Below are 57,671 nucleotides of genomic sequence, written 5' to 3'. Positions count from 1 at the left end.
CCCGTCATCTGAATAACGCCATTATTCTGGCTAAAAGTAGTGACTGGGAAGCTGTTAAAGATACCAGCAATGGCAGAGTTGACACCGTCAGCTAGTACCCCACCTTTGATACGTTTCTCATATAGTGGACCTTTGATAGGCTCACCTGAGATCATCGACGTTGCGGTCAAATCACCAGCAGTCTCGATACTGGTAATGATATACATAAAAGCAATCGGTATAAACGCTTGCCAATCAAAACTAAAGCCAAACTTGAAAGGCACAGGTACAGTCAGTAGCGGGGCTTGTGAGACTAATGAGAAGTCAATACGACCCATAAATGCTGCTACCAGCAAGCCTAACATCAGACCAATAAAAATAGCGCTTGAGCGAATAACTTTGTTAGGTACGATACTAATAAGCACGACACTGATTAATACCCCGCCGCCCAGTAGCAAATTCTCCATGCTACCAAAATTCTCTGCGCCAACACCGCCTGCTAGATCGGTTAGACCAACTTTGGTTAGGGACAAACCAATAGTGACAATGACACAGCCGGTGACGATAGGGCTCATCAAGGATTTAAGTTTAGTAATAAACTGACTCAAGAATATCTCGACAAAGGCGCCTAAGAATGTCACGCCAAAGATTACAGAGAGAATCTCCTCAGGACTACCACCTCGGTTTTTTACTACAAAACCTGCTGCTAACACTGCCGCTAAAAAACCAAAGCTGGTGCCTTGCAGAGCCATTAGCCCTGAACCGACAGGACCAAATTTACGGGTTTGAATAAAGGTTGAAACCCCAGATACCATTAGCGCCATACTGATCAGGTAGGGAATATGCTCACCTAGACCCAAAGCACCGCCAATAATCAATGAGGGCGTAATAACACCAACGAAAGCGGCGAGTACATGCTGTACCGCACCTAAGAATGCTTTTGCAGGCGCAGGACGGTCGTGCAGTCCGTACAATAAATCGGGATTTCCTTGAGTATGCTCACTCATTTTGGCTTTCTCCTAAAGTGACTTTTAGTCCAAGCTCTGTAAAGATATTTAGAGACAGCGTTACGTTGATAAATAGGAGACATATGAGGGTCTCTATAAATCCTTATCGCAGCTAGCTGTTTACACAGTATCAAACACAGAGTCGCATGATCCTTATGCAAATACATGTAAGCAAATAACCAGTCTTTCTCAGTCTGACCGATAGTCGTATGTACAAACCTGACTAAATAGTCAACTATCTTAGGGTATATGTAATTGGCAGTATATTGCAATACTTTTTTTTGATATTCAGCGTTTATAAATAATCACTCTGTCGCTGATAATCGCCTCCGCATATAGGTGGAACTTATCTAGACAGCAATAGACTAAAGGTATTCATCAGATGTGCAGGTGCTGATACAAGCGTACAAAGATATTAAAAGAAAATTTTTCAGTTTAAATATTGCCAAATTGTTAATACTTCGTTATTATGCCTGTCAATATTTAAACGCTAATCATTATCATTAACATTAATAATGTCATTCTTATATGAAACTTAATAATTATTAAAGCATCAAGCTTTTTAGAAAGTAATTTTGGGCAAAAATTACTGATTATTGATTTCCTAAACGAGTTTTAAAATTCTTATACTAGATAAAGTGAGTATGTTATGCGCGAAGTAAAATTATCAAGATTTTCTAGTCGATTGACCGTATTGTCTATGGGCGTAGCAGCAGTATTGGGGGCACAAGCGGCGAGTGCTACGACCTCAGCAGATATGCCGAGCACTACCTTACAGACCATCACAGTGACGGCAAACAGCTCAGTACGTGAAAGCGTGCAAGAGGGCGGTGTTGATGTTGAAGGCTATACCCCAGCTGCGCAGGCAAGCCACTTAAGTGATTTTTTAAATGTCGTACCCGGTGTTACGGTAGGCGGTACGTCAGCGGTCAATCAGCGTATACGCGTACGTGGACTCGATGATACCAATTTGAAAGTGACCATTGATGGCGCTCGCCAAGAAGGCACGCTGTTTTATCATATGGGCGATGTGACCATTGACCCTGATTTGCTAAAACAAGCGGAAGTATCGGTCGGTAATAACTCAGTGACACTAGGTAACGATGCGCTAGGTGGCGCAGTTGCTTTTAAAACTGTTGATGCCGCAGATCTACTAAAACCGGGACAAAAAATCGGTGCCAAACTGCACGCAGGTTATGCTAGTAATAATGATGAATTGCTCACCTCAGCGACTGTGTTTGCTGCCCCAACGGATAATATAGACTTACTGGCTTATTATGGTCAGCGTAATGCCAATGCTGGTGAAGATGGCGAAGGTCGTAAGATCCAAACGGAAGATAGCAAAGGCGAGAATATTTTATTAAAGGCGGGCGCGTATATTGCCAATGACCATCACGTAGGGGCTAGCTTTAGCCGTACCGAAAACGAAGGCATGTTCCCATTACGCCCAGATTTCCCAGCAAGCCCAGGCGTTGGCAGTTGGAATGAAATTCTACCGCAAAAGGTTAAGCGTGATACTTATGGGCTGGACTATAGCTACAATCCTGCCAGTAACTTGGTCAATGTCGATACCAATGTTTATCAAACCGAAACGCAGATTTCACGCGATACGGACTATACGACAAAGCCAGGTTATAACTGGGAAGCGGGCGTAAAAACCACGGGCGCAAAAATTCAAAATACCAGTGTTATTGATACCAATGTCGGCAGCCATAAACTAATCGCCGGTGTTGAGCACTATAAAAAAGAATCTGAGCTAGAGCGTGACTTCGTTAAAAAGGGCACCGATGAAGCCAAGAATACCTCTATTTATCTAGAAGATCAGTGGAAAAATGGCAAATTAACCTTAACGCCGGGCATACGCTACGACCGTTATGAGTCGCCTGAATTTGTTGCTGGTGGCAAAACTTATGACAATGTCGTTGGTGCGCTTGCAGCAAGCTATGAGATTGCACCGTTAACGCAAGTGTTTGCCAGTTATACGCAGTTATTTAACGGTCCTGATTTGAGCCAAGCGATTTTTAACTCAGATGGCGACAAAACCTACGTCAATAAAGACTTAAAAGCAGAAGAAGGATCAAATGCTGAGATTGGTATCGTTAAAACATTGCGTGACCTAACGGTAGCGGGTGATGCGTTACAACTTAGCGGAAAATATTTTGAAACTGATATCGAAAACTTTATTGAATTTGTCCGTTCTGGTGGTACTCGCGTTGGCTTAGACTGTACCACTGGACAACTTGGTGGCGCTTGCCAAGGCGCGGTCAATAAAGATGAAGATTATAAAATTAAGGGTGTTGAGCTCGCTGCTGACTATAAAATGGATAGTTTTAGCATGGGTCTAAGCTATGCCCATGCACGTAGCAAAGGTGATAAAACGGGCTATAGCATCCCATCAGTAACGGGTGGCAGTGCCGACTCTGGCGATAAATATATGGTGAACTTGGCCTACGTACCAACAGACACCACCGAGCTGGGCTGGCGCAGTACCTATGTGGCTGCCATCACGCCCAAAACTGAATCTGCCCAGCTTGAAAAGTCTAACTATGATGTGCATGATATTTTTATGAGCTATATGCCAAAACAAGTCGATGGTTTAAAAGCGACTGTTGGGGTTTATAATATCTTTGATGAAACCTATGCCAGCCATGCGTCACGTTCGCTTACAGAACAAGCAGATGGTTTGCGCACCGACTTTGAACCCGGTCGCAATATCAAAGCATCTTTAACCTATCAGTTCTAAATTTATACTGATCATGCGTAAAAAATGAGTGTTAAAAAAGCCAGCTGCTTTGTATAAGAGCTGGCTTTTTTATGTCGAAACCTCTTTTTTAAACCATATGTCTTTTTTAAATCGTTTTATGCGTCTTTAACACATCAGCATTTAGTGCAATTCTAACGCTAAAATTAACAAAGAATAATAATCAATGATTTCATTTAACCCACGCCAAACTTGCCTATGGATTCACCGTTATACTGGACTTGTGATGGCCGCTTTTTTACTCATGGCTGGTATAACGGGCGCACTATTGGCATTTCACGATGAGCTGGACGCGGTATTTAATCAGCGTTTGGCGGTTGTTGAGAAAGCGCAGACACCGCCATTGTCTATCGCCACCTTGCATGACAAGGTGATTAGCCACTATCCAGAATACAGTTTTTCGACCATGCCAGTAGCAATCGAGCCTAACCGCGCCGTCGTCTTTGCGGTTGATAAATATAAAGGCGATGTAAAGGTAGAACCTGCGCCTTTATTTCAAGAGGTTTATATCAATCCCTATACTGCGGATATCATTGGGGCACGTGATAAAGACGAGTGGGCATGGCGCAATACCATGTGGAAGGTGTTCTGGCTGCATCGTGAGTTATTGCTTGGTGATATCGGCAAGCTGGTACTGGGTATTATTGCGCTTGTTTGGACGATTAATTGTTTTATTGGATTTTATTTGACCTTTCCAAGAGCGGTTAAAAAGAATCAGGTACCGCCCCAATATCCTGCTAAAAAACGGGCGTCTTTATTAAAACGCTGGCTGCCTGCGTGGAAAATCCGCACCAAAACCAATACCTTTAAGCTTAATTATGATGCGCATCATGCGTTTGGTTTATGGTTGTGGCTGATGCTGTTTGTGATTGCATGGTCAAGTGTGGGGTTTAATTTGCAGCAGATCTATAAGCCAGTGATGCAAGCGGTGGTCGGTCTTGACGGCAACAAAGGCAAATCAAATAAAACAGATAAATCTAGCGCGCCAGTTAGCACTGAAATGATCACCATTAATGTTGTTAATAAAGCCAATAGTGTCAATTATTTAAGCAAGCAAGCGAATATTGCCGCGCAAGAAAACGGACTGACCGTGCAGCAATTATTGGGTATTCGCTGGGTTGAGGAAGATAAGCAGTGGCAGATGCGCTTTAAAACCAATCAAGACATCGGCAAGAAAAGTGGCGCGTCTTCAATTACAGTCAATGCAAGAGATGGTAGCGTTGAGAAAATAAATTTTGCTTATCAAAACGCCTCATTTGGTCATAAAGCTGACCAATGGCTATCCACCTTACATATGGGACATATCAGTCATGGTGTCGGTCATTTAGCATATCAAATATTCTTGGCATTGATTGGACTAGCCGTTGCTGTCTTGTCTGGTACTGGGGTATATTTGTGGTGGAAAGGTCGACAGCAACGCTTAAAATCTTTGCGAAAGCTGAGATAAAATTGGTGTCAAAGTGACAAAGCCGTTTACAAGTACGATTTTAAGCCGCATCCACGATTACCGGACGACCTTGATGATTAAGTACCGTCACATCAACGTTATAGAGATCTTTCATGGTTTGTTGGGTAATGACATCGACCGGACATCCAATAGCTTGTACTTGACCGTCCTTCATGGTCACCACCGTATCAGCGAACTGGGCGGCTTGATTGATGTCATGAAGGACAATGACCACGGTTTTTTGCTGGCTATGACTTAACTCACGCAGCTCACGCATCAAGCGTCCGGAATGATACATATCGAGATTATTTAGCGGCTCATCAAGCAATAAATACGGTGTATCTTGGCAAACAATCATCGCAATCAGCACCCGTTGCCGCTGTCCACCCGATAAGGCAGATAAAAAACGCTCAGCTAATGGCTCTAGCTCAAAGCGTTCGATAATCTCAGCCACTTGTTTCTGATCGCTTGCCGTAGGTCGTCCTTGATGATACGGATAGCGCCCAAACATCAGTAATTCATGTACCCGCAGCCGCCCTTGTACTTGATTGTCTTGACTGAGCATTGCTACCGTTGTCGCAAGGGTACGCGCATCGCATTGAACAATATCACGTTCCTCATTATCTACAGCAAAGCTAACCTGTCCGCTTTGCAAGGATTGCAACCGCGCCATCACCGAAAATAACGTCGATTTACCGGCACCATTGGGACCAATTAAAGCGATGACTTGTGACGGTGGCAATAATAAGTTGATATCATGCAAAATCTGCTGCTTGCCAATATGATGCGATACACCCGTTATTTTTATCATAATGCTTCTTTTTTAGCTGAATGTTTAATAAGTGATTAGAGTTTTTAGTTCGAGCGCCGCTGGCTCATAAATATCAATGCTAGAAATACCAAGCCGCCTGCCAGCTCAATAACGACTGATAATACGCCTGCCATACCGAGCACTTGTTCAAAGAGCGTTTGACCAATTACCAAGCAAATCATCGCTACTAAACTCACTAAAATGAGCCGTTCGCTATGATACATATGGCGCGCCAGTCGATTGGTTAGAGCGCAGACCAATAAGCCAAAAAAGGTCACTGGACCGACCAACGCCGTAGCTGTAGCGACCAATACCGCGATGACGGTTAATAGCCCAAATGCCAAACGTTGATAGTTAATACCGAGATTAGTTGCCTGCGCTTTACCCAACATCAGCACATCACATTGATACCGCCAGCGCCAAATAAATAGCGCACTTACGACACAAATAAATAGACTGATGACTAATAGCTGCGGATTGACCGTATTAAACTGCGCGTAACTTGCCGATTGCACCACCACAAAATCATCTGGATTAATCAGTCGCGCAATCAGGGCTGATAAGCTGCGAAACAAGACTCCAAAAATAACCCCTACCAATATCAGCCGCGTTAAATCCTGACTGCTTTTGGAAAACAGTAATTTAAACAGTAATAACGACGCGCCAAACATCAATACAATCTCAAGCGAAAATTTGGCCATCGGATGAAGACTGGTGAAGCTAATCGCCCCTAAGAAAAATACCAATAGACTTTGCAATAGCACATAAAGTGAGTCAAAGCCCAATAATGAGGGCGTGAGGATAGGGTTATGGGTTAAAGTCTGGAAAAGCAGAGTAGAGACGCCAATTGCATAGCCGACCACCATCAGCGCCAATAGTTTTTTACCCCGTAGTGGCAGGGCAAAATCCCAATGCCCATGGACATTGACGGTTAAAAATAAAATGGCGGAGATTAATAAAACAAGAGCCGCAACAGATTTAGGCTGTTGACTGATAGCTAACCCTAGCTTTGCCCAGAATTTTGCTAATGGGTTCAGGTTGGCGGTAGCACTCTTAGCACTATCAATAGTAGCATCAGTCGTTTGACCAGACGAGGCAGAAGGTAAAAACATACGCTAATCTTATAAAAGAGAATGGCAAGTAAAACAACGATAACTTAGATAATCTAACTCATTTAGGACTCAGCAGGCGCACGTAATAAGATCCATAAAAACACCACCGTTCCGACCACACCAAAGACGGTCGCTACCGGAATCTCGAACGGATAGCGAATCGAGCGCCCGATAATATCGCAAAGCAATACCGCTGAAGCGCCCAATAACGCGACCGCTGGCAAGCTGCGCCTGAGCTTATCGCCCATAATGCGACTGACGATATTTGGCACGACCAAACCAATAAAAGGAATCATGCCAACTGTCACGACGACCACGGCACTCATCATGGCGACCATACCAACGCCAATCCACGTCACATGACGCTTACTGATACCCAAATTTAAAGCAATATTATCGCCCAAGCCAATAATGGTCAGCTTATCGGCGATAATATAGGCGATAATACATAGCACACCAGTCAACCATAACAGCTCATACCGTCCTGACAACACGCTTGAGAAGTCACCAAATTGCCAAACGCTGAGCATCTGTAACGTTTCCGTTTGATAGGCAATAAAGGTAGTAATAGCATCAATAATCCCGCCAAAGACAATACCAATCAACGGAATCATCAAGAAATCTGTCGGCGGAATACGATGAATCAGCAGCATAAAGAGCATCATGCCAAATACTGCCGCAATGGTTGCCACACTCATCTTTATAATTAGCGCGCTGGCCGGAAAGAACAGACTCACCACCAATAAGCCAAGGGCAGCGCTTTGAGTTGCGCCGACCATAGACGGCTCTACAAAGCGATTCTTGAGTACCACTTGAATAATCATCCCAGCCACTGCCATGGCAATACCGGTCAAAATAATAGCAATCGTCCGCGGTAAGCGGCTGACCAGCATCAGTGAGCTGTCTAAGTTGGCACTATGATTGGCGAGGCTATGAAAAACACCTGACCATGAAAAGTCAGCAACTCCAATAGATAAACTTAGCAATACCAACATTCCCATGATGACAAAGCTTGCGGTATTGATTAACCAAGGTGCTATTTTTGCGTGGCGTGATTTAGAGTTTAAATCACCATTTACCTTCTGCTGCCATCTTGAGGGTACAGAAGATATAGATTTATCACTATTAGCGTTATCAATATTAGTAGCGTGATTAGAAAATAGGGGCATAACGGCTGCTAACTTATGGCTGGCGTAAAGGGTAGACGCAAGAATGGGCACTTACGTCTGTTTTTCAACGAATAAAAATGTTTACTTTGCTTGGCTAAATGCCGTTTTAATCGCGGTCAAATCTTGCATCCACTGATAATAACCACCAAATGCTAGGTATGAATCTGGGCTTAGATAGACCACTTGATTCTTTTTCCAAGCCGTCGTTTGCGCGACTAATGGATTGTCCAAGACGGCTTTTGCACCAACGCTTTCTTCACCGATAGCCGCGCTACGGTCAATCACAAACAGCCAGTCAGGGTTGGTTTTTTGCAAGTATTCAAAGGAAACCGGCTGACCATGATCGGCGTCTTTTATCTGATTATCTACCATAGGTACGCCAAGTACGGTATGGATAAAGCCAAAACGTGACTTATCACCGTAAGCAGACAACTTATTACCATTAACCATGATGACCAAGCCATTGCCTTTATCTTTGGTCGCTGTTTTCGTCTCATCAATAAGACCGTCGATATCCTGTTGCAGCTTCAAGGCTTGATCGCTTTTGCCAAATAACGCACCCAAATCATGCAAGCGCTGTTTGCTAGACTCATAGATATTGGCAGTATCAATACTCATATTGAGCGTTGGGGCGATGCTTGAGAGCGCATTATATTTCTCTGCCATACGCGAGCCGACCAAGATAGCTTGTGGTTGCATTGCGTTTAATGCTTCAAGATCTGGCTCAAATACTGTGCCGACTTTTTTCGGATCTGGTTGAGTTTTTGAATGCAGGTTATTCAATTTTAGACCGCTTGGCATGCCATCAACAGCGACATCGAGCGCTGCCAAATCCTGCATCAAGGTCATGTCATAAACCACTAGCGGCGATGGGTTGATTGCCAAATCAACAGATCCCTTGATGGTATCAACGCTAATAATGGTCACAGAAACCGCCTCGTTAGTGGCGACATTTTTGGCTTTATCAGCGGTTTTATTTTCGGTGTTGCTATCTGCGGGTTCTGAGTCATTAGATTCAGGAGCGATACAGCCAGTTACGGTAATACTAGTAAGCAGTGCAGTCATGAGAGCAGCTATTAAGGGACGTTTAAAAACAGGAGTAGCACGGTGGCTAGAGAATGAGGTAGTAGACATAGATAACTCGGTATAGGACGGGTTTTGGCAGTTTTATACAACCTGCTCGATAAAAATCTTCATTTAACGGCAGGTTAAATGAGTCGGTGTTTTATTATAAATTGGGTAAATAATTCAGTCGCCATCATAAAGTAATTGAGACGTATTATCAATAAAGATGATAATGATTTTTATTAACTAAGTGTATTCAGGTTATAATAGACTCGCATTCTGACCTAGATTGAACTTAAAAAATTCACAATACCGACTGAAATATTAGAAATTTACTATTGATAATAATTATCGTTTGCATTATTATCACCACCATTCTATGACGGTTAAATGCTAGAGTATTATGAGTTCAACGGATTTAGAGACGCCCCCACTTAAATCAATCTTGATAGCGATACTAGTTGTAGTAGGGCTTCACGTGCTTACGGCAGTGGCATTGGTGGCAATGAAACCGTCTGCACCCAAAGTCGCGCCGCCCAAACAGACGCCGCCTATTGAAATAGAGCTGGTATCATTACCTGCTGCGTTACCTAAAGAGCCGGTAAAAGTGGTGAAATCTGTTGAAAAAGAAGTGACTAAGGTTGTGATAGATAAAAGCACGCTAGCGCCAAAACCGCAGGCTATAATAAAACCAAAGCCGGTCACAGAGACGCCAAAAAAACCAGTGGTACAAGAACGCAAACCTGATATTACACCGCTAGTCAAAAAAGAAAAGACAACGTCGATTGCTCAAGAAAAGCCGTCACAAAAACAGACTAAGCAAGAAGAGCCAAATCCCGCCATTGATAAAGCCATATCTGAGCAGCTTGCTAATAACCAAAAGGTTAACAATCAGCAAGCTGAGCAACGTCGACTTGTAGCAGCACAAGCGGAAAAAGCAGCGCAAGAAGCACAGCTGCAACAGGCGCAGGCTCAGGCTCAGGCTCAGGAAGCGCAAAGAGTAGCAAATGCTAAAGCGAGTGCCGAAGCAGCAAATGACGCGGCTCAAAAAGCAGCAAGAGCGGCTAAGCAAGCAGAAAAGGCCGCTAAAGCAGCTGCTGAAAGTAATGAGCCTGTCAATTTTACCGCCAGCTCAGCAAATTGGGTATCAGCCCCAAACTTCAGTTTCCCTGAGCGCGTTGCACGACGAGCAAATTCGGGTGATACGCTCAACGTAGTATTGATACTGAGGGTAAATAAGCAGGGCGGGATCGATAATGTGCGTATCGCTCAATCTTCGGGGAATGCGGCATTGGATAAAGAAGCGACGCGGCAAGTGCGCTCAGGCAAGTTTAAACCCTTTACGAATAATGCTGGCGTACCAGTGGTTGGCAATGTGACCTTGCCTGTGAGCTACGCAGTACCTTAATGATTATCCATCTATAAAAACATACATTCTAATCTTTTCACGATAAGCATAAATGCGATAGTCGCTGCAGGTTTATGTGATGGCACAACTTACTAGGGAGTCTGACATGGACTTTACAACTTACTGGCAATATAGCGATATGGTGACTAGAACCTTGTTCTTTTTACTGCTCGCTTTATCTATCATCTCTTGGGTCACGGGCATCATTCGGGTGCTACAAAGCCGAAAATTGGTGACGACTGTTGCTGATGATTTGAGCCAGCAGATGCAGGAAAAACGCTCAGATCTAAGTGTGGCAGATGCAGCGACGCGGCGTTTGATTACTGAGCAAACCTTGCTAAAGCACATTGGTCGCTACCGTTTTGCTAGCGAGCGTGGTTTGCCTATCCTTGGTACGACAGCAGCGATTGCACCGTTTATTGGTCTGTTTGGGACAGTATGGGGTATTTTCCATGCCCTACGTAATATTGGTATGAGCGGACAAGCAGGACTTGGGCAGGTAGCGGGACCGGTCGGTGAGGCACTTATCATGACCGGTTTAGGAATAGCCGTAGCGATTCCAGCGGTAGTGTTCTATAACCTTGCTGTACGTATTAATCGTAGCATCATGTACCAGGCAAATGATCGCGCCCATGATTTACTGGCGCAATCTGCTGAGCTAGCAGTCACACAACAATCATCAATAAATAATGAACCTGCCGTGACTCAAGCTCAGTTAGTAAAAGGTAATCATACAGAGACGCAAGCCCCTCAACAAACAGAACATTATCATAAATCAGCACCATCACAGCCGTAACCCTATTTATTGATAGGGTTTTACATTAAAAGAAAGCGAAGCGACAGATAAGCTAGAAAGTAATAGCTTTGATGATTATACAAAACGTATTGAGAATATTATGGCATTTCAATTGGGTGATGATAGTAGTCAAAGCATGAATGAGATGAACCTCATTCCGCTGATCGATATCATGCTGGTATTAATGATTATCTTTTTGTTGACGGCGAGCGTATTGAATCCGGCAGTGCCATTAGATTTGCCAAAGACCAGTGCGATGTTAAATGAAATCCCGCCCGAAGCGATCCAAATCAGTATTGATAAAGATGCAGGGATATTTTGGGACAGCGATCCTATTAGTATGGAAGAGCTAGAAGTACGCTTGCAGCAGCAAAGTGCCGCTGGCAAAGATCCTTCCGTACAGCTACGTGCTGATAAAGACAGTAAATATGATACCGTCGCTCAAGTGTTGGCAGCGGCGAGTGAAGCGGGACTAAGCAAAATAGCCTTTGTTAATGAATAATCGTTAAAGACATAAGATTGCTAAAAATATCAGCAAGCTTATTAACAGAAAAATTAGCAGAATAATAATAAGAACCATTAAAATAATAAACTTTCTCTCCGGCCTCACAAGGTAATCTTGTGAGGTTTCCTTTATTTTATTAATGTATTATTTAGCTTTTATTCTTGATAAATGCTTACCAGCCGTAGCCAAACGGGCGATAGCCGTAGCCGCCATAGCGTCCAAGACCATAACCAAACGGATAAGGCGACCGCAAGTGATCAAGGTCACGTTGGCGGATATGGTAATAGCGACCTTGCGCGTAAGCTTCTTCGAGCTTTTCGATGCCCTCGAGCGGGCAGACAGGCTGCCAGTCATAACCTTCACGACCACGCTTATAAGCATTTAGCTCGGTACAGTATTTTTTCAGCCCCAGCTGGCGACCCTGTTCCCATTGAATACGGTTTGGCATGGGAGCGCCAGCACTAGCACAGCTATTAGCATAATGACCAAAATAATCCCCTGAGCGCCCATTGATACCGTCGGCATAGCCCACTTCTTGCCAGTTGCTGCTTTGACATTGCTGCGGCGTCAGGCTTTTTTGAGTGGTGGCACAGCCTGATAAAGTAAATAAGGCAACACCGATTAGTGTTAAGGCAACGCTGGACTTACTAATGATTGGAGTGCGCGATTTTTGAGTAAAATTGGCACTCGATGAGTTTCGCTTAATAAGATTATTCATAATAAACCTGCGCGCGTTTAAAATTATGGTTTATCATAGCACTTTTTTATAGGCTCGACTTTTTGTATCTTGTTATCGAACGAGTAGCTTTCTGTACTAAGTATTTGATATGCCACTATAAATATCAGCGATATTGTAGATTAGCTGGTGGCTTGTCTCATAACGATAGATAATCTAGCATGCGGTAATTTATATACTTGCGCTCTATTCTTCTTGATTTTTGAAGGCTGACACGCATTATAAATACAGTTATCAAGGTCAGTCACGTATAAAATAATCGCTGTTATGAGCGAACTTATTAGCTAAAAGGTCAGATTGTCATGGGTATGTGGATTGCTATTCTCATTGTACTATTCGTATTAGGGAGTATGATGGCGCTCAAGCCGAGCGGTATCGATCAGCGTTTAGATAAGCTGCGTATGACCGCGCGCCGCTTGCAGCTCAATCCAAAGCTGGTCACTTGTCCTGACTGGATAAAGGGTAAAGACAACGAGTATGGTCGCGGGATGATGGGGCAGTATTGCTTAATATTAGAAAATACCAATCTGCCGTTTACCCGCTATCAAGTGATTGATGGGCAATGGCGACCAGATAGTAGTTTTGTCGATACGACTACAGATGATAATAAGCTTATCGTGCCAACAGCTATTCGTGCGAATCAAAGCAATACCCATACGGCAATTAAGAAGCCCAATGTCAGTTTGGACAAGATGCCACTTGATTTGCCAGTCAGTATTGAGCCCTATGTAAAAGGGTTATTGACTAAGGCAAATAGTATCGTGATTTATTGGGAAGATATCGCTTATGTACGCCCTGCGACCAACCCTGCTTATCAGCAAAAATTGATTGAGAGCGATTTATTAGCGCTCAAAGAAAAGCTTGAAGAGTGGGCGCTGCAAATGCAAAAGATCCTATAAAAATCACCACAAGGTAGCAAATTGTTTTTTCGTCTCCATAAACGAGCGATATGCAAGTGCTTTTAGCAGACGCTTAGTCATTTTCAGTTGACAGTTTAAGCCTTAGCAGTGTAACGTCTTTATAACTGAAACCTTTCGTTATGGTTATCATTTGTTTTATAACCGATTTTACTAGCAGCCATTACTACAATAATTTGCCACGCCCTTATAACCAAACCTATAAATGGCATGCTGCTAGACAATTCTTATTTTAATTTACTTATTATGGTGTCGTCACCTATGACAAAACCCGCAGCTAAAAAAAGTGCAGCGCCCGCTGCTGACAAACCTAAAGGCAGCCCAAAAGCCAGTCCAAAGGGCAAGTCTTTGGTGATTGTTGAATCACCCGCCAAGGCAAAAACCATCAATAAATATTTGGGTGATGATTTTATCGTGCGCTCAAGTATTGGTCATGTCCGAGATTTGCCAGTCGGTGCTAGCAAAAGCGCAAAGAAACCAGCAACGACCAAAAAAGATGACAGTCTAAGTAAAGAAGAGAAAACTCAGCAAGCATTGGTACGGCGTATGGGTGTCGACCCTGAGCATGATTGGGCGGCAGTCTATGAAGTCTTGCCAAATAAGACCAAGGTCATTAAAGAGCTGAAAGCTTTAGCCAAAGACGCTGACAAAATCTATCTGGCAACGGATATGGATAGAGAGGGAGAGGCGATTGCTTGGCATCTTAAAGAAGTCATCGGCGGCGCTGACAGTAAGTATGAGCGTGTGGTTTTTAACGAGATTACCAAATCTGCCATTCAAAATGCCTTTAAGCAACCGTCTAAACTTGATATTGACCGAGTTAATGCACAGCAAGCGCGGCGTTTTTTAGACCGTGTCGTTGGTTTTATGGTATCGCCACTATTGTGGCAAAAAGTCGCTCGTGGTCTATCGGCGGGTCGCGTACAGTCAGTTGCCATGCGCTTGGTTGTTGAGCGTGAACATGAAATTCGCGCCTTTATTCCAGAAGAATATTGGCAGATTCATGCCGATACCCATATTGCTGATAGCAAAGCCAAAAAAGCTGCAGACGCTGAGCAAATTGGTATTCGTTTAGAAGCCACTAAGCAAGGCGGCAAAACGCTAAAGCTCGTCAATAAAGAGCAGACTGATAAAGTATTAGATGTCCTAAAAGCAAATGACTTTATCGTCAAAGAACGTGAAGAGAAGCCAACGCAGTCGAAACCAAGCGCGCCTTTTATTACCTCGACTTTGCAACAAGCCGCCAGCACGCGTCTGGGATTCTCAGTTAAGAAAACCATGATTTTAGCGCAACGTTTATATGAAGCGGGTCATATTACTTATATGCGTACCGATTCGACCTTTTTATCAGGTGATGCGCTTGCTGCGGTACGTGGCTATATCGAAGACAGCTATGGCGCAAAATACGTGCCAGAAAAGCCGAATTTCTATGGTAATAAACAAGGCGCACAAGAAGCGCATGAAGCCATACGTCCGTCTAACGTCAATATGAAGTCAACGCAGTTGAAAGCCGTTGAGCGTGATGCGATACGTTTGTATGAGCTAATCTGGCGTCAGTTTGTAGCCTGTCAGATGCTACCAGCAAAATATCTATCAGTGAATTTATTCGTTGCTGCTGATGATGTCGAGCTAAAAGCGCGTGGTCGCACCTTGGTATTTGATGGCTTTACCAAGGTTATGCCACCTGCCAAGACCGACGATAACTTATTACCAGATGTGAAAAAAGGCGATAAATTAATACTAGATAAGCTTGATCCGAGTCAGCATTTTACTAAGCCACCACCGCGTTTTACTGAGGCAAGTTTGGTCAAAGAGCTTGAGAAAAAAGGCATCGGTCGTCCATCGACCTATGCTTCTATCATCTCGACTATTCAAGATCGCGGTTATGTGAAGTTAGAAAACAAGCGCCTGTTTGCTGAAAAAATGGGTGATATCGTCACCGATAGACTGACGGCAAGTTTTCCTGATTTGATGGATTATACCTTTACCGCCGCGCTTGAAGACAAGCTTGATCATGTGGCAGAAGGCGATACCGATTGGAAAGATGTCCTTGATAATTTCTATGGTGACTTCAAAACAACGCTTGATCGTGCTAAAGAAAAAGACGGCATGCGCCCGAATGATCCAACCGATGTACCAGATGTCCATTGCGATCTTTGTGCTCGTCCAATGCAGCTACGTACCGGTTCAACGGGTGTATTCTTAGGTTGTACTGGTTACAACTTACCACCAAAAGAACGCTGTAAAGGCACTAAGAACTTAATGCCAGTCGAAGCTTTTGCCAATCTTGATGATGCCGAAGGTGATGACGAAGCGGCCGAAGTCAGAGATTTGATGGAGAAGAAACGCTGCCCGAAATGCGGTACGGCAATGAATGGTTATATCGTTGATGGCGGTCTTAAGCTGCATGTGTGTGGTAACAATCCTGATTGTGATGGTTATGTCTTAGAAGAAGGTAAGTTCGAAGTTCCTGGTTCTGATTCTCCAACCATTGATTGTAATAAGTGCGATGGACAAATGGAGTTAAAGACAGGACGTTTTGGTCCTTACTTTGCGTGTCAGCAATGTGATAACACGCGTAAAGTGCTGAAAACAGGCGAAGCAGCACCGCCGCGCATGGATCCTATTCATCTACCAGAGCTAAAATCAGTTAAGCATGAAGATTACTTTATCTTACGTGAAGGTGCAGCGGGCATGTTCTTAGCAGCCTCTAAGTTCCCTAAAGTACGGGAGACACGTCCGCCAAAGCTTGCTGAGCTGCGAGAGATTAAAGATAAAATGGAAGACAAGTTCCAGTATTTGTTTGAAGGTCCAGATGAGGATCCAGATGGTAATCCGACGATTTTACGTTGGTCGCGCAAGAAAAAAGAGCAGTATATCGGCTCTGAGAAAAATGGCAAAGCCACACGTTGGGGCGTTTACTGGCGTAAAGGAGAGTGGGTAGAGGAGTAAATTTCTTTTACCTTTAAGCTGTCAGTAGTTTTAGGCTATAAAAAAACCTCTTAGACAATCTAAGAGGTTTTTTTATGATTTAAAATCGAAGCTGTGATTATGGACTATGAATTATCTTTTTTCGATGATACCGCAAGCGACGCGATCACCGGCATTACCAGCTGGCTGACTGGTGTAATCATCAACGCCACTATGCACGATAAAGGCTAGGCGATTGACGCTGTATTTACCAGCATCAGCGGCAGAAATTTTCTTATTCACATAATTGATAGTTGCGACACCATCCGCATTAGCCGTTAGATTAGGTAAGTCGCCTGCATGGCCATTCATGTCATCTGGGTTAGAGTGTGGCTTATTATCTGGATTAAAATGCCCACCTGCTGCTTTACCCATATTGCCACAGCTTCCTGTTTCATGGATATGTAGCGACACGGTCTGACCCGGCTGCAAGTTCATCAGCTTACCATATACTTGTACACCGCCATCAACGGGGCGTAAAAACATTTGCCCGACTTCATTTTTATCACCAGTAACAGCATTAATGGTCGACTTTAAAACAGGTTGGTTTAGAGGATTGCCTGTTTGCATCTGACTTTCTACCGTTTGGCAACCCGTCATTGCTAAAGCAGAACCACATAATAGTGCACTTGCAAGCATTGTCTTATTCATTATTATCTCCGTTTTAAATTTTTGTTTTTGATATCATCAATGATTTACTGTATCAGTATAGCTAGGCGCTTGAAGGAGTTATTCACTAAAAGCGCAACAATCGGTTAATAAATGTAAGTATCATATGATTTTTAAAAGAAGGTAACTTAAGTAGGATATCTTCCTATCATATTTGAAGGGATTTAATCCAAGAGAAAATAAATAGCAAATTTAAAAATCCTGAACAAAAAAAAGACCGTAACTAATATTACGGTCTTTTTCTTACGTTAACTTATTAATTGTGTAGCGCTTTACCTTTGGTCTTATCAACCGTTACTTTGGCAGGTTTAATTGGTACTGGCATACTGACCAACGCTACTTTTAATATCTCATCAATCGTCGCGACTGGCTGAATGGTTAAGCCTTCTTTGACGTTATCAGGGATGTCGGCTAAGTCACGCTCGTTAGTATCTGGAATCAACACATGCTTGATACCACCACGATGCGCTGCGAGCAGTTTCTCTTTAAGACCACCGATACGTAAGATTTTACCACGCAGGGTAATCTCACCTGTCATGGCAATATCTGGACGAATAGCAATACCAGTTAAGGCAGATACTAAAGCTGTCGTTAGCGCACCACCAGCAGATGGACCATCTTTTGGAGTGGCGCCTTCTGGCATATGTACGTGGACGTCAGTCGTTTTAAAGGTCTCGTAATCAATCCCTAAGCTATCGCCGCGAGCACGTACTACACTCATCGCTGCACGGATAGATTCTTTCATCACATCGCCGAGTGAACCGGTAAAGATAAGCTCACCTTTGCCTTTCATCGCAACCGCTTCGATAGTGAGTAGCTCACCACCGACTTGTGTCCATGCAAGCCCAGTAATACGACCAATCTCAGGCTCTTCTTCCGCTAGACCATAGTCATACTGATGGACACCTAGATAGTCATCGATGTTTTTGTCATCGACCACGACCAGCTCACGTTCTGCTTTTTTCGGAGCGCGGGCACCATGCGTTTCAACCGAACCGCGAACCACTTTACGGCAGATTTTATTCACTTCACGCTCAAGGTTACGTACACCCGCTTCACGTGTATAGCTACGGACGATGCTATGCAATGCCGCTTCTACAATCTCAATCTCGCCTTCTTTGAGACCGTTATTTTTAATGGCTTTTGGCACTAGATACTTCTGGGCGATATTCACTTTTTCTGCTTCGGTATAACCCGGTAGGCGAATAACTTCCATACGGTCAAGTAGCGCGGCTGGAATATCCATACTGTTAGCGGTACAGATAAACATCACTTGTGATAAATCTAAGTCCATATCTAAATAATGGTCATTGAAAGTATCATTCTGTGATGGGTCTAACACTTCAAGCAATGCTGATGCTGGATCACCACGGAAATCATGCGCCATCTTATCGATTTCATCTAATAAGAATAGCGGGTTTTTAACTTCTACCTTTGCCAATGACTGCACGATTTTACCTGGCATTGCACCGATATACGTACGGCGATGACCACGAATCTCCGCTTCATCACGTACGCCGCCAAGCGCCATACGTACAAACTTGCGACCGGTTGCACGAGCAATTGATTCGCCCAATGAAGTTTTACCAACACCCGGAGGACCGACTAAGCAAAGAATAGGACCGCGCAGTTTTTTCACTCGTGATTGTACAGCGAGATACTCTAAGATGCGATCTTTGACATCTTGTAAGCCATAATGGTCTTCATCTAGGACAGTTTTAGCTTTATCTAAATTGATAGAAACTTTAGTCGTCGCATTCCACGGCGTGTCCAAAATCCATTCAATATAGTTACGCACTACTGAAGATTCGCTCGAAGCCGGTGGCATCATTTTGAGCTTTTTCATTTCTTGCTCAGCTTTTTTGCGCACATCTTCTGGCAAGTCAGCTTCATCAAGACGTTGTTCAAGCTCAGCCACGTCATCTTCACCATCGAACGCACCGTCATTCATATCTGACAGCTCGTTTTTAATGGCTTTCATCTTCTCGTTTAAGAAGTATTCGCGCTGATTGTCTTCCATTTGTTGACGGACAGCTTCTTGGATATCTTGTTCGATGTTTTGCTCAGCACTTTGCTTGACCAAGTATTCGGTCAAAGTGTTGATATGAGTTTTGATATCATTTTGCTCTAAAAATGACTGTTTGATATCAAGATCCATCGACACACGAGTTGAGATAAAGTAGACCAACTCAAGCAAATCATCGATACGTTTTGCAACGCGCGTTAGCTCACGCGCATTACGTAAACGTGCATCGGCATAGCTTTCAAACAGCGAGGTTAAAGCTTGAATCGTGTTTTTCTGCTGGCTTTCATCCATGCTGACATCAAGGTCTGCACGCTCAAAGCCTGCCATCAATAAATCATCATGACTCTCTATCGAATCAACACGAGCGCGATATTGACCTTCGATCAATACTTTGATGCAATTCTCATCGCTATCATGTGGCATGGTGCTGACGATACGACATACTGTGCCGTATTGGTATAAGTTATCGTGATCAATGTCTTCGGTGAGCGAGTCTTTTTGAGCAACGACCAAAACCTTATTGCCGTACTCAGCTTGCGCCAATTCAACCGCTTTGACTGAAGGCTCACGACCGACAAACAAGGCAATTTGCATATGCGGATAAACAACGACATCGCGCAGTGCCAATAATGGCAGATAGTCTTCAACAGCATCTTCTTTACTGTCTTTCGCAGTGTCATCTTCCTGATCAGCGTCAGACGCTGACTTGTTTTCTACTGCGTTATCAGACGAGGTTTTTAGCTCGTTCTGTTGCTCGTTTTCTAGCTCACTTTGCTGCTTGTTGTCATCAGCAACGTTAGGTGATACGTCGACATCGATGTCGATATTGTCTTTATCAATTTTATGTTCACTCATATATTCTTCCTCGTTCACCAGACTTGTAAAGTCAAGTTAGTGGTTCATGTTTAGATAAATGGTGCTGCTATATAAAATTGCAAGGCTCTGTTATCAACAGTTGAGAGAATATTGTGCCTTTATCTACTTTTTCTCTTCAGGCTATTTGGTTTTGCGCGTGGGTTTTAGTCATAAAATCAGGTAAAATAGCGCGCGTCTTAATCGCTCCGTTCAAATAGCAACTGTGTGGATTAAAGTGCTAGGGTTAAATAAATAGGTCAGCAATGTTGTCAATGGCAGGCTAAAAAATATAGGGTAAAGGGCGAGAATATGACCATTAATGCGGTACTACTGGCAGTTGTCATCATGCTAGGGTTGTCACTAGCGCGAGTGCACGTCGTGCTCAGTTTGTTAATCGGTGCGCTGGCAGGTGGACTCATCGCTGGTCTCGGTATGACTGATACCTTGAACGCCTTTCAAGAAGGGATTAAAAACGGCGCACAAATCGCGCTGTCTTATGCGCTGTTAGGTGCGTTTGCAGTAGCAATTGCGCATTCCGGCTTGCCACAATCTTTGGCAGGGGCAGTGATTAAGCGCATTGATGCAGGCGGCACCAGTGGCATGATTAAATACATGCTGTTTGCAGGTCTTGTCACTATGAGCTGCTTTAGTCAAAACTTAATCCCCATTCATATTGCCTTTATTCCCTTGCTTGTGCCGCCATTATTATTGGCATTTAACCGCATGCATATTGATAGACGCCTGATTGCTTGTTTGATTACCTTTGGACTTGTCACGACTTATATGTTTATTCCTTATGGGTTTGGCGATATTTATCTCAATCAAATCATGCTCAAAAATGTTGGTGAAGCGGGTATCGATATCAGTAATATCTCGGTGACCAAAGCCATGGCGATTCCCGCTTTGGGTATGTTCGTGGGCTTACTGATTGCTGTATTTATCAGCTATCGTAAACCGCGTCAGTATCAGCAGCTAGCAATTGATAAAGCTGCACATGATGAAGTGTTAGAAGGTGACGAGTTAAGCAAAACCGCGGCTACTGCAAAAACACAAAGTAAAATGAAGACGCTAGTGGCGATTGCAGCGATTGTCACTGCTTTTGTGGTGCAGCTATATACTGATTCACTATTACTAGGATCTATGTTTGGTTTTGGCGTCTTTATGGCGACAGGCGTCGTCAAATGGCGTGATGCCGATACGGTCTTTAATGACGGTATCAAGCTGATGGCAATGATTGGCTTTATTATGATTACGGCACAAGGGTTTGCGGAAGTCATGAAAGCGACTGAGCAAATACAGCCATTGGTCGATGGAGCGGCATCGTTGTTTGCTGGTAACAAAGCGATGGCAGCATTTATTATGTTACTCATTGGCTTGATTGTAACTATGGGTATTGGCTCATCCTTTTCGACCATTCCAATTTTGGCAGCGATTTATGTCCCACTTTGTATTTCGCTTGGGTTTTCGCCATTGGCAACAGTAGCTATTATTGGAACGGCTGGTGCGCTTGGTGATGCCGGTTCTCCAGCGTCAGATTCAACATTGGGTCCCACCTCTGGTCTAAATGTTGATGGACAACATGACCATATCAAAGACAGCGTGGTGCCAACCTTTATCCATTACAATATTCCGTTATTGATCTTTGGTTGGATTGCAGCGATGGTATTGTAGGTTTTAATATTTGTAAAATTCTCAGTAGTTTTGTAGGGTGTGCCGTATGCACCCTACAGCTTTCATTAATTTTTAATCAACGCTAACCTTTAGAAAATACAATCTATTAAATGCAGGATAGCTATTATGAATATTCAAGATTTTAGTCAACCTGAAATAGAGTTGTTGTTACAAGGGCTTAGAGTTCTATTATCTGAAAAATCAAAGAGCGATCCTGAATTAATACAATGGTCGTATGTGAGAAGTGATCCTTATATGGAAGTATTTGCTATTGATAAGGCTAAATACGAAGAAGAGCGTAATTATATAATAGATTTAATTCGTAAGTTAGAAATAGGCTAGCTTAGTAATAAAGTGATGTTAAATTAACTAATAAATTACTCATCAAAATCCTCAATCTCACTATTTAACCCACTCAAAAATTCATCACTTTGCGCCATTAATTCATTTAAACGGCGTTCATTGATAGTATTTGCTAACTCGTCAGCGCTAAAAGTCTGCTCTTGACTATAATAAAGCCGCTCATAATCCGCTTTTTCTAACTCTTGCAAATGTTGTTCGACATTCTCTGCACTAGAGTTAGTATCTAGAGATTTCTTATTATCATTCATCGAAACCACCTCAAGCCACTTGGCGTAATTATGGCATCTAACGGCACATCCCATGATTGACGCTCTAGTTGCTCAACCACTTGAAAGTCATAGCACCAGCCTATCTTTAGCGGTTTTTCAGCGCCAGACCGATAGCTATTACCTAGAGTTGTGTCATAAAAGCCACCACCCATACCCATACGATTGCCATTTTTATCGACCGCCACTAACGGACAAATAATCACATCTAATTCTGCTGCCCATAGCAATCGGCGATGATGGTTTTGCTTCATGCCTAAGCTATGAATGCGTGTCGGTACATTTAATAACTTTGCATGATAAATAGGCACAAAGCGCAATCGTTTATCTTCCAAGCCATTGCTAGTACGACCAAATGAGCCGACCACCGGCAAATACGGCAAATAGCCTAAGCGTTGACACCAATCCAAAATTGGCTGAGTGGGTAGCTCACCAAAGCCATCATAATATAAGCCGATACGTGCATTCGGCGGTAAGCGTTGCTGTAGCTTGATTAAATGCAAGCTTGCCATGCGTGCGTATTGTTTACGCTCATTATCCAAGAGCCTACGACGCTGGCGAGTGAAATGGCGTCTGGGTGGGTTGCTAATGGTATCAGCTATTTGCACATTATTAGTAGCTTGACTGCTCACGGTAGATAACTCAGGTAGCGAACTGGTAGATTGTTGTTGGCTGGTGCTCTTAGACATCAGTTACCCTCACGGACGTGGAGAAATTTGTGATAAGTCATGCTATCATAACGCCACTTTACAGCGTATTTTTCTTTGTGTGCAGCAGCTGTTGCACTTTTTATGACAAACCATTCATTACCAAACCATCAAAGAGGGTAGTTATGTCAACACAGAATCAGGCAACTCGTACCGAAAAAGACACCATGGGCAATGTAGAAGTCCCAGCTGACGCTTATTGGGGTGCACAAACCCAACGTAGCCGCGAAAACTTTAAAATCGGTGGCGAGACCTTGCCGCGTCCGATGATTGAAGCGATGGCACTGGTCAAAAAAGCCGCTGCGATTACCAATGCGAGCCTTGAGCGTATCGAAGATGATAAGCGCGATTTAATCGTACAAGCTGCTGATGAAGTTATCAACGGTGGTCTAACCGATCAGTTTCCGCTAGTCGTTTGGCAGACCGGTTCTGGTACTCAATCAAACATGAATATGAATGAAGTATTAGCGAATCGTGCCAATGAAATCGCAGGGAACGCGCGCGGCAGCTATACGCCGATTCACCCAAATGACCATGTAAATCATGCTCAATCTACCAATGATAGCTTCCCAACGGCGATTCGTGTTGCCGCTGCTCGTGAAATCAACGGCTTATTGATTCCAGCGGTAAAAGCCCTGCGTGATACGCTAGATGCTAAAGCAAAAGAATTCGATAGCATCGTGAAAATCGGTCGTACGCATTTACAAGACGCCACGCCTTTGACTTTAGGTCAAGAGTTTAGCGGCTATGTTAGCCAACTTGATCATTCATTGGTACGTATTGATAATGCGCTACAAGGCTTGTATGAATTGCCATTAGGCGGTACGGCGGTTGGTACAGGTCTAAACGCCCATCCTGATTATGCAGTAAAATCAGCTGAGCAATTGGCGACATTGTCTGGTCTTCCATTTGTGACGTCACCGAATAAATTTGAAGCACTAGCTGCTCGTGATGCCGAAGTATTTGCGTCAGGCGCATTAAAAACGCTAGCAAGTAGCTTGAATAAAATCGCTAACGACGTACGTTGGTTGGCATCAGGTCCTCGTTGTGGTTTGGGCGAGTTGACGATTCCTGAGAATGAGCCAGGCTCTTCTATCATGCCGGGCAAAGTAAACCCAACGCAGTCAGAAGCAATGACCATGGTTGTGGCGCAAGTCATGGGTAACGATGTCACTATCAGCATGGCAGGCGCGTCAGGTAACTTTGAGCTAAACGTTTATAAGCCAGTTATCGCGTTTAACTTGTTGCAATCTATCAAACTGCTTGGCGATGCGTGCAATAGCTTTAATGAAAACTGTGCTGTTGGTATCCAGCCAGTAAAAGACAAAATCGATGACTTCTTGCACAACTCATTGATGCTAGTGACTGCGCTTAACCGTCATGTTGGTTATGAGAATGCCGCAAAAATCGCTAAGACTGCTTATAAAGAAAACAAAACCTTGAAGCAAGTTGCGGTTGAGTTAGAGCTATTAACTGAAGCACAGTTTGATGAGTGGGTAATTCCTGCTGATATGGTAAATCCTAGATAAGCAGTAGACCAAATAATGACCTGCTACGGTGTCAGACTTGCTTAATGTACGATAGGTACCATTTGTACTGCTAGTAGCAGCATCATATTTGTTCCACTAAAAATTTAGAATAAAAAGACCTTGTCACTTCTTATATGAGAATGTGGCAAGGTTTTTTTTGTTTATATTTTTAAGGCTAGATCTACATCTTATATAGTGAATGTAATCTCAAAGATTGCTTATGGACTACTATAACTATTATCATATACATGCAGAATTTTGGAAAAAAAGACAATAACCTAAATCGGAGTAAACAATGATTACCCATATACCTGATATGACTTTTAAAACTCGTGTTCGTGATGACTCTATTGGAGGAGACAACCCGTTCACATGGTATGATCTAACCACAGATGAGTTATTTGCCAATAAAAAAGTGGTTGTGTTTTCTCTACCAGGTGCGTTTACGCCAACTTGTTCGACCAGCCATCTCCCTCGTTATGAAGCGCTTTATAATGAGTTTAAGGCATTAGGCATAGATGAAATAGTTTGCATTTCTGTTAATGATGCGTTCGTCATGTACCAATGGGGTCTGAAGCAAAACCGTGAAAATGTTTTCTTACTGCCTGATGGTAATGGTGAGTTCACTCGTAAAATGGGGATGCTTGTTGATAAGAGTAATGTTGGCTTTGGTATGCGCTCATGGCGTTATTCGATGGTTGTCGACAATAAAGAAGTTAAAAAAGTGTTTAAGGAAGCTGATTTTGGCGACAACTGTCCAATAGACCCATTTGAAGTATCAGATGCAGACACTATGTTAGCGTATTTAAAAAGTAATGCTTAGGTTCTATTGAGAAGTTAGAAATAAAAAAGACCTTGTCACGTTATGTGGCAAGGTCTTTTTTTCGGTTAAATTTTTGGAGCTAAGAGTTTGCAAAGCCTCAATAGGTAGGTAAAGTTTTGCGCTACTCTGTGACATTATTTATCTCTTCAATTTATGATATAAGTAATAATATCAAAAGATAGTAAACTACCATATCTACAGAGTACTTGAATATGAATTCAACGGATGCCGAATATACTGACCATAAAATATTTGAAGAACTTAATTATTATGCTAGCTTTTATGAGTCTTTATCCAACTCTGTCATGAGCTTCTCGACTAAAGGTACGTCAGCAATTGCTAATATGGATACTTATGTTTATATGTCCATGAGAGGCACCTTAGAGTCTATAGATTTAGTTTTAAAAAATGGTAATCTAAATGATGGTTATGCGTTATTAAGAAAATATTATGATTCTGTCATGATCAATGCGTACACAAATTTATATATCAATCAAAATTCAGAAATAGCAGATTTTTATGTTGCTGAGATCAATGATTGGCTGCATGGTAAAAAGCCATTGCCAAGAATGTCTAAGATGGCAAAATATTTAAAGAACTCTTTGTTTCTATCTGAAGTTAATGAGTTAATTGACTTGAATCAGCGCTATGAAGGTATTAGAAATCGTTGCAATGATAATATGCACTACAATTTCTTTTCCTTAGTATTGCTTAATGATGGCAGAATATATTTGAAAGAGCGTTCTCAGCATCTTGAACAATTGCGAAAAGATGTTAGAAATGTATTCATACTTAATATTTCATACATCTTTATAATTAATGAACATTACATGGTCTCTTCAGATTATTTAGAACATTTAGAAATGGGTATGACGCCACCTGAAAATAGTCAGTACTGGGTAGCTCCGTTTATTCAAGAGATGTTAAATAAAATTCTTCTAGAAAATCGTCCAGATATTTTAGAATTATTGAAAAGATCCACAAATATGGAACTTGCTTAAATTTTTACTACTAATGAATTTAAGAGCATATATTGATTGAGTTAGAAGGATTTAATGCGTTGAAAGTTTAAGGTTTCGTATCTATTACAGAATAAAAAAGACCTTACCACATTAAGCGACAAGGTCTTTTTTTATTTCATATACGTGCTTAATTAAAACTTATAAAGCAAACCAAGCGTCGTCGTAGCATCAGTACGCGAGTCAACCATTGGACTGTCATATTGCTCATTTGGCAGATAGCTTAAGCTTTGATTGGCAAAGCCCGCCCAGCGCTTACTGAAATCATAGTTGGCACTAACATTAATATAAGGATTCAAGCTTGAGTTGGCGGTATAAGCAGCGACGCCAGTTCTAGTTGACTCTGTATCACTTACCCCATAATAGTATTCATTGTAGTCGGCATCATTGTACTCAAATCCAACGCTTGGATAGACCGTTAGCTTGTTTTTGCTAATTTTACCAATATAGCTTAAGCGGGCAGTATTACCGCCGCTACGATCTAAGATATCTGTTGCGTATTGAGCACGAAAGCCACCAACCGGCGTCAGACGCGTATAGCTTAAGCCTGCAGCAGCAGAGGCTTTACGCTCATCAAGTCCTTTTAGTGCGCCAGTAGCATCATCAGGATCAAATGAATTGCCAGCAAGCTGAGCATAAGCAGCTAGCTGATTGCTGCCGTCATTGATAAGGTATACACCCGCTTGAGCACCGCGTGCGTAGATTTTATTATTGTCATAGAATACGCCTGGCAATACTTTTATCTCGGTGCTTTCTTCCAAATCATAAGCAGATTTGACTGCCATGACGTTGACGCCGACGCTTAACTCAGCATCAGGATCTTTCGGTAGGTTTTTATTGAAGAGTGCTGCATTAGATAGGCTAGCTGCGCCAAGCATGGCAGTAGCTGTCAACGTGTTAAGCAAAGCACGCTTAAAAGTAGGGGATAGCGATGATGATGTAGACATGATTTGCTCTCATAAGTGGGTGAAACAAAGGGATAAAAATAGTAAAACTCGTAAGGATTTTGTACATTGGAATCAGGTAAAACTAAAAGAGATATAGGTTAAACAGTGCTTTGCTCAATGGCATTGAGCACTTCTATTAATTGCTGATGAATATCTTGCCACCACCACATAAAGCCAATGATAATAAATAACATTACAATCCATGGCAGCAATTGCCAAATAAGCGCAGGTTTAATGGCTGTGCTTTTTTCATTCAGAGTTTCGTTAAGAGTAGGGCGAATAGGATTGGTAGGGTTAACAGTTACGTTTGAGTTTACACCACTATTATTATCTACATGACTCTCATTATGCAAACTGGCGTTATTTAAATGAGTATTATTTAAGTGTGCATTATTATCAAAGTCAGTGCCGCTATTCACTGGCGTATTAATATAAGTGGTATGATATTCGTTTTGTTGCTCACTTTGATAATGGGGTAAATAATCATTCTCGTAAGTGGCAATATTCTGTATGACAGCTGCCATACGTTGACGATAGGCAATCGCAAAAGGTAGTGAAATGATAAGACCGGTAATCGCACCGCCAATGTGACCAGCATTGTCGATACCCGGCACCGCAAAACCATAGACTAGGTTGATGCCCATAATAAATATCAGGCTTTTAAGATTCAGCACCATACCATTGACTGATATCTTAAACAGCGCGGCGATTAATAACGCTGCGCCAATACCCATGATACCGCCCGATGCGCCCGCAGATAATCCGGCTTGTCCTGTCCCGTCCACAATACCTTGCCATGTGACGTAATTATTCAGTAAGTTGCCACCGATTGCTGCCAGTAAAAATAGCGCCAAAAACTTCGCGGAGCCAAACATCGGCTCGGCGATTTGCCCAAAAAAATACATGGCAAAACCATTAAACAATAAATGCATCAGCCCAATATGCAAAAACGCACTGCTCACCAAGCGCCATGGCTCATTATCCATAGTAAAAGGCAAGGCATTGGCACCCCATTTTATCAGCGCTTCAGTTGAAGGATTATTGGCATCGACACCCGTTAATACCTGCATGATAAATAGCCCGATAAAGCTGACTAATAACAAGGTGGTAACAGGCGCTGTCTTTAATAATTGTTGAATGGTCATAACATCTAATTATCAATAAAAAATTATCAGTACAGTATAAAGGGTATAGATAGTATAAAGAAAGCGACCAACAAGTCTAAGTAGTTATATCGTCTACACTTACCAGCGCATTGGCGCTACGTAAGGCAAGGCAGTTTTGAGATGCTCGTAGGTACCTTTGACTAAGATATCATCGCGCACTTCATTGATATCGGTATGACCGCAAAACGCCATGCTGATATCACATTCGTTATAAATCAGTTCAAGCGCTCGGCGGACACCATCTTCGCCATACGCGCCAAGACCATAAAGAAAAGCGCGACCAATCATCGTGCCATTGGCTCCTAATGCCATCGCTTTGAGTACATCTTGCCCAGAACGAATACCGCTATCGAGCCAAACTTCAATCTGACTGTCTTCAGCACGCACGGCTTGTACAATATCGGATAGAGATGAAATGGAAGAGGGTGCACCATCCAATTGGCGTCCACCATGATTGGAGACCACTAGCGCATCGGCACCGCTACGAGCTGCCATGATGGCATCTTCTGGCTCCATAATGCCTTTGATAATCAGCTTGCCACCCCACATGTCTTTAATACGAGCGACATCATCCCAGCTCAGCGCCGGATCGAACTGCTCAGCTGTCCATGCTGATAGCGATGAGATATCCTCGACGTTTTTAGCATGACCGACGATATTACCAAAGGTGCGGCGGCGGGTTTGGAGCATATTCATACACCATTCTGGCTTGGTCATCAGATTTAAGATATTGGCAAGCGTTGGTTTTGGCGGCGCAGATAGACCATTTTTGATGTCTTTATGACGTTGACCGAGTACTTGTAAATCGGCGGTCAGGATGAGCGCTGAGCAATTGGCTTCTTTGGCACGGCGAATCAAATTGGCGATAAAGTCCATATCGCGCATCATATATAGCTGAAACCAAAATGGCTGGCTGGTATGGGTGGCGACATCTTCGATAGAGCAAATACTCATGGTCGATAGGGAAAACGGTACGCCAAAATTTTCTGCTGCCTGTGCCGCGAGGATTTCTCCGTCTGCCCACATCATGCCAGTAAAGCCTGTTGGCGCAATCGCAACTGGCATTTTTACTGGCGTGCCCAGCATTTCGGTGGCAAGCGAGCGTCCTTCCATATTGACCAATACCCGCTGACGTAATTTGATACGATCAAAGTCAGTTTCATTATTACGATAGGTGGTCTCAGTCCATGAGCCTGAGTCGACATAATCATAAAACATGCGAGGCACTTTGCGCTCAGCAACCCGTCGTAAGTCTTCAATTTCAGTAATTTTGCTCAAATTTTTCATAAGGTCTTCCTTGTTGCTTATTTGGTAACCGTTTATTAATTATGATGCTGCGGTCATTCATTTTTTGTCGTTAATTATCAGAAAATATTATCTTAACCGTGACATAAAACTGACGCTATCATAGTTAGTATAATAGCGTCAGTTCAAGTACTGAGTGCAGATTCACAGATTTACTAGTACAGCTAACTCATGTTAAGCAACGGTTTTTTTACTCGTCATTGCCATGATGCCAAAAAATGCGATTGGCCAAATGACAGCCAATATCCACCACCACATTTGACCGAAAATAATACCCATACCGATCAATCCTGCCTGAATCACATAGTATGTCATTGCGACTAAGGTTTTGCGAATAACATAGCCTTCTTTATCCATTAGACCAACCACCGCGCAAGCAGCAACGACGTTATGTACCGCAATCATATTACCCGCTGCGCCACCGACCGCTTGCAGTGCTACTACTTGTGCAGCAAGATTGACATCTAAGCCAATTTGACTGGCGGTTGACCACTGAAAGTAAGCGAACATCATATTACTGACGGTATTTGAGCCTGCAATGAACGCACCCAGCGCGCCAATCCACGGAGACACGAGTGGCCATGCATTTTGAAATGCACCAGCGGCACTCTCAGCCAGTAAGATGGGCATAGCGGGTAGCGAATTTGCGACTTCAGCAGCTGACCCGGAGTTGATGAATACTTGTACCATCGGTACCGAAAACAGCAAGGCTGGTGCGGCGGCTACCATGGTTTTTGCAGAACTACTCCAACTACGTTTGACGGCTTGTCCGTTCATTTTGAACAACAAGATAGAGATTAAGGCAACAATAATTAGAATGATACCTGGAGAATAGGCAAGTTGGATTTTACTAGAAATAGTTGTACCAAAAAGATTGGTAAATTGTATAGTGGTCAAATCTCCAGTCAAAAATGCCTTCAGTGGTGCAATGACTCGAGTGATGATTAGTAGACCAATAACGATGAGATAAGGAGAAAATGCCCGAACCAAAGAAAATCTTGGTGCAATGGAATCATCAAACTTTTCTTCAGGTAACGAGCCTAGCCAGTCTTTATCCCATTTAGCGCGTGGCGCAAAATCAAAAATCTCTTTAGGCATCAAGAAGCCGCGCTTTGCTGCAGGAAGCACAATCATAAGACCGATAAAACCGCCGACCAATGATGGGAACTCAGGACCTAGGTATCTAGCCACTAAATAATAAGGAACGGTAAAGCAGAGACCAGCAAAAATTGCAAAAGGCCATACTTTGAGCCCTTCAACGAAGGAGCGATTTTTACCAAAGAACCGAGTCAAAAATCCACTCAAAAGTAACGGAATTAGAAAACCCACCAGCGCATGTATCAGACCGATGTTACCCGCGATTTGTAATAGATAGTTTTCAGTTGAGAGTGGCGCAATCGCTTGCGTTATATCTGGCTTATCATTGATACCAGTCCAAACGCCAAGTAATACTGGCGTACCAACGGCACCAAATGATACGGGCGTCGACTGAATAATTAACATAGCCATAACTGATGCCATCGCTGGGAAACCTAAAGCCAACAACAACGGTGCACCGATAGCAGATGGCGTACCAAATCCTGATGAGCCTTCTATCAGCGAGCCGAATAACCACGCCACAATGATAACTTGAACGCGTCTATCGGGCGAGATATCCATAAAGCCTTTACGAATAGCGACAATAGCGCCCCCTTCCTTCAAAGTATTCAGCAATAAAATAGCCGCAAATACAATAAATAAAAGCGTGAGTGCGACGATGATGCCGTTTACAGTCGCGGCTGCGACTTGGGCGCCACTGGCTTGCCAAACGAACAACGCTAATAGCGCGGTTACTAAATAGGCAACGCCCATAGAAATCTTGGCAGGGAGCCGCAACATTACAAGCAAAACGAGTACTACCAGAATAGGCGCTAAGGCCAAAAAAGTGTACATAATAAACCGTCCTTGGTATATGTAGTTGAAGTCATCTTTGAAATATCATTGAATGATATTTCTTTTTTGTTTATCAGTATTAAGCCAAAAGAAGCCCGTAGTTTTTTGGTGCTGCGGGCGTCATTCAAATGGCAGTAAAGAACTTATTTCAAAAATTAGCTGAGACCTTGTATTCTTTGTTAAAGTAGTTAAGAGCTGATTATGATTGTCCTTTACAATCCGCTTAACTCATTATAGTTGGTTTTATTGTGGGTCTAACAATTCGATCCAATGCTTGACTGGGACGGACGCATGGCTGCCTAAATGCAATTGGCATCCGATATTGGCTGTCACAATCTGATCTGGGTTATCGATGGTAAGATCGTTGATTTTATTGGTGAGTAGTTGCTGGCTAAGCGTAGGCTGAAGGAGCGAGTAAGTACCAGCAGAGCCGCAGCATAAATGTCCGTTTTGGGTTTTAGAGAGCTCAATCCCAGCGCGTTGCAATATCTGCTCAACATGACCGCCTAACTGCTGAGCGTGCTGTAGCGAGCATGGGCAGTGGACAGCGGTCTTGCGATTCGTCTGTTTTACTACCAACTTCTCTAGGTCCTCTTTGATCAAAATTTCACTCAGGTCTCGGGTCAGTGCACTGATACGCTTGGCTTTAGCTGCATAAGCGTTGTCATGTTTGAGTTTTTCGCCGTACTCCTTGACCATCGAGCCGCAGCCTGAAGCGCTGATAACAATGGCTTCAGCCCCAGCCTCAATATATGGCCACCACGCATCGATATTGCGCCGCATAAACGCAAGCCCTTCTTCATGGGCTGGTATGTGATAGCTCACAGCGCCGCAACATCCGGCATCTGGTGCAGCAATCAAGCTAATGCCTAGCCTATCAAGTACTCGGGCGGCGGCATTGTTGGTATTGGGAGTGGCAGAAGGTTGGGCGCAGCCCTCTAGCACGAGCATTTGACGCGAGTGTTGCTGTGAGGGTCGCGGGCGGGTGATTTGCTTAACAGGGACTTGGGCTTTTAAGTCGCGAGGCAAAAAGGAGCGAAACAGTTGTCCGAGTCTTAAGATAAACCCAAATCGGTGCGGATAGGGCAACACCTTTCTGATAAGCCAGCGTTTAAGTCTTTGATCGGCAGGTCGCGACAGCTGTTCTTCCATAATATCGCGGCCGATTTCAGCCAAGCGGCCATATTTTACCCCAGAGGGGCAAGTGGTTTCGCAGCTACGACAAGTTAAACAACGGTCTAAATGAAGTTGGGATTTTTCGCTAACATCACCAGTTTCAAGCATTTGTTTTAGTAAATAAATACGACCACGAGGGCCGTCACGCTCATCGCCAAGCTCTTGATACGTGGGGCACGTGGCATTACAAAATCCACAGTGAACGCAAGTGCGCAAAATATCGTCGGCTTCTTGAATATCTGGGTGATCCAGATATTTTATATTGATTTGAGTTCGCATTACGACTTCCTTGTCATCGAGCTAATTTACATCCAGCTGTATAAACGATTGGGATTGAAAACACCATTCGGATCAAAGGCGTGTTTGAGGCGTTGGTGGAGCTTTTGGAGCGCCTCAGACTGAGTATGAAAGACCTCCTGACTCCTGTCACCACCGCGATAAAGGCTGACCTGACCACCTGCAGCCTCAGCGAGCGCTTCTAATTTGTCCGCGGTAAATTCGCCACGAAGCCAGCGCTGTGATCCTCCCCAATCAATCAGCCAATCTTCCTCTGGTAGCATATGCGCCGCGCTACTTTTTACAGAAAACCGCCACAATGAGGACGCGTTTAAAAAATAATCCAATTGCTGCTCACGAAGCATTGACCAAAACGTATTTGTATCCTCTAATATTGCGCCTTGCCACTGGTTGACAGTACTGTCTACAGCACTTCGCGCGCCGGCCAAGCGCAAATACAAATGATTGTCAAACCAACAAGCCCCTGTCAAGGGTTTGGATTTTCCTGAGAGACGGTTCATAGTCTCAATAGCCTTTGCAGCGTCCATTTCCTGCTTAATAGTCACAGTGGCGGCAGGCTTAGGCATGACTTTTAGACTGACTTCAGTGATGATACCCAACGTGCCCATAGCGCCTGCTTGCATCCGTGAGACATCATAACCGGCGACGTTTTTCATTACCTGACCGCCAAAGCGCAGTTCGTCTGCATGGCCATTAATCAGGCGAATGCCTAAGACATGGTCTCTTATTGAACCGCTCCAAGGTCTTGCTGGGCCTGATAAGTGGCAAGCCAATGTACCGCCCAAGGTTGCTTGTCCGTCAAATGTCGGTGGTTCAAATGCTAAGCACTGATTGTGTTCTGCTAAGGCGCTATTAATCTCAGTAATTGAGGTTCCAGCACGAGCAGTCAGCACCAATTCGATCGGCTCATAACTGAGAATACCTTTGTGCTCGCTAAGACTGATGGGGTCGCCTATTGGCTCACGTCCCATAAACTGCTTACTGCCCCCGCCCATGATTTGTAGGGCTGTGCCGTCATGGCTGGCTTGCATTACTCGCGCAATCAGCTCTTGACTGATGTCTGTCATGCCAGATCTCCTTGCTGTGGTTGAGAGTCATGGTTGTGTTGCGTTCTGTCAAGGGTACGGTACTCTTGACAGCGCTTGAGCACTGGAATGCCCTTACCTGGATTTAGCGTACCGATTGGGTCAAAGGCGTGCTTGATTGCATGAAATTGTGTCAGCTCTTGATCGTTAAACTGAATCGTCATTTGGCGGATTTTTTCGACCCCAACCCCATGCTCACCAGTTATGCAGCCGCCCACCTTGACGCAAAGCTCTAAAATCCGGCTACCGAACTCTTCAGTGCGCTCAAGCTCTCCTGGGACATTGGCATCAAATAAGATAAGCGGGTGCAAATTGCCGTCCCCAGCATGAAACACGTTGGCGACGCGCAGACCGTATTCATCTGAGAGTTTTTGCATTTCGGTTAAGACATGGGCAAGTTGGCTACGCGGAATGGTGCCATCCATGCAGTAGTAGTCAGGGGATATTCGTCCGACAGCGGGGAATGCAGATTTTCGACCTTTCCACAATAAGGCGCGCTCCGCCTCACTTTGTGAGACACGTGTTGTGGTTGCGCCAAGCTCGATAAACAGCTGCTCAACCTCTGCAATCTGTTCTTGAACTTCCGCCTCGCTACCATCTAACTCACACAGCAGCAAAGCTTGGGCGTCAATTGGATAGCCTGCATGAGCAAATGCTTCGGCGGCTATGATGGCAGGGCTGTCCATCATCTCAAGTCCGGCTGGAATAATACCTTTGGCAATCACGCCGCCGACCGCATCCCCTGCAGTCTGGACATTATCAAAAGCGGCCATAATGACCTGAGCCTTTTCAGGGCTAGGTAGCAGCTTGACCGTCACTTCAGTAATCACCCCAAGTAGACCCTCAGAGCCAGTAATCAAAGCCATCAAATCAAAGCCGTTGCTATCAAGACCTTCACTACCAATAGTAATGAGATCCCCCTCGACTGTGACCATCTCAACTTTTAATAAATTGTGAGTGGTCAGACCATATTTGAGACAATGGACGCCGCCTGAGTTTTCGGCGACGTTGCCACCGATGGAGCAGGCAATCTGTGAGGAGGGGTCTGGGCCATAATACAAGCCATATTGTCTAGCTGCCTCACTAATAGCAAGGTTACGGACACCTGGCTGCAAACGTGCGCTACGGGCAAGTGGATCAATATCAAGGATATGTTTGAATCGTGACAACACCAATAAGACGCCATCAGGGTTGGGCATTGCACCTGCACACAAACCCGTACCGGCACCGCGTGCGACCACAGGGATTTGATAGCGATAACAGATTCGCATGACCTCACAAACTTGCTCAACGGTTTTTGGGAGCACCGTAATGAGTGGCATATCGCAATATACCGATAAGCCATCACACTCAAAAGGCTTTTGAGTCTCCTCATCATTGATCACGTACTGAGGCTCAATAAAATCGCGAAATAGCTCTACTAAAGCAGCTTTATCAGGTCTTTGGCTCTGATTCATGGTGGCATTCCTTTGCTCACTAAATTGTCGACACTCACTGCATTATTATACAGATGACCTTAAGCTTATAATAAAAAGGGAAAGATTAGCTATCAATATATTAGCTAAAACTGAATAAAATGATATGTAATGTTTTGAATTAGTAAGAATTAAGCTTGTTTGCGACTGTATTGAATAAGCGAGCAGGGGCTGGCAGGGTTACAATAAACGCTGTAAATCCAGTACTGAAAATGGATAATCTAAGCGTTTTGTCGGTGTCAAGACGACGGGAATAGTCGTCGCAAAGGCCATCATAAGCGGCTCAGAGAAATCGGCAATATCGACAGGCTCGTAAGTAACGCGTTGCACCACTTGTAGCTGTGTTATCAGCTGTTCAGCAATATCACATAAATGACAGCCTGAAGTACCAAGCAACCACCATTTAGCAAAATTTTCAGAACTGCCAAGCTCAGGTTTTTCTTCAATCATATGAGCACGCAATGTGCTTACATTATTATTCTCGTACATAGCTACTCTCTTATATTAATCCTAAAGGCAAAGCTTACAAATTCAACGTTCATTTTTGCTGATTTTTTACGTGTACTCATGTGACATGATAAAGAAGTGGGGTAAATAATGACAGCGATTGTGAGATTAGGTAAGATGAGCTGCTATTTATAATTGCTGACCTATATTGCTAGGCTAAGCGCTCCTTACTTCCTCTAACTATCTTTTCAATCACTTGGACAACACGCATGACAAGTTTTGGCAAATTTATCAAACGACTCTTATTGGCATTGATGGTGTTGGTCGTCGCATTCCATGTGTTGGTTGCAGGACTGCTATTAATTTGGAAAACGCAGCCGATTAATAACAGCATGTTTATGCTCACCCATCGCATTATGGGCGGTGATGTTAGCCAAACTTGGGTTGAATATGACGCGATTGCCAAATCTGCGAAGCAAGCGGCGATTGTCAGTGAGGATTCGACGTTTAGCCAGCATAACGGCTTTGATATGAAAGGCATTAAGGCGGCACAGAAAAAGAATGAAGCGACTGGCAAGATGTCGGCAGGCGGCTCAACCATCACTCAGCAATTGGCTAAAAATCTGTTTTTGACTTCGCATCGCTCTTATACCCGTAAAGCTGAAGAGGCTGTTCTCACCATAATGATTGAGACATTGTGGGATAAGCAGCGGATTTTGACCGCGTATTTGAATGTAGCAGAGTTTGGCAATGGTATTTATGGTGTTGAAGCGGCAGCGCAGTATTATTTTGATAAATCAGCGGCTAATCTCAATCGTGATCAGTCAGCCTTATTGATTGCCATGCTAACCAATCCAAAATACTATGAAAGTCATCAAAGCGATAAACGCCTGCGTAATAAACAACGTATCATTAAAAAGCGTATGAAAAATGCTGTATTGCCACAGTCTGCTTAAATGTAGCTAGAATTAACGGTAACAATAGAATAATACTTAAAAAGTATAGTATAAAAATGCTGATAGGATAAGATTGATATAAAAATGATAGCAGTTTGATAACAGTCATAGGAGTGGAGCGTGGTAGAGATGGATAATAAGCACAGTAATAGTGATAAGACCGCTGATGTTATTGAGACATATATTGATGCGAATAATGATGTCAATAGAGAGAGTGACACAGTTAAAGTAGACGGTGCCATTAATACCAGCAATCCTCCTACCGATGAAAGCCTTATTAATCCGTATGGCAACCAAGTTTTAACCGAGATTGATTGGCAACGCTCGGAAGATGGCAATTATTCACCCAGCAGCTATATCAATCGTGACTTGTCTTTATTGCAGTTTCATCTGCGGGTCTTAGCACAAGCGGCAGATCCCCACCATCCTTTGCTTGAGCGTTTATTCTTTTTAATGATTTTTTCATCCAATATCGATGAGTTTTTTGAGATTCGCGTTGCTGGTATCATGCAAAAGCTCAATCTGGGAGATGTGTCGACCAGTGTACATGGTATGCGTCCTAGTGAAATTCTTAATGAAATATCAGCGGTGACTCATGATGCCATCGCTGAGCAATACCGTATTTTAAATGAAGATATCTTGCCAGCACTGGCGCTTGAGGATATTCGTTATTTAAAGCGTGATGAGTTGAATGCCGAGCAATCCGCATGGATGAAGCGCTATTTTACTGAGCAAGTATCGCCGGTATTGACACCTATTAGCATTGATCCTGCGCATCCATTCCCGCGCTTGGTGAATAAAAGCTTGAACTTTATTGCGACGTTAGAGGGCAAAGACGCCTTTGGTCGCGATATTAATTTGGCAATCGTACCCGCGCCGCGTAGCTTGCCGCGCGTGATTCGTCTGCCTGATGAATTGACTGGTGGCAAAGAGCACCATGTGATGTTATCAGCGATTATCCATGAGCATATTGGTGAGCTATTCCCTGGTATGAATGTCACGGGCTGTCATCAATTTAGACTGACGCGTAATGCGGATTTGGACTTGGCAGATGATGTTGATGACATTGCCAAAGCCTTAGAAGGTGAGCTTGAAAACCGCCGCTTTGGTGATAAAGTGCGCCTTGAAGTCACTACTGAATGCCCAACGCCAATTAGTGATTATTTGCTTAATGAGTTTGAGTTGCATGACAATCAATTATACCGCGTCAATGGACCTGTCAACTTAACGCGTTTGCTGTTTGATTTTAATATCCCATCCTTGCGTTATCAGCCCTTTACGCATGTGATACCAAAACCGTTTCGCCGCGAAGTCGACAAGCTTGATAAAGCAACCAGTATGTTTGCTGCCATGCGTAAAGGCGATGTATTGGCGCATCATCCGTTCCATGCGTTTTCGCCGATTATTAATTTACTTTGGCAAGCTGCCAGTGATCCAAAAGTATTAGCGATTAAGCAAACGCTTTATCGTTCAGGTACCAATTCAGAAATTGTCAAAGCGCTAGCCGCAGCAGCACGTAATGGTAAAGAAGTGACAGCAGTCATTGAGTTACGCGCCCGTTTTGATGAAGCGTCTAATATTGCTGTTGCCAACTATCTGCAAGAGGCAGGGGCGGTAGTGGTCTACGGTATTGTTGGCTACAAAACCCACGCTAAACTCATGCTCATCGTGCGCCGCGAAGAGGGGAAAATGCGCCGTTATGTGCATTTAGGCACGGGTAATTATCACGCAGCAAATGCTAAAGTCTATACCGATTATGGATTATTCAGCGCGGATCCTGATATCTCAGAAGACGTCCACAAGATATTCCAAGAGCTGACCGGCATGGGTAAACCTGCTAATCTTAAAAAACTATTGCATGCACCATTTACCTTGCATGATAAATTGATGAGCTTTATCGATGATGAGATTACTCATGCCAAGGCGGGCAAGCGCGCTCATATTATTGTTAAAGTAAACGCCTTAACCGAACGTCGTTTGATTGATAAACTATATGATGCGTCACAAGCAGGGGTCAAAATTGAACTGATTTTGCGCTCCATATGCTGTCTGCTTCCGCAAGTGAAGGGTCTGTCTGAGAATATCACCGTACGTTCTGTTATCGGTCGTTTTTTGGAGCATACTCGCATTTATTACTTCTATAATGATGGTGATGAGCGCTTGTACTGTGGCAGCGCCGATTGGATGGATCGTAATTTGTTCCACCGTGTAGAGGTAGCGTTTCCGATTGAAGATAAAAAATTGTCTAAGCAAATTTATCAAGATGGACTGTTGAGTTACCTCCAAGACAATAAGCAAGCGTGGACACTTAGCGGTGACGGTAACTGGCAACGAACCAAGCCAGCGGCGGATGAAGCGCCTCACATTGCTCAAGAGCATTTATTAAAGGTGATTAATCGTGTTGGCGAGCCAGTATAACTGTCTTGTTTATTAGCGGTTATTAAGTTGATTAATCTCATTTAGTATTTTTAATGTTATCCACTCTTTTCAACAATATAACAGCCAAGCATAGGGATTACTCTGTGCTTGGTTTTTTTTTGCCTACCAACCCTACTTTCTGGTTACAAACTGTCTGGTAAGCTCACACTTATTCACATATTTATACGGCAGTACACTGGTGAGCGTATCAAATTTATTCTTATAATTAGGTAGATATAAATAATTATATAGATATAAACATTTACTCTTATAACGTATCTCACTAAGAAAACAGGATTTCACCATGAGTCACCCCAACAATAATAGCTCAGATAATAATAGCTCAGATATCAAAAAAGCCGCTGAGCAAGCAGACAGCCAGCAGATTGAGAGAAATTTAGAAAATGGCAAGCCAGTTGATGCACCAGAATTATTAACAGAAGAAGAGCAAACTTCTTTTATCAACGATGATTTGCGTACAGACAAATAGTTAGCAAAAAATTATTGAACTCCATACTACTAAAGCGAGGGAAATGCCATGTCACATGATAGTCAGTCAGACAATATTCAAACTAACAACATGCACCCAAATAATGAAAAGCCCGTATCCGTCAACGACCCAGCGAAGCTGCATCCAGATAATCCATCGGACAGTTATGAAGGTCGTAAGCACGAACCCGAAATTGATGGACCTCAGCAGGAGTCGCAGGAGACGGATGAGATATACGCTGACCCACGCAAAGAAGAAAATCTGCCTCCAGGTGGAAAAAATGTTGGCGATCTAAACGCCTATGATTTATCGCAAAAAGGCAATGAATAGTTTTTCATCGTCGTGACTATCTAAACTCTCATATAAATGATCATTGTCAGATGTCTGGTAATGAAGAAATAACAAGAAAGATAAATTAAAAATAAGGATATTACGATGGAAACGAAAGATCCGGCATTAACCAAAACGCTTCTCAACAGTAATGATGGTCATATCGATAATATGCCTGCGCGCACGGTCGACACCAGCGCCGCTCATGATAATACGGAAAAAAGCACCGAGACATTTCAAGAAACAGTCATTGGTACTAGATATGCGAGCGATGATATCGAGCATGGTGACCATAGACATGCAGACATTCATCATAATAGTCATAACGTGATGTCTACCGATGATAGTATTGAAAATCATACCACTATCAATAAAGGAACAGATACGTTCCAAGAAAGTGTGGTAGGCTCAGAACATGTCAATGATGGCGATAATGCTGCCCGTCAGCCAGACCGCCGTGATCAAGAGGGCAATGCTTTTGATGATGGTATCAATGAACATACTACTATTGATAAAGGGGCTAAAAGCGAAGGCATAAACGATTTAAATCGCTATGCAAATATTGATAACGCTCAAACCCGTGTGTTAAATCCAGATGAAAAAGATTTTTAAAACATTTAGACAATTCAGATAAATTGAAAAAGGTGCTGCAAGTAATGACGTATGATATGTCGCTTGCAGCACCTTTTTTTGTTTTATTGATAACATAGTCGATTCAATTTGAAAAGAACACCGTACTGCTGGGATAAATTTTTCGAAGCCTCTGGAGTGCGAAGCGCATAGCAAGCGAGAGAAATTTATCCCAGCATAATGCTATTCTGAGCGTAACTCTTTTATATTGAACTCACTATAGATTTAATAAATTAGAGAGCAATAGGGTCGCCGCTATGAAAGCGCAGCTCAGTATCTGGAGTTGATATCAGCTCTGCTTCTACTTCTTTAAAGAATGCCACACGCTCATCGATACTGTCATCAGACAATGACTGCGCTAGTGCCAAATAATCTTCAAAATGACGGCTTTCTGATTTTAATAAATAACGATAGTATTTTGCCAAACGCTCATCATTGATAACCTCAGAAAGTGCCGCAAAACGCTCACAAGAACGTGCCTCGATAAATGCACCAATAATCAGCACATCTACCATTGCAGCGGGTTCATAAGTACGCTTGTGTTTTAGCATCCCTTTGGCATAGCGTCCAGCACTTAGATATTTCCATGCTTGCCCGCGCTCATTCATAATGCCGAGCACTTGCTCATAGTGCAGCATTTCTTCACGTATCAATTGTGCCAATTTACGCTGTAAATCATAAGAGAACTCATAGCGAAAGATGAGATTCATCGCGGTACCGGCGGCCTTTTTTTCACAATTGGCATGGTCTTGAATAATCAGTGGTAAGTTATTAACAGCGGCGTTGACCCAAGCTTGTGAGGTTCGTGCGCCCAAGAAATCAAAAATAGGCGATAAATCTACCTTTAGTGGCGTGCTGAGTTGGGTGATAGAAATGATATCAACGCTATCATTACTACTGCTATTTTCAGAATCTATTACAGATTGACTCCCTACTGTAGTTGAAGGCTCAGATTGCAAATTAGAAGTAGTTTTAGGTATGGATGTATTTTCTTGGTTTATGGTCATGGTTTGCTTAGACTTTATCGATGAGTGGATGAATAAAATAATGAAAAAAAGTAGATATATACGCGCGATATGTATTTAAACTCTTCAGACTACTTTGATATGATAGATAACCGTTACGCATAAATTAATATCGTAATGATTACTTACAGTTTATACTTATGAGTGATTTAATAGGATAGGATAGCAAGATAATCGTTGCTGGCGCATATGGTATATAGACTATCATTTATCTACAGCACAAGCATTTAGTTACTAAATGGGGTTTCCTTGTTTATTGCCTTATTTGGTAGTAGGATAATATTTTGCTTTTAACGTATTTTGTCTTACTATTGCTTGTCAACTGATAGCAGGTAGCCAATAGTATATCAACTATCAATCGCGTCTCAAAATCTAAGGTTTATAGCCTATCTTTATGTAAAACCTATCTAGATAATACAACGTTAAATACCGCTCAAATAATGACAGCCGAGGTAATGCAGCAGTAAATTTACTTGGCTTGTAGCTTATTTATTACTTTACAACTCTGCTTTATGCGCCCTTTTGCATGACTGTGTACATGGACGAGGTATGTTTTAGCAGCCCAGTATCAACAAATCTAACAAACAGATAAGGATAACAGTATGAGCCAGTCTTCTAATGCCAATCGTGTTCAAAAAGGCATTCTTGCCATTGATCAGCAGCTGTTCGATTTTATCGAAAATGAAGTGCTGCCGAAAGTCGGTATTGATTCAGACGGTTACTGGTCAGGTTTCGAAAAGGTCATCAAAGAGTTTACGCCACGTAATAAAGCACTGCTTGCAACGCGTGCTAAGATTCAAGGACAGATTGACCAATGGCACCTGCAACATCCTACCAAAAATGGCGACATTGATTATCCAGCGTACAAAGCATTTTTACAAGAAATTGGCTACCTATTACCAGAAGGCGAAGCGTTCAGTGTCAGCACAGAAAACGTCGATGATGAGATTGCCCGTATTGCAGGACCTCAGCTGGTAGTACCAGTACGTAATGCTCGCTATGCGTTGAACGCCAATAATGCGCGTTGGGGCAGCTTATATGATGCTTTATATGGCACCAATGTTATCAGTGATGAAAATGGTCAAGAAGCAAAAGGTGGCTACAATCCAACACGTGGCGCAGCCGTCGTCGCTTATGCCAAAAAATTCCTAGATGAAAATTTTGCCTTAGCATCAGGCTCCTATAGCGATGTAACAGGTTTTAGAGTCGTTGATGGTAAGCTTGAAATTGCGCAAGGCGATAGCAGCACGCAACTAAAAGATGCCGCACAGTTTGCAGGTTTCGTAGGCGACGCTGATAGTCCTAGCGCTGTGTTATTAAAGAACAATAACTTGCATGCTGAGATTCAAGTTGATGGCAATCATCCCATTGGCAAAGATGATCCTGCACATATCAAAGACGTGTTATTAGAGTCGGCGCTGACTGCGATACAAGATTGTGAAGACTCCATCGCTGCTGTTGATGCAGAAGAGAAGGTTGAAGCGTATCGCAATTGGTTTGGCTTGATGAATGGCGATTTGCAAGAAACCTTTGAGAAAGGCGGCAAGACCCGTACGCGTAAACAGAATCCTGATCGCGAATATACTACGCCAGAGGGTGATACGCTGACCTTGCCAGGTCGCTCACTTTTATTGCTACGTAACGTCGGACATCTCATGCAAAATCCATCGATTTTGGTAGATTTAGGCAATGGTCAAGAAGAGGTTTTCGAAGGTTTAATGGATGGTTTGATTACGCCTTTATTATCATTGAATGATTTAAAAGGTAAAACCGAGCTATCAAACTCACGTAAAGGTTCAATGTATATTGTTAAACCAAAAATGCATGGTCCTGATGAGGTGAAGATGGCGAATGACTTATTTAACGCCTCAGAAGACCTACTGGGCTTAGAGCGTTATACGATAAAGATCGGCATTATGGATGAAGAACGCCGTATGACGGTCAACTTAAAAGAAGCCATTCGCCAAGCAAAAGAGCGTGTTATTTTCATCAATACCGGCTTCTTAGATCGCACAGGTGATGAGATGCACACCAGTATGAATGCAGGTCCATTTGTCCGCAAAGGCGATATGAAGTCGCAAACGTGGCTGCCTGCTTATGAGCAATGGAACGTCGATATCGGTCTTGAAGTAGGCTTACAAGGTCACGCGCAGATTGGTAAAGGCATGTGGGCAAAACCTGATGAAATGCAAGAGATGATGGACACCAAAATTGCCCATCCACAGGCAGGTGCTAATACGGCGTGGGTGCCATCTCCAACGGGTGCTACCTTACACAGCATGCACTATCATAAAGTCAATGTTGCTGAGGTTCAAGACAGCCTGAAATCACGTGCGCGCGCTAGCGTAGATGATATCTTAACCATTCCATTGGCAAAAAACACCAATTGGACTGAAGAAGAAAAACAGCAAGAGATTGATAATAATGCTCAAGGTATCCTAGGCTATGTCGTACGTTGGGTAAACCAAGGCGTTGGTTGCTCTAAAGTACCTGACATCAATGACGTCGGCTTGATGGAAGATCGTGCGACATTGCGTATCTCAAGTCAGCATATTGCCAATTGGTTACACCATAATGTTGTCAGCGAGCAGCAAGTGATGGACGCTATGAAACGTATGGCTAAAATCGTCGATGAGCAAAACGCTGGTGATGCTGATTATCAACCAATGGCGACTGACTTGGACAACTCCTATGCTTTCAAAGCCGCTTGTGATTTGGTATTTAAAGGTCGCGAGCAGCCAAGTGGTTATACTGAGCCATTATTGCATCAAGCACGTCTAGATCTAAAAGCCAGTGTTGGCTGCTAAAAGTTAAAACAAGACTGAATTTAGCAATAAGCACCCTTTAAGCGAGGTCAGTGACTGCCAATAAAAGAGGTAAGTACCTGTCAAGTTTTAGCACTTTTAATTGCCAAAATTTTTAGCGTTTCTGATTTCCTTTGTAATTCTCACCCTTATTCGTTTTAAACGAGTAGGGGTGTTTTTTGTCAAAATTTTCTTTAAGGTAAAACCTTATACAGAGGGTGGGTTTGAAAGTTTTTCCCAACTGAAGCTTCAAAAAAATGTTGCAAATTATGTCAAAGTTGTTATGCTTGTAGCTGAAGTATGAGTTTGGTAACGGATGTTACGCAACAGAGCGATAAAGACCAAAGTTTACATGGCAGTTACTTTTTTAATCCCAGTTATGTAAGTCATGGTTTTTTTCATCTTACGGTAATAGAACTTCGCCACACTTGTTTCTGACTAATCTCGGTAGCCAGTTACACATTATATCTTTGAGGATTTGTGACGATACCATTTGGGCAACGGCTAATAATAGCTCGCTCATTACTAAAATTGTAAAGTGGAGATACCCCCATGAAAAAACTACTTTTAGCTACAGCAATCGCTGCCCTATCTGTATCTGCAGCCAATGCAGCACCAACTGTTTATGGTAAAGCTTTCGTTGCTATGGACTATGTTAATGCTGAATTTGATGGCCCTGCTGGCAACATGTATGATGAAGATACAGTAGAGATCAACTCTCATGCTTCACGTTTAGGCTTTAAAGGTTCTGAAGCTATGACTGCTAACACTGATGTTATCTATCAGTTAGAGTATGGCACAAAGGTTGATGGTGATAAAAATGGTTTTACTAACCGTGATACATTCCTTGGTGTAAACAACAAACAATTTGGTGAGTTCCGTGTTGGTAAAAACCAATCAACGCTTGCTCGTATTGATAACGTTGTTGTTAACCAAGGTTATTTTGATAACTTAGGTACTACTCAAAATGAGAATGAAGTTGTTGAAGCATTAAACATGGCTGATAGTAACCGTATCGCAAGTTCAATCATCTGGACTGCACCTAAGTATAACGGTCTACCATTACAATTATCTGCTATGTATAGCTCTGATGATGTAAATGGTAACGATAACTCTGGCTTTGGCGTAGCAATGTTGTTTGATCAAGGTACTGGCTTCACTGCTGGTGTTGCTTATGATAAAGATCAAAACATCCTCGGTGATATCATCCGTGGTACTGCTACTGTAGATCTAAGCAAGTTTATCGCTGCTCCTGTAACACTAGGCGCGCTATATCAAGTAGCTGATTACGATGGTCTTGATAGAAATGGCAAGATAACAGGTGCTGAGAAAGAAAAAGGCTTAGTAATTAGTGCTGAGATGCCTTTAGCTAACTTTGCTCGCCCAGCGTCTATCTATACTCAGTATAACAAAACTGACAATTTAAATGGTTTTGATAATGCTGATTCAGATCAAATCGTTGTTGGTGGCAAATACATGTATAAAGACAACATCATTGCTCATGCCTATGCTGGTATGAACAAAGCTGATAATGTTAACTATGCATATAAAGCTACTCCAAATGCTACTTCATATACTAATGTACGTGGTGATGCAGAAGTATTCGTTATCGGTACTGGTCTAGAATACAAATTCTAAATCTATCATTATAAAGTAAGAACATAAAAAAAGGCCTATCAAAATTGATAGGCCTTTTTTTGTGCATCTTAATGCTTTCTTAACGGCCTTAGTGTCATTGTTTTATGGATTAGCTTTTCTAATATCAGTGTTGCTTGTAAAGTAAACTTATTAATTAAGTTGATTAAACTAAAGTAATGACTTAAAGGGGTATAAAAATGGACAAACTCATATTAGATAATCACATGGCTACTGTAAAACAAGCATTAGTGAAAGTACCTGAGGTCACCTTATTATTTTGGATAATTAAAGTAGCCGCCACTACCTTAGGAGAAACAGCAGGCGATGCATTATCTATGTCGTTGAACTTAGGGTACATTGTAAGTACAGCAATATTTGCCGTCATATTTGCTGTTGCAGTCGCCACACAAATCAAAGCAAAACAGTTCAATAAATGGCTTTATTGGGGTACTATCGTTGCGACAACGACCCTTGGGACTACTATTGCAGATTTTGTTGATCGCTCTTTAGGGATTGGCTATGCTGGTGGAACATCACTATTATTTGCAATGTTAATTGTATGCTTAGTAGTTTGGCGAAAAACTATGGGCAGTATCAGTGTTGATAGTATTGTGTCATCTAAGGCTGAGATGTTTTATTGGACAACAATTATGTTCTCTCAAACACTAGGTACCGCACTTGGAGATTGGGTAGCAGATAGCAAAGGCATGGGCTATACTACGAGCGCGATCATATTTGGAAGCTTATTGGCCATAATTGCAGGAGCATATTTTTGGACAAATATATCTAGAACACTACTGTTTTGGTCAGCTTTTATTCTTACTAGACCATTAGGAGCAGTGTTAGGAGATTTTTTGGACAAACCTATTGATCACGGCGGTCTAGCATTAAGCCGTTTTGGAGCGTCAGCAGTATTGCTCGTCTTTATTATTTTTTGTCTGGTAGTGTTTAAACATAGAGCCAGTGCTAAGTCCCATTAAAGATTGTTTCAATAATTTTGTATCATTCAGCTAAATATAGCAAAATTTTACAAGCTTATAATATTGCTGAAATTTAATAATTTAATAGAGTTTGTGCTTTTGCCCTATATTTTATGGCGTATTTTTAGTAAAATCCTTCTTTACCAATTACCGACAGAGTACTATGACCAAGTTTATATTTGTGACCGGTGGGGTAGTGTCCTCACTAGGAAAAGGTATTACCGCAGCTTCCCTTGCTGCCGTCTTAGAAGCACGGGGCGTAAACGTGACCATGACCAAGATGGATCCGTATATCAACGTCGATCCAGGCACGATGAGCCCGTTCCAGCATGGTGAAGTGTTCGTGACCGAAGATGGCGCCGAGACGGATTTGGACTTGGGCTATTATGAGCGTTTTTTACGCCATTCAAAGATGAGCAAAAGCAATAACTTTACCAGCGGTCGCATCTATCAAAACGTCTTGAATAAAGAGCGCCGTGGCGAATATCTCGGTGGTACGGTGCAGGTGATTCCGCATATCACTGATGAGATTAAGAGTAAAATTCTTGCCAGTGGCGAAGGGTATGATGTTGCTATCATCGAGATTGGCGGGACAGTGGGTGATATCGAGTCGCTACCCTTTATGGAAGCAGTACGTCAAATGCAAGTCGAGCTAGGACGCAATCGCGCCATGCTGATGCATCTGACATTGGTGCCTTATATTGCCAGTGCAGGCGAAACCAAAACCAAGCCCACTCAGCATTCAGTCAAAGAGCTACGTTCTATCGGTTTGCAGCCTGATATCTTGATTTGCCGCTCTGATCATCATATCTCACAAGACAATCGCCGCAAGATTGCACTATTTACCAACGTTGAAGAGCGTGCGGTCATTATGTGTGAAGATGCGCAAAGTATTTATCAGATTCCACGTACCTTACATGAGCAAGATCTTGATGATTTAATCTGTGAGCGTTTTGGTCTTGATTTACCAGAAGCAGATTTGAGCGATTGGGATAAGGTTGTCGAAGCGCAGCTGAATCCTGAGTCGACGGTAACAGTAGCCATGGTTGGTAAATATGTTGAATTACCAGATGCCTATAAATCAATCAATGAAGCATTGTTACATGCCGGTATTACTCACAAAGCCGACGTCAAAATTGATTATATCGATGCTGAACGTTTAGAAGACGATGACAGCTTACTAGCGCAACTGCATAATGCTGATGCCATCTTGGTGCCAGGCGGCTTTGGTGAGCGCGGTACGATGGGTAAGATCAAAGCCATTACCTATGCTCGCGAAAACAACGTACCTTATTTAGGTATCTGTTTAGGTATGCAGCTTGCAGTGATTGAATATGCGCGTAACGTGCTACATATCGATGCCAACTCTTCTGAATTTGATCGTAAAACAGCTGAGCCTATTATTGGCTTGATTACAGAGTGGTTAGATGAGCGCGGCGAATTGCAGATTCGTAGTGATGATTCAGACCTTGGTGGTACGATGCGTTTAGGTGCGCAGCAAGCTGAGCTGGTCGCTGGTAGTAAGCTTGCACAAATCTACGGTGCTAACAATATAACTGAGCGTCATCGTCATCGCTATGAGATGAATAACCGCTATATCGAGCCACTAGAGCAGGCAGGAATGACGGTATCAGGTTATTCTGCTAAGCAGCACCTAGTTGAGTCAGTTGAACTTGCTGATCATCCATGGTTTGTTGCGGTACAGTTCCATCCAGAATTTACCAGCTCGCCACGCGGTGGTCATCCATTGTTCAATAGCTTTGTAAAAGCGGCGAAGAATTATAGTGAAGCGAAATAATGGTTAAGTTATAAGTGCTTTTGATATAAAAAGACTGATCTTCGGATTGGTCTTTTTTTTTGGCTGATTTTTTGGCAGTGGTTTGCATGCTGATTTTTCTAATGGTTTGCCGCTAATTACGCTTATAGCCTTTTTTTAATTGACCTATCGGTTACAATAAGAGATAACAATAAAGAGGATACCTACTCAATGGAAAACCTACTAACCGCGCAGTCGCATATTCAACTTAATACACCTGATAATAAAAACATCAGTATCGGTAATGATCAGCCATTTGTCTTATTTGGTGGCATGAATGTTTTAGAGTCTAAAGAGATGGCATTTGAGATCGCTGAGCAGTATGTTGATATTTGCCAGCGTTTGGGTATCGGCTATGTGTTTAAAGCCAGTTTTGATAAGGCCAATCGCTCAAGTTTGACCTCGTATCGTGGTCCGGGGCTAGAGAAAGGTATCGATTGGCTTGGGCAAATCAAAGAAAAATTCCAAGTACCGATTATTACGGATGTCCACGAACCTTATCAAGCGGCACCAGTCGCTGAAGTAGCTGATATTATCCAGTTGCCTGCGTTTTTATCCCGTCAGACGGATTTAGTACATGCGATGGCGAAGACGGATGCGATTATTAATATTAAAAAAGCGCAGTTTTTAGCCCCACATGAGATGCGTCATATCGTCAATAAATGTCTTGAGGGCGGTAACGATAAGCTTATCCTGTGTGAGCGCGGTAGTGCCTTTGGTTATAATAACCTAGTGGTTGATATGCTGGGTTTTGATACCATGAAGCAGATGGAGATACCAGTGTTCTTTGATGTGACGCATAGTTTGCAGCAGCCAGGCGGCCGTAGTGATAGTGCAGGTGGTCGCCGTGAGCAGATCACCACGCTGGCACGTGCTGGCATGGCAACAGGGATTGCAGGATTGTTTTTAGAGGCGCATCCAAATCCAGAAGTGGCAAAATGTGATGGTCCTTGTGCGCTACGTATGAGCCAATTAGAGCCTTTCTTACGCCAGCTTAAACAGCTTGATGACTTGGTCAAAGGCTTTGAGACCTTGGATACTCATTAATATCATAAGTAATGTGAGGATAAGACAGTGGCGATTAAAGTGGCACAAGTAAGCATTGAAAATATCAATGATTCAGAAGGTTTAGATAGCGTCATGACCGCTTTGAAGAATATAACGGGCGTCACCGCTATTGAGTTAGATGCTAACAGTCATATGGCGTTGGTGCGTTATGATGATACCAAAACCAGTATCCATGCCTTTACTGCTGCGATTAGTATGGTCGATTATGTCACTCAGCCATTTCCTATCGATGCCCCGCAAAATCCACGTTATCATGATTAGATTTATAAAAGTATAACCAAACTGACTTGTGGTCAACGGCAATAGCTCTTATGCTGGTCTTGGCTATTTTAATAAAGTCTTATACCATTAAAGTATACAAACCATTTATTCACAGATAAAAATAAGGAGCCTCTCATGGGAAACCAAACCCGTATCATTAAAATTGATGGCATGACTTGTGGTGGCTGTGTGGCAAGCGTCCATAACGCCACCGCTGATATCGATGGTTTAGATGACATCAGTATCGAGCTTGCAGACAATCAAGCGACAGTCACCTTTGATGATAGCAAAACCAGTGCAGAGACGATTGCTGCTGCTATTGATGACGCAGGCTTTGATGCCACTGTTACCAACGCTTAATTTTATGCTTTGTTATAAACAAACCAGCTATCATGGCTGGTTTTTTAATGGTTAAAAACCATGGCTATCAGAGTAGTGTTCTCAGCTCTCTTATTTCTGCAACATGTTCTTTTAATCTGAAATAATTGGCCGGCTGAAATAGTTGAATTGGCGCTAATCATGACCATTTAATATATAGGTTGATACACTAAGATGACTACTATTTAGATGCTCTGAACAACAATATGATATTAATCTTTAGAATGTACTGCTTGTTTGATTTGGATTTTTATTCCTCCACTGATAGATTTTTATAGCTCATACAAATTTATAAACGCCATAACGAGTTTTATTTATGAATGATTCTACCCATACCGATACCCATAATTCTTATGATGTAGAGACTGATATTCAGTCTAATACCCCGCTTACGCCGCAGCGTGCGCACTTGCAGCTGGCGATAGAGGGTATGACGTGTCAGGCCTGTGCATCACGGATTGAAAAGGTTTTGAATAAAAAGCCATCAGTCTATGAGGTCAGCGTGAACTTCGCAGGCGAGACCGCCAATGTGGATTATGATCCGACACAGACGACGGCAGAGCAGGTGACGGAATGGGTCAACAAAACGGGTTTTGTCGCCAATTTGCAGGCGGCTGATAGCTTGTTTGCTCAAAAAGGTGAGGATGCAAGCACTCAGTATCCATGGCGTTTGATTGGACTATGGGTCTGTTTGGTGCCGTTTTTAATTGGTATGGCAGGTATGCTCTTTGGGCAGGGTATGGCATGGATGCCACCGGTTTGGATGCAATTCATATTAGCGACCATTGTACAGTTTGGATTTGCTTTACCATTTTATAAAAGTGCTTGGGCGTCTATTAGAGGCGGTCTTGCCAATATGGACGTATTGGTCGTCATCGGTACGGTAACCATTTGGGCATATTCAACGTATCTTTGGCTGACCCATGGTGATGGTAGCTTAAATAGTCTGTTGCAAAGTGGGCATACTGGCGGTCATGGTGCGAGTGGCAGTCCTGCGGTATATTTTGAAGCAGGTGTGATGGTTATTGCTTTTGTGCGCACGGGTAAATACCTTGAAGAGCGCACTAAAAAGCACAGTCTGAATAGTATTGATTTACTATTATCGCTGACACCAGACGAAGTTGAGCAACAGCAGCCAAATGGTGAGTTTAAAAATATCGCTCTCAAAGAGGTACAAGTGGGTGATATCTTGCGTGCTAAGCAAGGAAGCCGCGTTGCAACCGATGGTACGGTCATCGATGGTGCTGGCTGGTGTGTCGAAAGTCATTTAACCGGTGAGTCAGTACCGCTTAAGAAAGAAGTAGGCGATGGATTATTAGCGGGTGCCTTGGTCGAAAACGGTAGCTTGTTATACCGCGTCAATGCCAAGGGTAGCGATACTAAACTTGGTGATATGGTACAAGCCCTCAGCGATGCCCAAGGCTCAAAAGCCAATTTGGCACGCCTTGCTGATAGAGTCACTGCGGTCTTTGTGCCCGTTGTGGTAGTAATTGCACTGGTTGCCTTTGGTGTGACGTGGTGGCTAACCGGTATGCTCGATACGGCTTTGATGCACGCAGTATCTGTATTGGTCATTGCTTGTCCATGTGCGCTTGGTTTGGCGACACCAGCCGCAATCATGGCAGGTATGGGCGTGGCTGCGCGTCACGGTGTTTGGTTTAAAGATGCGCAAAGCCTAGAAGCGGCAGGCAATATCGATATAGTAGTGCTCGATAAGACGGGTACCTTAACCATTGGCAAACCGACCATCGTCGATGAAGTTATGGTTGATAAATCAATAGCGGTTGATGATGTACTACAGATTGCCGCAAGTATTGAAGTACATGCCAGTCATCCGCTTGCAACTGCTTTGGTCAATGCAGCGACAGCACGTGGTTTATCCTTATTCGATGTGTCTGATATCAGCGTTATCAAAGGCGCAGGTATACAGGCAAATATTGAAGGCTTAGGTGTGGTAAAGGTTGGCACAGCAGAGTTTGCCAATCTTGTATTGCCTAAATTGATGCCAAAGGTATGGCAAATTGCCAGTACTGTTGCGATTAGTATTAACGATGAAGCACTAGGCGCATTTGCTTTAGCGGATGACTTAAAATCAGATACGCCGCAGGCAATTACTGCGCTACAAGATGCGGGTATTAATGTTATTTTGATGAGTGGTGACAAACAATCTGTCGTCGATCACGTTGCCGGACAGCTTGGTATCGAAAAAGCGTATGGAAAGATGAGTCCACGTGACAAGGCCAGCCAAATTGCTCTACTGCAAACAGCGGGTCATAAAGTCGCTATGGCAGGAGATGGGGTCAATGATGCACCAGCGATGGCAACTGCCGATGCCAGCTTTGCCATGTTTGAAGGCACGGATGTCGCCCAACATAGTGCCTCTGCGCGCTTGATGGGTGAGTCGCTGATGCATATCGACGCAGCGCAAAAAATTGCGAATGCCACGCTGCGTAATATCAAACAAAATCTGTTTTTTGCCTTTATTTATAATTGCCTTGGTATTCCGCTCGCTGCTTTTGGCTTTTTGAATCCTATGATTGCCGCTGCCGCTATGGCGCTTAGCTCAATTTCTGTATTGATGAATGCGCTGCGTTTAACGCGTTTTAAGACAAAGGTTGAGCTGAATAATACCGTATCAGACTCCCACACTAAAGCAGATCGTCTAACAAAAGCGTAAGAGTTATATAACGTTTGATATCATAGGTACTGAGATAAATTGATAGTGGCTCATTTGACTATTGATTGGCGATTTTATGACCGTCCGTTGCTTTAAGATAAGGGAAGTTTGGCAAAATTTATGCTATGATACCAAGCACTATAGCTAATGGTTAAGGGATGAAATAAATCTTTGATTACGTTTAAAATGAGCCGATTGTATTAATCACTAAAGCTTTTTTTGCGCATTACTATACGATATTCTGCTTTATCTTTTTTGTATTCTAGTTGCCGTTATTTATCTCATAAACTTGGCATGACCAAAGGAATTAACAGACATTATGTACGCTGAAGAAACCAACAACGTCACCGCAATTAAAGACATTCGCGCTCGTGAGATTTTAGACTCACGTGGTAACCCAACGATTGAAGCTGATGTGATTTTAGCTGATGGCACTATTGGCCGTGCAGCTGCGCCAAGCGGCGCATCGACTGGCTCACGTGAGGCGCTTGAGCTACGTGATGGCGATCAAAGCCGCTACATGGGTAAAGGCGTCAAAAAGGCAGTAGCTAACGTCAATAGCCAAATCCGCAGTGCTTTGATGGACAAAGATGTTACTGCTCAGCAAGCTATTGATGATGCAATGATTGCGCTAGATGGTACAGAAAACAAAGACAATCTTGGTGCCAATGCCATACTTGCGGTTTCACTTGCGGTTGCTAAAGCGGCTGCTAAGTCACAGAGTCTGCCATTACATCAATATATCGCTGATCTGCGTAACCAGACGTCGCTTACGATGCCTGTACCGATGATGAATATCATTAATGGTGGTGAGCACGCGGACAATACCGTCGATATTCAAGAGTTTATGATTGAGCCGGTTGGTTTTAGCAGCTTCTCAGAAGCATTGCGTGCTGGCACCGAAATCTTTCATAGCTTAAAGTCTGTTCTAAAATCACAAGGCTTGAATACTGCTGTTGGTGATGAAGGCGGCTTTGCGCCAAATCTTCGCAGCAACGAAGAAGCCATTACAGTTATCATGCAAGCGATTGAGCAAGTAGGCTACACAGCTGGTAAAGATATTCACTTAGCTTTAGATTGTGCTGCTACTGAGTTCTATAAAGATGGCAAATACGTCTTGGCAGGCGAGGGCAACAAATCCTTTGATAGCCAAGGGTTTTCAGATTATTTAGTGGGTCTTGCGCGTCAATATCCTATTATCTCTATCGAAGATGGTCTTGATGAGTCAGATTGGGATGGCTGGAAATACCTAACTGAGCAAATCGGTGATAAGGTACAGTTGGTCGGTGATGATTTGTTTGTCACCAACCCTGCTATCTTGCAAGAAGGGATTGATAAGAAAATTGCCAATGCGATTTTGATTAAGTTTAACCAAATCGGCACCTTGTCAGAAACGCTAGATGCGATTTATCTGGCGAAGAAAAACGGTTATGCGACGGTTATTTCGCATCGTTCAGGCGAAACGGAAGACAGCACCATTGCTGATTTAGCGGTCGGTACTGCGGCTGGTCAAATCAAAACTGGCTCACTATGCCGCTCAGATCGCGTTGCAAAATACAATCAACTACTACGTATTGAGCAGCAAGTACGTGCAAGCTATCGTGGTCGCGAAGAGTTTATCGGATTACGTGGTTAATAAGCCAAAATTGTCGCTTACGCTGGGCGATATATAAATATATCGCTCAGCAAGTTTATATTCTCTTTATATTGTTTGGCGTTATTATATTATGAAATACTTTAGCCAATTTATACTACTTGCGTTAGCCGTTGCCGTGCTGTCAGGACTGCAATATCAGTATTGGCTGGGTGAAAATGGTCGCGTCGAGCACAATAAGCTTCTGACTGAAGTGAATGAGCAGCAGCGCTTAAATGACAACCAAGTCTCAGCAAATAACTTACTGCGTACCGATGTCAATGATCTGAAGACTGGTCTCGAAGCGGTAGAGGAGCATGCTCGTTTGGATTTGGGTTTGATTAAGCCAAATGAGACTTTTGTACAAGTATCAACCGCGCCTACTACTCATAGTCGTTATTGATTTTGACGTACAGTCGGTATTGATTCTAAAGTCGTTGCAATGAGCTATTATTGATAATAATAGTTTTTTTTCATTTTTATACCTCTTAATTCCCATTTTTCTCTTATCCTATTTTCATGGAATCAACCCATGAGTACTGCATTATGAATACCACTCCTAATATCCATGCCATGATCGTTGCTGCTGGACGCGGTAGTCGCTTTGGCGCGTCTATTGCTAAACAATATACCTTACTGCAAGGTCAAACCTTATTACAGCATAGTGTGGCACGTCTGGCTGAGAGTAATTATATTGATCGATGTCTATTGGTTGTGGCTCAAGATGATAGCACTGCCCAGACACTGAGCTTTGCGCTTCCTATCTATTATGCTATTGGCGGTACTGAACGTTGGCAATCGGTGCAGGCAGGAGTCGAGGCAATGATTAATGCGGGCGCAGATGAGTCGGATTTGGTTGTGATCCATGATGCAGCTCGTCCTGCAGTGCCAACTCATGATATTGATGCCGTCATTCAAGCAGCGATGCTAGAGCCTTATGGTGCTATTTTAGCGACACCGGTTGCTGATACCCTAAAACAGTCTTACATAGCATCTAACACACTATCAACGCCAGCATATGAAGCTCCACTATCTCTTCAGCAACTGAATACTCAGCCGGAGCTTGCTAATAGTCAAAGCGGTTATGACACGCTTCATACTTATGCTCAAAAAACTATTGATCGCAGCCATATGTGGCAGGCACAAACACCGCAAGTATTTAGGCTTGGACAATTGCAACAAGTCTTGAACTATGTCACTAAGCATAATCTGGCCATTACTGACGAAGCCAGTGCTTTTGAGCATTTAGAACTGCCAATTCGATTGGTAACAGGCAGTCGTCAAAACATCAAACTGACTTATCCTGATGATATTATTTTACTGACAGCCATTCTCAAGGCTCAATTCGCCTCTATCTCATAAAATTCTTATCACACTCTGATTTCTGTATTTTTTAACTTTATATATTTTATATAACTTTTTTATTCTGTCATAAAAATGTCGAATATTCATTGTATCTATCTCTGTAAGGCTTATGGCGCAAGCTTTATAGCTAGTATTAAATTTGAGACATGAAATTATATTCATAGATTTTTATTATTTATATTTACTAAATAGCCGTTTATTTTTCCTATAATATTTTTTATAGCTGTAGATATTTTTTATATGAATATTTCCTAAATATTGTTCAATATTAACAACTTGTTATTTGCCATAAACATACATTGCTTTGATCACTAAAACAGCCTATGATGTAACCAACTTAATACAATTAATATAAATATTTATAAAATCAATAATATACCAAGCCGATCTGTGTTTAGAAACGTCTTGCTTCTATGGTTTTTTCTAAAAATGAGTATGGTTGTCTTAGCTACATTTACCTAATTATAGGGAGAAGCTGATTGTCACCAACGATTGATTCTACAAACCCAGTAATGCCAGATCTATGCCAGCTTGTATATCTGAGCCACATTACGTCTACTGGTCTATCTAACTCTAGTACGCTTAACGATATCGCAGAAGTCGCAAATAAGCTGAATAAAATTGATGATATTACGGGTATTCTTTGCTACGGCAATGGTTACTTTTTTCAATATGTCGAAGGTACTGAGCAAGCACTGACCAACCTTAAAAATCGCTTGTTAATAGACGATCGCCACAAAGATTTAAAAATATTAGATTTT

The 57,671-nt window shown here is 42.8% G+C and carries 48 protein-coding genes (2 of these 48 only partly in view); 29 read left to right on the top strand and 19 right to left on the bottom strand.

Annotated features, from left to right (window positions below; all coding sequences use genetic code 11):
• A protein-coding gene (locus tag PCRYO_RS09790) for a uracil-xanthine permease family protein (RefSeq protein WP_011514233.1) crosses the window boundary here: on the bottom strand, window positions 1-986 show its 5' portion. It extends 421 nt beyond the left edge of the window; only the first 986 of its 1,407 coding nucleotides appear in the window; the start codon lies at window positions 984-986; its stop codon lies off the left edge, out of view.
• A 649-nt stretch (window positions 987-1,635) separates the two neighbouring features.
• Here PCRYO_RS09790 and PCRYO_RS09785 point away from each other — a divergent pair.
• Together PCRYO_RS09785 and PCRYO_RS09780 are read left to right on the top strand one after the other, a co-directional pair.
• Window positions 1,636-3,729 carry a TonB-dependent receptor domain-containing protein gene (locus tag PCRYO_RS09785; RefSeq protein WP_011514232.1) on the top strand — a complete coding sequence of 698 codons (2,094 nt, stop codon included), beginning with the start codon at window positions 1,636-1,638 and terminating at the stop codon, window positions 3,727-3,729.
• 184 nt (window positions 3,730-3,913) lie between these two features.
• Entirely contained in the window at window positions 3,914-5,194 is a 1,281-nt protein-coding gene (locus PCRYO_RS09780; protein WP_011514231.1) for a PepSY-associated TM helix domain-containing protein, read from the top strand.
• Window positions 5,195-5,234: 40 nt separating this feature from the next.
• Here PCRYO_RS09780 and PCRYO_RS09775 read toward each other — a convergent pair whose 3' ends face one another.
• The 4 genes from PCRYO_RS09775 to PCRYO_RS09760 form a co-directional block, all read right to left on the bottom strand.
• Window positions 5,235-6,005, bottom strand: coding sequence for an ATP-binding cassette domain-containing protein (locus tag PCRYO_RS09775; protein ID WP_011514230.1), 771 nt, complete (start codon window positions 6,003-6,005; stop codon window positions 5,235-5,237).
• Window positions 6,006-6,049: 44 nt separating this feature from the next.
• Window positions 6,050-7,117 (bottom strand): iron chelate uptake ABC transporter family permease subunit, encoded by a 1,068-nt coding sequence (locus tag PCRYO_RS09770; RefSeq protein ID WP_011514229.1) that lies wholly within the window; start codon window positions 7,115-7,117, stop codon window positions 6,050-6,052.
• Window positions 7,118-7,179: 62 nt separating this feature from the next.
• Entirely contained in the window at window positions 7,180-8,286 is a 1,107-nt protein-coding gene (locus PCRYO_RS09765) for an ABC transporter permease (protein ID WP_011514228.1), read from the bottom strand.
• Window positions 8,287-8,367: 81 nt separating this feature from the next.
• Entirely contained in the window at window positions 8,368-9,420 is a 1,053-nt protein-coding gene (locus PCRYO_RS09760; protein ID WP_011514227.1) for a siderophore ABC transporter substrate-binding protein, read from the bottom strand.
• A 334-nt stretch (window positions 9,421-9,754) separates the two neighbouring features.
• Here PCRYO_RS09760 and PCRYO_RS09755 point away from each other — a divergent pair, with 334 nt between their 5' ends.
• From PCRYO_RS09755 to PCRYO_RS09745, 3 genes are all read left to right on the top strand, one after another.
• Window positions 9,755-10,759: an energy transducer TonB gene (locus tag PCRYO_RS09755; RefSeq protein ID WP_011514226.1), complete on the top strand. Its 1,005-nt coding sequence runs from the start codon at window positions 9,755-9,757 to the stop codon at window positions 10,757-10,759.
• A 106-nt stretch (window positions 10,760-10,865) separates the two neighbouring features.
• On the top strand, window positions 10,866-11,555 hold the full coding sequence (locus PCRYO_RS09750; RefSeq protein ID WP_041753203.1) for a MotA/TolQ/ExbB proton channel family protein: 690 nt from the start codon (window positions 10,866-10,868) through the stop codon (window positions 11,553-11,555).
• Between the two features lie 100 nt (window positions 11,556-11,655).
• On the top strand, window positions 11,656-12,057 hold the full coding sequence (locus PCRYO_RS09745; protein ID WP_011514224.1) for an ExbD/TolR family protein: 402 nt from the start codon (window positions 11,656-11,658) through the stop codon (window positions 12,055-12,057).
• Between the two features lie 175 nt (window positions 12,058-12,232).
• On the opposite strand, the gene PCRYO_RS09740 is transcribed toward PCRYO_RS09745, so the two are convergent.
• Window positions 12,233-12,778 carry a DUF2799 domain-containing protein gene (locus tag PCRYO_RS09740; RefSeq protein ID WP_011514223.1) on the bottom strand — a complete coding sequence of 182 codons (546 nt, stop codon included), beginning with the start codon at window positions 12,776-12,778 and terminating at the stop codon, window positions 12,233-12,235.
• Window positions 12,779-13,098: 320 nt separating this feature from the next.
• Here PCRYO_RS09740 and PCRYO_RS09735 point away from each other — a divergent pair, with 320 nt between their 5' ends.
• Together PCRYO_RS09735 and topA are read left to right on the top strand one after the other, a co-directional pair.
• Window positions 13,099-13,695, top strand: a complete 597-nt coding sequence (locus tag PCRYO_RS09735; RefSeq protein WP_011514222.1) for a hypothetical protein — start codon at window positions 13,099-13,101, stop codon at window positions 13,693-13,695.
• A 279-nt stretch (window positions 13,696-13,974) separates the two neighbouring features.
• Complete coding sequence (gene topA, locus PCRYO_RS09730) at window positions 13,975-16,665, top strand: type I DNA topoisomerase (protein WP_011514221.1); 2,691 nt, start codon at window positions 13,975-13,977, stop codon at window positions 16,663-16,665.
• A gap of 111 nt (window positions 16,666-16,776) precedes the next feature.
• Here the strand turns inward: topA and PCRYO_RS09725 are convergent, their stop codons facing one another.
• Together PCRYO_RS09725 and lon are read right to left on the bottom strand one after the other, a co-directional pair.
• Window positions 16,777-17,334 carry a superoxide dismutase family protein gene (locus tag PCRYO_RS09725; protein ID WP_011514220.1) on the bottom strand — a complete coding sequence of 186 codons (558 nt, stop codon included), beginning with the start codon at window positions 17,332-17,334 and terminating at the stop codon, window positions 16,777-16,779.
• Between the two features lie 274 nt (window positions 17,335-17,608).
• Window positions 17,609-20,233, bottom strand: a complete 2,625-nt coding sequence (gene lon / locus PCRYO_RS09720) for an endopeptidase La (RefSeq protein ID WP_011514219.1) — start codon at window positions 20,231-20,233, stop codon at window positions 17,609-17,611.
• Window positions 20,234-20,542: 309 nt separating this feature from the next.
• Here lon and PCRYO_RS09715 point away from each other — a divergent pair, with 309 nt between their 5' ends.
• Together PCRYO_RS09715 and PCRYO_RS09710 are read left to right on the top strand one after the other, a co-directional pair.
• Entirely contained in the window at window positions 20,543-21,904 is a 1,362-nt protein-coding gene (locus PCRYO_RS09715) for a Na+/H+ antiporter family protein (RefSeq protein WP_011514218.1), read from the top strand.
• A gap of 126 nt (window positions 21,905-22,030) precedes the next feature.
• A complete protein-coding gene (locus PCRYO_RS09710; protein WP_011514217.1) occupies window positions 22,031-22,246 on the top strand; it encodes a hypothetical protein in 216 nt (71 codons plus the stop codon).
• Window positions 22,247-22,281: 35 nt separating this feature from the next.
• Here PCRYO_RS09710 and PCRYO_RS09705 read toward each other — a convergent pair whose 3' ends face one another.
• Both PCRYO_RS09705 and PCRYO_RS09700 read right to left on the bottom strand, forming a co-directional pair.
• Complete coding sequence (locus PCRYO_RS09705) at window positions 22,282-22,515, bottom strand: hypothetical protein (RefSeq protein WP_011514216.1); 234 nt, start codon at window positions 22,513-22,515, stop codon at window positions 22,282-22,284.
• The gene (locus PCRYO_RS09700) at window positions 22,512-23,222 is read right to left on the bottom strand and encodes a 5-formyltetrahydrofolate cyclo-ligase (protein ID WP_011514215.1); all 711 of its coding nucleotides are present in this window, start codon (window positions 23,220-23,222) and stop codon (window positions 22,512-22,514) included. Before PCRYO_RS09700 ends, PCRYO_RS09705 begins: the two co-directional genes overlap by 4 nt.
• Before the next feature lie 143 nt (window positions 23,223-23,365).
• Between PCRYO_RS09700 and fumC the strand changes: the two genes are divergently transcribed.
• The 3 genes from fumC (at window position 23,366) to PCRYO_RS09685 (ending at window position 26,593) form a co-directional block, all read left to right on the top strand.
• The gene (gene fumC, locus PCRYO_RS09695) at window positions 23,366-24,769 is read left to right on the top strand and encodes a class II fumarate hydratase (RefSeq protein WP_011514214.1); all 1,404 of its coding nucleotides are present in this window, start codon (window positions 23,366-23,368) and stop codon (window positions 24,767-24,769) included.
• A 295-nt stretch (window positions 24,770-25,064) separates the two neighbouring features.
• A complete protein-coding gene (locus PCRYO_RS09690) occupies window positions 25,065-25,592 on the top strand; it encodes a peroxiredoxin (RefSeq protein WP_011514213.1) in 528 nt (175 codons plus the stop codon).
• Between the two features lie 212 nt (window positions 25,593-25,804).
• Window positions 25,805-26,593 (top strand): hypothetical protein, encoded by a 789-nt coding sequence (locus tag PCRYO_RS09685; protein WP_011514212.1) that lies wholly within the window; start codon window positions 25,805-25,807, stop codon window positions 26,591-26,593.
• 152 nt (window positions 26,594-26,745) lie between these two features.
• Here PCRYO_RS09685 and PCRYO_RS09680 read toward each other — a convergent pair whose 3' ends face one another.
• The 8 genes from PCRYO_RS09680 to PCRYO_RS09645 form a co-directional block, all read right to left on the bottom strand.
• Window positions 26,746-27,558, bottom strand: a complete 813-nt coding sequence (locus tag PCRYO_RS09680) for a MipA/OmpV family protein (protein ID WP_011514211.1) — start codon at window positions 27,556-27,558, stop codon at window positions 26,746-26,748.
• Window positions 27,559-27,656: 98 nt separating this feature from the next.
• Window positions 27,657-28,703, bottom strand: coding sequence for a rhomboid family intramembrane serine protease (locus tag PCRYO_RS09675; protein WP_011514210.1), 1,047 nt, complete (start codon window positions 28,701-28,703; stop codon window positions 27,657-27,659).
• 99 nt (window positions 28,704-28,802) lie between these two features.
• The gene (locus tag PCRYO_RS09670; RefSeq protein ID WP_011514209.1) at window positions 28,803-30,011 is read right to left on the bottom strand and encodes an alpha-hydroxy acid oxidase; all 1,209 of its coding nucleotides are present in this window, start codon (window positions 30,009-30,011) and stop codon (window positions 28,803-28,805) included.
• Between the two features lie 192 nt (window positions 30,012-30,203).
• The gene (locus PCRYO_RS09665; protein WP_011514208.1) at window positions 30,204-31,961 is read right to left on the bottom strand and encodes an L-lactate permease; all 1,758 of its coding nucleotides are present in this window, start codon (window positions 31,959-31,961) and stop codon (window positions 30,204-30,206) included.
• A gap of 243 nt (window positions 31,962-32,204) precedes the next feature.
• On the bottom strand, window positions 32,205-33,416 hold the full coding sequence (glcF, locus tag PCRYO_RS09660) for a glycolate oxidase subunit GlcF (protein ID WP_011514207.1): 1,212 nt from the start codon (window positions 33,414-33,416) through the stop codon (window positions 32,205-32,207).
• 26 nt (window positions 33,417-33,442) lie between these two features.
• Window positions 33,443-34,501, bottom strand: coding sequence for a glycolate oxidase subunit GlcE (gene glcE / locus PCRYO_RS09655; protein ID WP_011514206.1), 1,059 nt, complete (start codon window positions 34,499-34,501; stop codon window positions 33,443-33,445).
• Entirely contained in the window at window positions 34,498-35,976 is a 1,479-nt protein-coding gene (locus PCRYO_RS09650) for an FAD-linked oxidase C-terminal domain-containing protein (RefSeq protein WP_011514205.1), read from the bottom strand. The genes glcE and PCRYO_RS09650 overlap by 4 nt, the downstream gene beginning before the upstream one ends.
• A 198-nt stretch (window positions 35,977-36,174) precedes the next feature.
• Window positions 36,175-36,483 (bottom strand): glutaredoxin family protein, encoded by a 309-nt coding sequence (locus PCRYO_RS09645; protein WP_011514204.1) that lies wholly within the window; start codon window positions 36,481-36,483, stop codon window positions 36,175-36,177.
• Window positions 36,484-36,710: 227 nt separating this feature from the next.
• Here PCRYO_RS09645 and mtgA point away from each other — a divergent pair, with 227 nt between their 5' ends.
• The 5 genes from mtgA (at window position 36,711) to PCRYO_RS09620 (ending at window position 41,247) form a co-directional block, all read left to right on the top strand.
• Window positions 36,711-37,397: a monofunctional biosynthetic peptidoglycan transglycosylase gene (mtgA, locus tag PCRYO_RS09640; protein ID WP_011514203.1), complete on the top strand. Its 687-nt coding sequence runs from the start codon at window positions 36,711-36,713 to the stop codon at window positions 37,395-37,397.
• A 129-nt stretch (window positions 37,398-37,526) separates the two neighbouring features.
• Window positions 37,527-39,815, top strand: a complete 2,289-nt coding sequence (gene ppk1, locus PCRYO_RS09635) for a polyphosphate kinase 1 (RefSeq protein WP_011514202.1) — start codon at window positions 37,527-37,529, stop codon at window positions 39,813-39,815.
• A gap of 304 nt (window positions 39,816-40,119) precedes the next feature.
• Complete coding sequence (locus tag PCRYO_RS09630) at window positions 40,120-40,305, top strand: hypothetical protein (protein WP_041753199.1); 186 nt, start codon at window positions 40,120-40,122, stop codon at window positions 40,303-40,305.
• A 48-nt stretch (window positions 40,306-40,353) separates the two neighbouring features.
• Window positions 40,354-40,635, top strand: a complete 282-nt coding sequence (locus tag PCRYO_RS09625) for a hypothetical protein (protein ID WP_011514201.1) — start codon at window positions 40,354-40,356, stop codon at window positions 40,633-40,635.
• Between the two features lie 105 nt (window positions 40,636-40,740).
• Window positions 40,741-41,247: a hypothetical protein gene (locus PCRYO_RS09620; protein WP_011514200.1), complete on the top strand. Its 507-nt coding sequence runs from the start codon at window positions 40,741-40,743 to the stop codon at window positions 41,245-41,247.
• A 251-nt stretch (window positions 41,248-41,498) separates the two neighbouring features.
• Here PCRYO_RS09620 and PCRYO_RS09615 read toward each other — a convergent pair whose 3' ends face one another.
• Entirely contained in the window at window positions 41,499-42,272 is a 774-nt protein-coding gene (locus tag PCRYO_RS09615; protein WP_088591973.1) for a tRNA-(ms[2]io[6]A)-hydroxylase, read from the bottom strand.
• 620 nt (window positions 42,273-42,892) lie between these two features.
• On the opposite strand from PCRYO_RS09615, the gene PCRYO_RS09610 reads away from it, so the two are divergent.
• The 12 genes from PCRYO_RS09610 to PCRYO_RS09550 all read left to right on the top strand — a co-directional run.
• Window positions 42,893-45,097, top strand: coding sequence for a malate synthase G (locus PCRYO_RS09610; protein WP_011514198.1), 2,205 nt, complete (start codon window positions 42,893-42,895; stop codon window positions 45,095-45,097).
• Window positions 45,098-45,646: 549 nt separating this feature from the next.
• Window positions 45,647-46,732: a porin gene (locus PCRYO_RS09600; RefSeq protein ID WP_011514197.1), complete on the top strand. Its 1,086-nt coding sequence runs from the start codon at window positions 45,647-45,649 to the stop codon at window positions 46,730-46,732.
• Window positions 46,733-46,929: 197 nt separating this feature from the next.
• Window positions 46,930-47,712 carry a COG4705 family protein gene (locus PCRYO_RS09595; protein WP_011514196.1) on the top strand — a complete coding sequence of 261 codons (783 nt, stop codon included), beginning with the start codon at window positions 46,930-46,932 and terminating at the stop codon, window positions 47,710-47,712.
• A gap of 163 nt (window positions 47,713-47,875) precedes the next feature.
• Window positions 47,876-49,510 (top strand): CTP synthase, encoded by a 1,635-nt coding sequence (locus PCRYO_RS09590; protein ID WP_011514195.1) that lies wholly within the window; start codon window positions 47,876-47,878, stop codon window positions 49,508-49,510.
• A gap of 189 nt (window positions 49,511-49,699) precedes the next feature.
• Window positions 49,700-50,575, top strand: coding sequence for a 3-deoxy-8-phosphooctulonate synthase (gene kdsA, locus PCRYO_RS09585; protein WP_011514194.1), 876 nt, complete (start codon window positions 49,700-49,702; stop codon window positions 50,573-50,575).
• A 27-nt stretch (window positions 50,576-50,602) separates the two neighbouring features.
• On the top strand, window positions 50,603-50,857 hold the full coding sequence (locus PCRYO_RS09580) for a hypothetical protein (protein ID WP_011514193.1): 255 nt from the start codon (window positions 50,603-50,605) through the stop codon (window positions 50,855-50,857).
• A 135-nt stretch (window positions 50,858-50,992) separates the two neighbouring features.
• Window positions 50,993-51,217, top strand: coding sequence for a heavy-metal-associated domain-containing protein (locus PCRYO_RS09575; RefSeq protein ID WP_011514192.1), 225 nt, complete (start codon window positions 50,993-50,995; stop codon window positions 51,215-51,217).
• A gap of 334 nt (window positions 51,218-51,551) precedes the next feature.
• The gene (locus PCRYO_RS09570; protein ID WP_011514191.1) at window positions 51,552-53,912 is read left to right on the top strand and encodes a heavy metal translocating P-type ATPase; all 2,361 of its coding nucleotides are present in this window, start codon (window positions 51,552-51,554) and stop codon (window positions 53,910-53,912) included.
• Between the two features lie 319 nt (window positions 53,913-54,231).
• Window positions 54,232-55,548, top strand: a complete 1,317-nt coding sequence (gene eno, locus PCRYO_RS09565; RefSeq protein ID WP_011514190.1) for a phosphopyruvate hydratase — start codon at window positions 54,232-54,234, stop codon at window positions 55,546-55,548.
• A gap of 91 nt (window positions 55,549-55,639) precedes the next feature.
• Window positions 55,640-55,948 carry an FtsB family cell division protein gene (locus tag PCRYO_RS09560; protein WP_011514189.1) on the top strand — a complete coding sequence of 103 codons (309 nt, stop codon included), beginning with the start codon at window positions 55,640-55,642 and terminating at the stop codon, window positions 55,946-55,948.
• A gap of 116 nt (window positions 55,949-56,064) precedes the next feature.
• Window positions 56,065-56,907: an IspD/TarI family cytidylyltransferase gene (locus tag PCRYO_RS09555; RefSeq protein ID WP_011514188.1), complete on the top strand. Its 843-nt coding sequence runs from the start codon at window positions 56,065-56,067 to the stop codon at window positions 56,905-56,907.
• Between the two features lie 482 nt (window positions 56,908-57,389).
• A protein-coding gene (locus tag PCRYO_RS09550) for a BLUF domain-containing protein (protein WP_041753194.1) crosses the window boundary here: on the top strand, window positions 57,390-57,671 show its beginning. The gene runs 342 nt beyond the window's last position; the window shows 282 of its 624 coding nt (coding positions 1-282); it begins with the start codon at window positions 57,390-57,392; its stop codon lies beyond the right edge, outside the window.

This window comes from Psychrobacter cryohalolentis K5 (genome assembly GCF_000013905.1).
Taxonomy (GTDB): Bacteria; Pseudomonadota; Gammaproteobacteria; order Pseudomonadales; family Moraxellaceae; genus Psychrobacter; species Psychrobacter cryohalolentis.
Note: the sequence above shows the minus strand (reverse complement) of the source record. Positions and strands in the feature narration are given on the sequence as shown.

Excerpts from the sequence above, each read along its gene's own strand:
- PCRYO_RS09735 (WP_011514222.1), top strand. The coding sequence starts at position 13,099 with ATGGGTATGTGGATTGCTATTCTCATTGTACTATTCGTATTAGGGAGT.
- PCRYO_RS09600 (WP_011514197.1), top strand. The coding sequence starts at position 45,647 with ATGAAAAAACTACTTTTAGCTACAGCAATCGCTGCCCTATCTGTATCT.
- PCRYO_RS09615 (WP_088591973.1), bottom strand. The coding sequence starts at position 42,272 with ATGACCATAAACCAAGAAAATACATCCATACCTAAAACTACTTCTAAT.
- PCRYO_RS09645 (WP_011514204.1), bottom strand. The coding sequence starts at position 36,483 with ATGTACGAGAATAATAATGTAAGCACATTGCGTGCTCATATGATTGAA.
- PCRYO_RS09680 (WP_011514211.1), bottom strand. The coding sequence starts at position 27,558 with ATGTCTACATCATCATCGCTATCCCCTACTTTTAAGCGTGCTTTGCTT.
- PCRYO_RS09765 (WP_011514228.1), bottom strand. The coding sequence starts at position 8,286 with ATGCCCCTATTTTCTAATCACGCTACTAATATTGATAACGCTAATAGT.
- PCRYO_RS09785 (WP_011514232.1), top strand. The coding sequence starts at position 1,636 with ATGCGCGAAGTAAAATTATCAAGATTTTCTAGTCGATTGACCGTATTG.
- PCRYO_RS09590 (WP_011514195.1), top strand. The coding sequence starts at position 47,876 with ATGACCAAGTTTATATTTGTGACCGGTGGGGTAGTGTCCTCACTAGGA.
- PCRYO_RS09630 (WP_041753199.1), top strand. The coding sequence starts at position 40,120 with ATGAGTCACCCCAACAATAATAGCTCAGATAATAATAGCTCAGATATC.
- PCRYO_RS09685 (WP_011514212.1), top strand. The coding sequence starts at position 25,805 with ATGAATTCAACGGATGCCGAATATACTGACCATAAAATATTTGAAGAA.
- glcE (WP_011514206.1), bottom strand. The coding sequence starts at position 34,501 with ATGACAGACATCAGTCAAGAGCTGATTGCGCGAGTAATGCAAGCCAGC.
- PCRYO_RS09770 (WP_011514229.1), bottom strand. The coding sequence starts at position 7,117 with ATGTTTTTACCTTCTGCCTCGTCTGGTCAAACGACTGATGCTACTATT.
- PCRYO_RS09675 (WP_011514210.1), bottom strand. The coding sequence starts at position 28,703 with ATGACCATTCAACAATTATTAAAGACAGCGCCTGTTACCACCTTGTTA.
- PCRYO_RS09665 (WP_011514208.1), bottom strand. The coding sequence starts at position 31,961 with ATGTACACTTTTTTGGCCTTAGCGCCTATTCTGGTAGTACTCGTTTTG.
- PCRYO_RS09650 (WP_011514205.1), bottom strand. The coding sequence starts at position 35,976 with ATGAATCAGAGCCAAAGACCTGATAAAGCTGCTTTAGTAGAGCTATTT.
- PCRYO_RS09700 (WP_011514215.1), bottom strand. The coding sequence starts at position 23,222 with ATGTCTAAGAGCACCAGCCAACAACAATCTACCAGTTCGCTACCTGAG.
- eno (WP_011514190.1), top strand. The coding sequence starts at position 54,232 with ATGTACGCTGAAGAAACCAACAACGTCACCGCAATTAAAGACATTCGC.
- PCRYO_RS09740 (WP_011514223.1), bottom strand. The coding sequence starts at position 12,778 with ATGAATAATCTTATTAAGCGAAACTCATCGAGTGCCAATTTTACTCAA.
- PCRYO_RS09575 (WP_011514192.1), top strand. The coding sequence starts at position 50,993 with ATGGGAAACCAAACCCGTATCATTAAAATTGATGGCATGACTTGTGGT.
- PCRYO_RS09620 (WP_011514200.1), top strand. The coding sequence starts at position 40,741 with ATGGAAACGAAAGATCCGGCATTAACCAAAACGCTTCTCAACAGTAAT.
- PCRYO_RS09780 (WP_011514231.1), top strand. The coding sequence starts at position 3,914 with ATGATTTCATTTAACCCACGCCAAACTTGCCTATGGATTCACCGTTAT.
- mtgA (WP_011514203.1), top strand. The coding sequence starts at position 36,711 with ATGACAAGTTTTGGCAAATTTATCAAACGACTCTTATTGGCATTGATG.
- PCRYO_RS09745 (WP_011514224.1), top strand. The coding sequence starts at position 11,656 with ATGGCATTTCAATTGGGTGATGATAGTAGTCAAAGCATGAATGAGATG.
- ppk1 (WP_011514202.1), top strand. The coding sequence starts at position 37,527 with ATGGATAATAAGCACAGTAATAGTGATAAGACCGCTGATGTTATTGAG.
- PCRYO_RS09755 (WP_011514226.1), top strand. The coding sequence starts at position 9,755 with ATGAGTTCAACGGATTTAGAGACGCCCCCACTTAAATCAATCTTGATA.
- PCRYO_RS09705 (WP_011514216.1), bottom strand. The coding sequence starts at position 22,515 with ATGAATGATAATAAGAAATCTCTAGATACTAACTCTAGTGCAGAGAAT.
- lon (WP_011514219.1), bottom strand. The coding sequence starts at position 20,233 with ATGAGTGAACATAAAATTGATAAAGACAATATCGACATCGATGTCGAC.
- PCRYO_RS09725 (WP_011514220.1), bottom strand. The coding sequence starts at position 17,334 with ATGAATAAGACAATGCTTGCAAGTGCACTATTATGTGGTTCTGCTTTA.
- PCRYO_RS09670 (WP_011514209.1), bottom strand. The coding sequence starts at position 30,011 with ATGAAAAATTTGAGCAAAATTACTGAAATTGAAGACTTACGACGGGTT.
- PCRYO_RS09610 (WP_011514198.1), top strand. The coding sequence starts at position 42,893 with ATGAGCCAGTCTTCTAATGCCAATCGTGTTCAAAAAGGCATTCTTGCC.
- topA (WP_011514221.1), top strand. The coding sequence starts at position 13,975 with ATGACAAAACCCGCAGCTAAAAAAAGTGCAGCGCCCGCTGCTGACAAA.
- PCRYO_RS09710 (WP_011514217.1), top strand. The coding sequence starts at position 22,031 with ATGAATATTCAAGATTTTAGTCAACCTGAAATAGAGTTGTTGTTACAA.
- PCRYO_RS09595 (WP_011514196.1), top strand. The coding sequence starts at position 46,930 with ATGGACAAACTCATATTAGATAATCACATGGCTACTGTAAAACAAGCA.
- PCRYO_RS09715 (WP_011514218.1), top strand. The coding sequence starts at position 20,543 with ATGACCATTAATGCGGTACTACTGGCAGTTGTCATCATGCTAGGGTTG.
- PCRYO_RS09625 (WP_011514201.1), top strand. The coding sequence starts at position 40,354 with ATGTCACATGATAGTCAGTCAGACAATATTCAAACTAACAACATGCAC.
- PCRYO_RS09555 (WP_011514188.1), top strand. The coding sequence starts at position 56,065 with ATGGAATCAACCCATGAGTACTGCATTATGAATACCACTCCTAATATC.
- glcF (WP_011514207.1), bottom strand. The coding sequence starts at position 33,416 with ATGCGAACTCAAATCAATATAAAATATCTGGATCACCCAGATATTCAA.
- PCRYO_RS09690 (WP_011514213.1), top strand. The coding sequence starts at position 25,065 with ATGATTACCCATATACCTGATATGACTTTTAAAACTCGTGTTCGTGAT.
- PCRYO_RS09760 (WP_011514227.1), bottom strand. The coding sequence starts at position 9,420 with ATGTCTACTACCTCATTCTCTAGCCACCGTGCTACTCCTGTTTTTAAA.
- PCRYO_RS09750 (WP_041753203.1), top strand. The coding sequence starts at position 10,866 with ATGGACTTTACAACTTACTGGCAATATAGCGATATGGTGACTAGAACC.
- PCRYO_RS09560 (WP_011514189.1), top strand. The coding sequence starts at position 55,640 with ATGAAATACTTTAGCCAATTTATACTACTTGCGTTAGCCGTTGCCGTG.
- PCRYO_RS09570 (WP_011514191.1), top strand. The coding sequence starts at position 51,552 with ATGAATGATTCTACCCATACCGATACCCATAATTCTTATGATGTAGAG.
- PCRYO_RS09775 (WP_011514230.1), bottom strand. The coding sequence starts at position 6,005 with ATGATAAAAATAACGGGTGTATCGCATCATATTGGCAAGCAGCAGATT.
- fumC (WP_011514214.1), top strand. The coding sequence starts at position 23,366 with ATGTCAACACAGAATCAGGCAACTCGTACCGAAAAAGACACCATGGGC.
- kdsA (WP_011514194.1), top strand. The coding sequence starts at position 49,700 with ATGGAAAACCTACTAACCGCGCAGTCGCATATTCAACTTAATACACCT.